This is a genomic window from Pseudomonas sp. JH-2 (assembly GCF_036231725.1).
In the GTDB taxonomy this organism is placed as follows: domain Bacteria; phylum Pseudomonadota; class Gammaproteobacteria; order Pseudomonadales; family Pseudomonadaceae; genus Pseudomonas; species Pseudomonas delhiensis.
The window spans coordinates 35388-89496 of record NZ_JAZAQP010000010.1; the positions used below are offsets into that span (position 1 = coordinate 35388).

Below are 54109 nucleotides of genomic sequence, written 5' to 3' on the forward strand. Positions count from 1 at the left end.
TCTTTTACTGTAGGAGCGCGCCCTGCGCGCGAATCGCGGGCAGGGCCCGCTCCTACAGGGGAATGGCGCGGGTGGGGTTGCGTAGGAGCGGATCTCATCCGCGAATCGCGCCGGGACGTCCGGCTATCGCGGACAAGGTCCGCTCCTACAAAGAGCCCGCAATCGCTCCTACGACCGCGATCCGGCCGCCAGGCCGGTTAACCGCGCATCATTTCCTTGAGGATCTTCTCCTGCTCGCGGAACGCCTGCTGGCGCGCGTCCAGCTTGGCCGCCAGGGTGAAGTTGCCGCCGGCGCGGCGCTTGGCGAAGTCCAGCTGCTCGATGGCCGAGGGGTAGTCGCCGGTCAGCGCCAGGTACTCGGCGCGGGCCTGGTGCACGCCGATGGCGTTGCCGTCGATGGTGCGGGCGTCGGCCAGGCGGCTCCAGACGTCCGGGTCCAGTGGGCGGTCCTGGCTCAGCTTGAGCAGGATCTTCTCGGCGTCGGCGGCCTTGTTCTGCTTGATCAGGATGTCGGCCTGGGCCTGGATCAGCGGGTAGTTGCCGGGGTACTGGCCGAGCAGGCGCTGCACCCGGGCGAGGGCGTCGCCGAGCTTGTTCGAGGTGATGTCCAGGTCGACCTGGGCCAGGTTGTAGGGCACGTCGTTGGGGGCCTTGGCCAGCAGTTGCTGGAGGGTGGCGCGGGCATCGTTGAGCTGGCCGACGCGGATCTGCGACAGCGCCAGGCCGTAGCGCGCGGCGTCGAGCTTGGGGTTGTCGTCGAGCATGGCGCGGAAGCGCTTGCCGGCGATGCCCGGGGTTTCCTCGAAGAGCAGCTGCACGCGGGCGCGCATCTGCTGGTAGCGCAGCGAGTCTTCCTTGCCGCCTTGCGGGTACTGCTCGGCGCGGTTGCGGGTGTCGGCGATACGCGAGTCGGTCACCGGGTGGGTGAGGAGGAATTCCGGCGGCCGGGCGTCGTAGCGGTACTGCCGCGCCAGGCGCTCGAACATGGTCGGCATGGAGCGCGGGTCGTAGCCGGCGCGGACCATGTTGGTCACCCCGACGCGGTCGGCTTCCTGTTCGTTCTGCCGGGAGAAGCGCAGCTGGTTCTGGATCGCCGCCGCCTGGGTCGAGGCGATGGCGGCGATGCCGGCGTCCCCGGCGCCCGCCGCGGCGGCCACGATGCCGGCGAGCATCGCCGCCATCACCGGCAGTTGCATCTGCTTCTGCGCTTCCAGGCCACGGGCGAAGTGGCGCTGGATCAGGTGGCCGAGTTCGTGGGCCAGCACCGCGGCGTACTCGCCTTCGGTCTGGGCGTAGAGGAACAGGCCACCGTTGACGCCGATGACGCCGCCGGGGGCGGCGAAGGCGTTGATCTGCGGGTCCTTGATCAGGATGAAGGCCAGGCGGTGGTCCTGCAGGTCGCTGGTTTCCGCCAGGCGGTAGACGCTGCTTTCGACGAAGTCCTTGAGCTGGGTGTCGTTGATCGAGTCGACCTGGTTGCGCAGCATGCTCAGCCAGGCGCGGCCGAGCTGGAACTCCTGCTCCGGCGAGACGATGGACGAGCTGGCGTCGCCCAGGGCGGGCAGGTCGTCGGCCAGGGTGGGCATGGCCAGCAGGCAGGCAAGCGACAGCAGGGCGGGGCGCAGTACTTTCATGTACAAGGGCTCGATCCGGGAAAGCCTCTACTTTAGCCGCAGGCCGTCGCCACTGCCTAGGTTGGCGGACGCTGGCCGCGTGGCCGGGCACGGGCCCGATGGTTCGTTGTAGCCCGCGCGCATGAAGGTTTGCTTAAAGCCGCGGGCCGGGCAGTTTTCCAACGGATTCGGTATTCTTGAGCGCCCACTGCGGAGTGTTCGCCATGCCTTCTGTCTCGTCCGCTGAAATCTCTTGTGACGCGGAACTGGACGCCAGCGGTCTCAATTGTCCCTTGCCCCTGCTCAAGGCCAAGCTGGAACTCAACCGCCTGGCCAGTGGCCAGGTGCTCAAGGTGACGGCCACCGACGCCGGCTCGCAGCGCGATTTCCGCGCCTTCGCCCAGTTGGCCGGGCACCAGTTGCTGCGCGAAGAGGTCGAAGACGGCCTGTACCGCTACTGGTTGCGCAAGAAATAGCCCGCCCCGGGGCGCCCGGGACGGCGCCCTCATCGATCGCAGGAACCCCGATGCTCAAAGTTCTGCAAGGCTGGATGCAGCGCTACTTTTCCGACGAGGAAGCAGTGGTGCTGGCGGTCATCCTGGCCCTTGGCTTCACCGTCATCCTGGCCTTCGGCAGCATGCTCGCGCCGGTGCTCGCGGCCATGGTCATCGCCTTCCTGATCAAGGGCCTGCAGGGCCACCTGGAACGCCTGCGGGTGCCGCGGCTGTTCGCCCTGTGGCTGGTCTACGCGCTGTTCCTGGGCATGCTCGCGCTGTTCCTGCTGGTGCTGGTGCCGCTGGTCTGGAAGCAGCTGTTCACCCTGTTCAACGAGCTGCCGCGGATGTTCGGCGAATGGCAGTCGGTGCTGCTGATGCTGCCCGAGCGCTACCCGGCGATGGTCACCGAGGAGCAGGTGCTGCGCCTGATCGAGACCGCGCGCAGCGAGCTGGGCCAGCTCGGCCAGTGGGCGCTGACCTTCTCCCTGTCGGGCCTGCCGGTGGTGGTCAACGTGATGATCTACCTGGTGCTGGTGCCGATCCTGGTGTTCTTCTTCCTCAAGGACCGCCGGCGCTTCTACAACTGGTTCCGCAGCTACCTGCCGCGCGAGCGCGGGCTGATGAAGCAGGTGTGGGCGGAGATGGACAAGCAGATCGCCAACTACATCCGCGGCAAGGTGATCGAGATCATCATCACCGGCGGCGTCACCTACGTGGCCTTCGTCGCCCTGGGCCTGAACTACGCGGCGCTGCTGGCCCTGCTGGTCGGCCTGTCGGTGGTGGTGCCCTACATAGGCGCGGTGGTGGTTACCGTGCCGGTGGCGCTGATCGCCCTGTTCCAGTGGGGCTGGAGCGACCAGTTCATCTACCTGATGGCCGCCCACGCGGTGATCCAGGCGCTGGACGGCAACGTGCTGGTGCCGCTGCTGTTCTCCGAGGCGGTGAACCTGCACCCGGTGGCGATCATCTGCGCGGTGCTGCTGTTCGGCGGCCTGTGGGGCTTCTGGGGGGTGTTCTTCGCCATCCCCCTGGCCACCCTGGTCAAGGCGGTGCTCGACGCCTGGCCGCGACAGGCGGAGCCGCAGCCCCAGGTCAGCCCGATGATGTGAACGAAAAAGGCCGCTCGAAACAGGCTGTGTGAAAACCTCAGGATCGGTCCCGCTGGTTAAAAAACAACCTGGATTTCGCGTTTCTACGCGGATTCTGGATTGGCTGAATAGCCAAGCCTCTTCAGATTTCACGTAGGAACGCTCTCTTCGAAGAGCCGCTCGGGTTTTCACACAGCCTGGAAAGCGGCCTTTTTCATGGGCGGCGGGATCAGGCCTTGGCCAGTTCCTGCGCGGCGCCGAGCACCTCGTCGACGTGGCCGGGCACCTTGACCCCGCGCCACTCGCGGCGCAGCACGCCCTTGGCGTCGATCAGGAAGGTGCTGCGGTCCACGCCCAGGTATTCCTTGCCGTAGAGCTTCTTCAGCTTGATCACGTCGAACAGCTGGCACAGCGCCTCGTCCTTGTCGCTGATCAGCTCGAAGGGGAAGCACTGCTTGGCCTTGAAGTTCTCGTGGGACTTCAGGCCGTCGCGGGACACGCCGAAGATCACCGTGTTGGCCTTGGCGAAGGCCTCGATCTTGTCGCGGAAGCCCTGGCCTTCGGTGGTGCAGCCCGGGGTGCTGTCCTTGGGGTAGAAGTACAGCACCACCTGCCGGCCCTTCAGGGCCGAGAGCTGCACCTGCTGGCCGCTGGTGGCCGGGGCCTGGAAATCGGCGACGGGTTTGTCGAGTTCGACAGCCATGGGGCTCTCCTTGGGAACAATGGGGCCTTAGGGGTGCTGCGGGCGCCAGGGCTCGATCAGCGCGTCCAGGTTCAGGGCGTCGGCGAAATCGAGGAACTGGTCGCGCAGCCAACTGATCTGGGTGCCGGCCGGCAGCGTCACGGTGATGGTGGCGTTGAGCATGCTGGTGTTGGTGTGCGGCGCCTGGTAGGTGTCGCAGGTGAGGTTCTCCAGCTCGATGTTGTGGTCGATGAAGAACTGGCACAGTTCGTTGAGGATGTCCGGGCGGTACACCGCGCTGACGTACGCCACGTAGGGCAGGGCCTGGGCGCGGGTGACGTGGGCGTTGCTGCGGGTGACGCTGAGGGTGAAGGCGTGGCGCTTGGCCAGCGCCGGCAGGCCGCCCTCGAGGCGGGCCAGGGCGTCCCAGCTGCCGGATACCTGGAGCACCAGCGCGCTGAACTCGCCATGGCGGGTCAGGCGGCTGCTGACGACCGAGCAGCGGTTGTCCACGCAGGTGCGGCAGAGCACGCTGGTCAGCTCCATGGGGTTGGGCCCCAGGGCACTGATCAGCAGGAATTGTTCACGGGGGTGTGAGGCGGACATGCAGCTTTCCTGGGATGGGCGGCCAAGAGGGCCGCGTCGACAAAGGGGAAAGGGTAGCGAAAAGCGGCCGCCAGGGGAATGTCCGGCGTGCGCCGCGCGCCGCGCTCAGCTTGTGAAAGGCAGGTGGCACCAGTACCATTACGGCTTTCTTTTTCCGGCAGGAGCGGTTGCATGATTGCGGGCAGTATGGTGGCGCTGGTCACCCCCTTCGATGCTCAGGGTCGACTGGACTGGGACAGCCTTGCCAAGCTGGTGGACTTCCACCTGCAGGAAGGCACCAACGCCATAGTCGCCGTCGGCACCACCGGTGAGTCGGCGACCCTCGACGTGGCCGAGCACCTCGAGGTCATCCGCCGCGTGGTCGACCAGGTCAAGGGCCGCATCCCGGTGATCGCCGGTACCGGCGCCAACTCCACCCGCGAGGCGGTCGAGCTGACCGAGGCGGCCAAGAGCGGCGGCGCCGACGCCTGCCTGCTGGTCACCCCGTACTACAACAAGCCGACCCAGGAAGGCCTGTACCAGCACTTCCGCCACATCGCCGAAGCCGTCGCCATCCCGCAGATCCTCTACAACGTGCCCGGCCGCACCGCCTGCGACATGCTGCCGGAGACCGTCGAGCGCCTGTCCAAGGTGCCGAACATCATCGGCATCAAGGAAGCCACCGGCGACCTGCAGCGCGGCAAGGAAGTGCTGGACCGCGTCGGCAAGGACTTCCTGGTCTACTCCGGCGACGACGCCACCGCCGTCGAGCTGATGCTGATGGGCGGCAAGGGCAACATCTCGGTGACCGCCAACGTCGCCCCGCGCGCCATGAGCGAGCTGTGCGCCGCCGCCATGCGCGGTGACGCCGCCGCCGCGCGCGCCATCAACGACCGCCTGATGCCGCTGCACAAGGCGCTGTTCATCGAATCCAACCCCATTCCGGTGAAATGGGCCCTGCACGAGATGGGCCTGATCCCCGAGGGCATCCGCCTGCCCCTGACCTGGCTCAGCCCCCGTTGCCACGAGCCGCTGCGTCAGGCCATGCGCCAGACCGGCGTGCTGGCCTGAGGAGCATCGCGCATGAAGCGACTGGCAGGACTGACCGCGCTCGCCCTGGTCATCGGCAACACTTCCGGCTGCGGCTGGCTGTGGGGCAAGGATGGCTATTTCCGTGACCGTGGCACCGACTACCTGGATTCCCGGCAGACCGGGCCGATGAAGGTGCCCGAAGGGCTGCAGAGCAAGCAGCTCGACCCGCTGCTGCCGATCCCGATGAACATCGCCGACAGCCACGAGAAGGCCGGCGAGTTCGAGGTGCCGCGCCCGGTACCCCTGGCCAACGCCGCCAGCTCCAGCGACTACAGCCTGCAGAAGAGCGGCGACTCGCGCTGGCTGATCGCCCAGCGCCCGCCGGCGGAAGTCTGGCCGGTGGCCCACCAGTTCTTCCAGGACAACGGCTTCTCCTTCGCCGACGAGCGCCCGCAGACCGGCGAGTTCTCCACCAACTGGCAGCCGCTGACGCAGCTCTCCGCGCCCCTGGCCCGCCGCCTGGGCAGCCGCGTCGCCGGCGTCGACCCGAGCAGCGAGGCACGCGTGCGCGTGCGCATCGAGCCGGGCGTGCAGACCAACACCAGCGAAGTCTACGTCCTCAGCGAAACCCGTCCGGCCGGCAGCAGCGCCAGCGCCGACTGGCCGAGCAAGCCGGCGGTGCCGGCGCTGGACGCCGCGCTGCTCGACGAAATGCTCGCCAACATGTCCACCAGCGCCGAGAAGGGCGGTTCGGTGTCGCTGCTGGCCGCGCATTCCACCTACGACACCCCCGGCAGCGTGAACCTGGAGAAGGACGGCAACGGCAACCCGATGCTGACCCTCGACTCCGACTTCGACCGCGCCTGGGTCAGCGTCGGCCGCGCCCTGGAACGCGCCGATATCCGCGTCGACGACCTCAACCGCAGCCTGGGCGTTTACTACGTGAACGTCGCCGAGGGCGCGAAGAAGCTCGAGGAAGCGAAGAAGCCCGGCTTCTTCAGCCGCCTGTTCGGCGCCAGCGAAGAGAAGGCCAAGGCCGAGGAAGACGCCAAGGCGCAGCGCTACCAGGTGCGCCTGACCACCGTGAGCAACACGGTGCAGGTCACCCTCGACAAGGACATCAACACTTCCGCGCCGGCCGACGTCGCGCAGAGCGTCCTGGAAAAACTTCAAGAGAGCATGCGCAATGCGTTTCGCGGTCCTGGGGAGCGGAAGCCGGGGCAATTCGGCCTTGGTGACCAGTTCTGACACCCGGGTACTGATCGATTGCGGCTTTCCGCTGCGTGAAACCCTGAAACGTCTGGCTCGCCTGGGTGTACAACCCGGCGAGCTGGACGCCATCCTGGTGACCCACGAGCATTCCGATCATGTCCACGGCGTCGAACTGCTGGCTCGGCATTACGGTACGCCCGTGTACCTCAGCGACGGCACCCTGCGCGGGCTGCGCAAGCCGCTGCAGCCGGCGGGCCTGCTCAAGGCCGGCCAGCGCCTGCAGCTCAAGGGCCTGGAAGTGACCGCGGTGGGCGTGGCCCACGATGCCCGCGAGCCGTTGCAATACGTGATTTCCGATGGCCGGCGGCGTTTCGGCCAGCTCACCGACCTGGGCAGCGTCACCGCCGAGGTACTGGAGTGCTATCGTGGCCTGGATGCCCTGGTGGTGGAGGCCAACCACGACAGCGACATGCTGGCGCGCGGCCCCTATCCCTACCCGCTGAAGGTCCGCGTGGGCGGCCAGTGGGGACACCTTAACAACCAGCAATCCGCGCAGTTCGTCGCGGAATTGGGCTGGGAAGGGCTGCAGCACCTGGTGCTGGCCCACCTCAGCGAAAAGAACAATACGCCGCAACTGGCCCGGCAATGTTTCGTCGACACCCTCGGGTGCGACCCGGACTGGCTGCAGGTAGCCGATCAGCATTCGGGGCTGGACTGGCGCGAGATCGCCTGACCCCCTTCCAACCTAGCAAGCGGAGCCCATCATGGAAAAACGCGAAGAACTCTATCGCGGCAAGGCCAAATCGGTTTACACCACCGACGACCCCGACCGCCTCGTCCTGCTGTTCCGCAACGACACCTCGGCGTTCGACGGCAAGCGCATCGAGCAGCTGGACCGCAAGGGCATGGTGAACAACAAGTTCAACGCCTTCATCATGCAGAAGCTGGAAGCAGCGGGCATCCCGACCCAGTTCGACAAGCTGCTGGCCGACAACGAAGTGCTGGTGAAGAAGCTGGCGATGATTCCGGTCGAGTGCGTGGTGCGCAACTACGCCGCCGGCAGCCTGGTGCGCCGCCTGGGCGTGGAAGAGGGCCTGCAGCTCAACCCGCCGACCTTCGAGCTGTTCCTGAAGAACGACGCCCTGGGCGACCCCTTCATCAACGAATCCCACGTCCAGGCCTTCGGCTGGGCGACCCTGGAACAGTTGGCGCAGATGAAAGCCTACTCCTTCAAGGTCAACGAAGTGCTGAGCAAGCTGTTCGACGACGCCGGCCTGCTGCTGGTGGACTTCAAGCTGGAATTCGGCGTGTTCCACGGCCAGATCGTCCTGGGCGACGAATTCAGCCCCGACGGCTGCCGCCTGTGGGACAAGGAAACCCGCAAGAAGATGGACAAGGACCGCTTCCGCCAGGGCCTGGGCGGCGTAATCGAGGCCTACGAGGAAGTGGCGCAGCGCCTGGGCGTACCGCTCTGACCCGTTCCAGGCGCGCAAGCATCTGATAGCACGCGAAAATTTCTCTAAAGAAGGCTTCGCGTTCGCCAATCAAGCTGGTATGATGCGCGCCGCACGGAGAGATGCCGGAGTGGTCGAACGGGACGGATTCGAAATCCGTTGAGTCAGCAATGGCTCCTAGGGTTCAAATCCCTATCTCTCCGCCATTACATATGGCCAAAGCCCCTGAAATGCTTAGCGTTTCAGGGGCTTTGTCTTTTCCGGGATCCGTTTAGGACAGTTTTAGGACGGGCTCGTGTCCCAAATCCCTCCTGATCCCTCCATACCGAGTTTCGGAATCCCATTGCCAGAGAAACCAGGCGGCCTATGACATGATCGCCAGGCCTGGCTGTGGTTGCTATTCGGTCTGAATTCAGACTACGCTGCCACTTCATCCCGGCCAGCTTCATTGGGAAGATCGTTTTCCCATGCTCGCCAGGCATCATTTGCGCTGCACAGTCCGAATATCTCGGCGCTCTCTGTGAGGAGGCCTGCCCATGCGGGTCGAGACAATCAGCTATTTGAAGCGACACGCTGCGGACCTGGAGCTTGACGAGCCCATGGTCGTTACACAGAACGGCGTGCCCACCCTGGTGGTGGAGTCCTACGCGGAGCACAAGCGTCGCGACCAGGCGATTGCCTTGGTCAAGCTGCTTGCCATGGGCTCGCGTGAGTACACCGAAGGCAAGCATTGCTCCGTTGATGAGCTGAAGGCCCGCCTGGCCAAAAGGCGCGCACAGCAGTAAGCGCCAATGACGGGACTCGATGTTCGCTTCACCGAGACCGCAGCCTTCAGTCTCCAAGACCAGGAAGACCACCTGGCGGAGCACCATGCCGCCGAAACCGCTGCGGCCAAGATCGATGCATTGATCGACACCATCCTGACGAAGCTGCAGGTCGCTCCCGTGGGTTATCCGGTCAGCCGCCAGGCGAGCGACTTCGGGATTACTCGTTACCGAGAGCTCAACCACGACGGATACCGCGTGTTCTACGAGGTGTTCGAACGCGACAAGGCTATTGCCGTCGAGCTGGTTCTACGGCAGAAGCAGGATGTCGAAGCCGCGCTTATCCGCTACTGCCTGATCGGGATCTGACCTTCGACCCCTGTCGAAAGCAAATCGTGTTTGAGGCTATCTGTATTCATGTGCCGCCCTGGCTGAAACATCGCCAGTCAATCGGGTAGCTGAATCTTCAAGCCGCGGGCCGACTGTATGGCCACGTAATAAGCGTCCTTCAGGGCCCTGGCTAGTTCTGGATCGTTTTCTTCGAATTCCTTCGATGCAATGGCACCGATGCTGAGTTGGGGAAGTTTGGATTTGTCCTGTTCCCGCCCTTCGAATACGGCTTTTACATAATCGAGTTGGTCAAGCAACGTTCCATGCATTGGGTTGCGCGGGCAGGCCTTGTTCCGCTCCGCTGTGAGATCGATCGCCCTCTGCACATAGGCGAGGGGGGTTGTGGGTTTCATGGGGTTCCCGGTGCTATCAGTGGATGGAAGGGGCAATTGATTCAGATGTCACGCGATTGCGAATCCGCATCGGACCTCAGTGCCTTGAGCTTTCGCTGCAACCGGATGTTCTGGCAGCCCAGGGCTATGATGAGTGCAGCCGAAAAGAGAGACCAGGCGTTCTGCCCGAGGTAATGGAAGAATGCCCAGGCGAGCCCGGCCGCCAGCAGGCTCGCAAGAATCAGCAGGATACGGTCCTTCACACGTAGGCCCTCCATGTCATGGCTCGTCATGCGCCTGGCGGCATGGTTCGATCATACAGGCCGGGGTTGTTCCTGATACCGGGTGCACTTCGAAACTGTACAACCCCTCGACTCATGGGCATTTTTCTCTTCAGCGTAATGGACCGGTATGCAGGCGCCTTCCTGTTGATTTGTAGGAAAGGCATGGCTTCGATCCGTATGCAGAACAGCTGAGCCCTGAGGCGCGTTCCGCACACTCAGGACTCCTGCTCTTGCTGGACTGCTTCCCGCGCAACCCTCAGTCCTGCACCTTCCACGCCCCCGAAGCCGCCGCCGCGCGGAACTTGGCGCGGTTGGCCGGGGTGTCGGCGGGTTCCGATTCGCCGAAGATCGCTTTCATCCAGTGGCCGTCGGTGGGGTTGGGGAAGAGGATGAATCTGTCGCCGAACTGGGCGCGGTCCTCGTCCAGCAGGGCGGCGCGCTGGCTGGCGTCGTCGACGTAGTAGCGGCGTTTGAAGTCGTTGAGGTTGTCGCCCAGCATCAGCAGCACGTCGTAGCGTTCGGCGATGGCTTTCTGCGCGGGTTCCTTGTTGGAGCTTTCACGCAGGATGGTGACGTGTTCCTTGTCGGCGAAGGGCACCTGCAGGGGGCGCAGGTTGTTCAGGGCGTATTCGTCGGTCCTGTCGCCCTGGTCGCGGCTGGAGACGTAGAAGATTTCCACGCCCCGGGACTTCGCATAATCGAGGAAGTCCAGCGCGCCGGGCGTCAGGGTGGGGCCGTTGGCGGCTACCCAGCGGTCCCAGAGGGCGTCGTCGAAGAAGTCCTTGCCCTGGCTGAGCAGGGCACCCCAGTAGCTGTTGCTGCTGAGGATGGTGTCGTCGAGGTCGCTGATGATCGCCGGCGGCCTGGCGCCGGGCTTGCGTTCGGCCAGCGCCTGGTCCAGGCGCAGCTTGGCCAGGTTGAAGCCCTGGTAGTACAGGGCGCGGTACTCGGCGGCCGTCTGCCGCCAGGCGACGGCGGCGGTCAGCAGGTTGGGCGAGGCGGTGCCGGTGTTCGCCGTGTCGGCCAGCGCCAACTGGAAGGGCGCGGCGAGCAAGAGCATGGCTGCGGCGATTGTCGTTCTTGGATTGGGCATGGTGACGTTCCTTGTGGCTCCGCGCCGTGGCGGCGGGACTGGGGTTCTCATACCCCAGGCGGGGGCGGGCCTCAATCGGGGCGACGCATATCCGTAAGGAGTTGGCGTGGTTGCGGAAGGAATTCGGGCGATGCCCGCATCCCCGATGCGCCATGGGATTGGCGTTGCCGCCTGGGGATGGCGCCGGGCAGAAATAATGTCAAATTGCCGCCAATGCACGTAGGCGCTTTCCCGCCGATCTGCTAGCGTGCATCTACCAGATGCCTGGATCAGGATGATGTATGGGTGCTGTGGTCGGTAAGGGGTTGTCTTTCGCCAGGCGCATCTATCTGCCGCGCATGATCGGCCTGGGCATCGGCTTCTTCTGCGTGGCGGCGGCGCTGGCGCCGTTGCAGCGGCCGAGCTGGGCCTGGGGGCTGCTGGTGGCCAACGGTTTCCTCTGGCCGCACCTGGCCTACCAACTGGCGCGCCTGTCGCGGGCGCCGTACCAGGCGGAGCGGCGCAACCTCCTGCTGGATTCGCTGTTCGGCGGCTTCTGGGCCGGGGCCATGCAGCTCAACCCGCTGCCGAGCGTGACCATCCTGTCGATGATGGCGATGGACAACATCGCCGCCGGCGGCCTGCGTTTCTTCCTGATGGGGTGCGTGGCGCAGCTGCTGGGCGTGCTGCTGGCCTGGCTGTGCTTCGGCATCGCCTTCAGCGCCGTGGCCACGCCGCTGCAGGTGTACGCCTGCCTGCCGATGCTGGTGGTCTACCCGCTGGCGGTGGGCGGCGTGAGCTACAGCCTGGCCAGGCGCCTGTCCGAGCACAAGCAGGCGTTGCGCGCGGTCAGCCGCACCGACAGCCTCACCGGGCTGCTCAACCATGGTTCCTGGATGGACCAGCTGGAGAGCGAATTCCAGAAATGCCGCCAGCAGCACACCCGGACCAGCGTGGCGCTGATCGACATCGACCACTTCAAGGGCATCAACGACCGCTTCGGTCACGTGCTGGGCGACATGGTCATCACCGAGCTCAGCCACCTGCTCACCCATTCGCTGCGCGACACCGACACCCCGGGGCGCTATGGCGGCGACGAGTTCTGCGTGATCCTGCCCGGCACCACCCAGGTGCTGGCGGTGGAGATCATGGAGCGCCTGCGCCAGGGCTTCGCCGAGAAGCACTACCAGCTGGCGGCGGACCTGTCCGTCGGCCTGAGCATCGGCGTGGCGTCCTACAGCCCTTACCAGGTGGATGCCAGCGCCTGGCTGGGCGAGGCGGACAAGGCGCTGTACCGGGCCAAGCACCAGGGCCGCAACCAGGTGGTGGGCGCCGAGCCTCAGCCGCAGTAGCCGTCCATCTTCAGCCGGTTCTTCTCGCTGGGGTCGGCCTGGTACTGCTGGCGCCAGAACTGGCAGGGCGCGCTGTTGAAGCGCCGCTCACGCTCGCTCTGCTCGACCTGCCGGCCTTGCTCGGCCTGGGCCTTGCGCTGGTTCTCCAGGTACTGCTGGAACATCGCCGCATTGGCATCCTGGCCGGGCGCCGGGGTGGTGGCCGGCGCCGGCGACAGGCGCGCCGGCAACGGCAGGGGCGCGCCGTGCCACAAGCGCAGGAGCAGCACGCAGCTCAGGGCCACGGCGACGAAGCCCAGCCAGATGCCGGCGGCGATGCCGAGGGCGAGTTTCCAGAAGCTGGGGCTGGGCGAGGACATGGCGGCTCCATTGCGCGGGAATGCAATGGATAACCCAATTCCCGCGCCGGAGAAAGCCTCGGCCGCGCCTGCACCTCAGCCCTGCGGCTGCTCGAAGGCTTCCAGGGCGCGCAGCGAGTAGACGTAGGCGGCGCCGGCGTTCATGGCGATCGCCGTGGCCAGCGCCTGGGCGACTTCGGCCTCGCTGGCGCCGGCCTTGCGCGCGGCCTCGGCATGCACGCCGATGCAGCCGTCGCAGCGGGTGGTGATGGCCACCGCCAGGGAGATCAGTTCGCGGGTCTTGGCGTCCAGGGCGTCGCCGTCCGCCGCGGCGGCATCCAGCGCCTGGTAGGCGGCGATCATCTTCGGATGCTTCTTGCCCAATGCGCCGAAGGCCTTCTTCACCGCGGGAACGTATTCGGACCAGTTGAACAGCATGGCGGCATCTCCTTTTCGGGTTGACGGCCATGCAGCTTAGTCCGGGTTGCGCCGGTCTGCGGGCGGGCCCGCTCAGAACGCCTCGACGATCTCGTAGGCCTGGCGCGCCGAGCCCTGGCCGACCTCGACCTCGTCGCCGGGGTGGCGGCCGAGCAGGGCGCCGCCCAGCGGCGAGCGCGGGGTGATGACCAGGACCTCGTGGCCGTCCAGGGCGATCTTCAGGCCGGCGGCGTCCGGGCCGAGGAACAGCCAGCGGCGGCGGTCGTCGCGGTCGGCCAGCTCGACCAGGGCGCTGGTCTGGATGCCCAGCTCGGCGTCGAAGTCGCGCAGCACCAGGCCCTGGAACGAGGCGAGCGCCTGGCGGATCTCCTCTACCCGGCGTGATTGCCCGGCGGCCAGGTAGGCCGCTTCCAGGCCGAGGGTGTCGTACTTGTTCTCGGCGACGTTTTCCTCGTGGGTGGCGGCCTCGTGGGCGGTGCGCGCGGCGCGGACGGCGACTTCGAGGTCGGCGTCGAGGCGCTGGAGGATCAACTGGTGGGCGCGTTGCTTGTCCATGGTGACGGCTGTCTGGGCATGAAGGGGCCTATCCTAGGGCCTTTGCCTGGTGTCGGCGAATGGTCTTTCAAGTTTTGCCTACGGCAGTCGATAGAGGGGCAGAACACCCGGAACAAGGAACCTCGGGCATGAACCTTTCCCTGACGCCCTCCAGCCAGACCTTCGCCGGCTCGTTGCGGATAGCGGCCAGCAGCGACGATGGCAGCACGGCGACCGGCGTCGCCCAGGATGACAGTGCCACGACCACCCGCAACGTCGCCTCCGCAAGCCCGGGTGGCAAGCAGGGCGCGGGCGCGGCCGCCGGCGGTGGTGAAAGTGGCGGCAGCTCCAGCGTTGCCGTCGAGCAGTTGCAGAAGCGCCTGCAACAGCTGCAGAAGCAGTTGCAGCAGGAGCAGCAGGAGTTGGCGGCGGCGCAGGCGCGGGAATATTCCTCGGAAAACGAGCGCACCACGATCGTGATGGCCCTGCAGAGCCGCATCGCCAGTACCAGCGCCGCCATGCAGGCCACGGCGGCGGCGCTGGCCGAAGCGATCCGCAATGGCGGCGGTGGCGCCGGTGCCTTGCTCAGCACCAGCGCCTGAGGCGCCTCAATAGCCGGCCAGGATGTTGACGATCACCCCAGTGGCGATGGCCACCAGCACGTAGTCGCCGTTGACGTACAGCCAGCGATGGTCGCGCGGCGGCGCGTAGAGGTGACGGGCGCGCCAGTCGGTGACCCAGTAGCGGTCGCTGCGGTAGACCGGCTGCACCACCACGCCACGGCGCCATTCGCGATGCGGTACCGGCATGCCGGCCTGCGGGCGGAAGTGCGGGTCGCGGTAGTAGCGCGGGTCGGCGTGACCCTGGCGGCCCTGCTGGTAATGACCGCCCTGGGGGCCTTTCTGCGGCTGATGTTGCGGCTGGTGCTGCTGCGGACGGTTATCCGGGCGGTTCGGGCCGTGGTCCTGGCCGGGGCCCTGCTGGGCGAAACTCGCCAGCGGGCTGCCAAGCATCAGGGCGGCACAGAGCAGGGCGACGGTCTTCTTCATGCTGTTCTCCTGGTGCGGCCGCCGGATGCGGCGCGCACTGCGTATCGGTCGAGCCCGGCACCGGGCGCAGCCGGTTCGGGTATTTCATGAGACCGCACGGCCAGGTCAAGAAACGCCAATGCCGGGTAAAGGTCCGGTAAAGAATGCGTCGGTTTTGTCATGACGTTGATACATGGCCGCCCGAACATCGCCCCGCAGCCTCCACCGGAACGGGCCGCGGCGAAGGGTGCTTTGTGTGGTTTACACATTTGATGGTATGTTTGCATCAAATGCACGAAAGAGGTACGGCATGAGCGCACTCATCCGGGAAACCCCGTCGGCCGACCTGGTACTGGCCAAGGCGGTACTGGCGGCCCGTGAGCAACTGGGCATGACGCAGCAGGAGCTGGCCGCCATCGTCGGCGTCGATCGCAGCGCGGTGAGCCGCTGGAAGAGCGGCGGCCTGCGGGTGGGCAGCAAGACCGGCGAACTGGCGCTGCTGCTGGTGCGCGTGTACCGCGCGCTCTTCGCTCTGTTCGGCGGCAACCTGGAAGACATGCGCCACTTCCTGCGCACCCCCAACCGCCACCTGAGCGGCGTGCCCCTGCAGAGGATGGAGCAGGTGCAGGGCTTGGTGCAGGTGGTCGAGTACCTCGACGCCATCCGGGGCAAGATCTGAATGGCGCCCGACGCCGGCGCCGAGCTGTGGCGCGAATGCCGGGGCGAGCAGGCCATCGCCCCGCTGCGGGGCAAGCTGGTGCGCCTGGTGGAAAGCCAGGAGCAGGTCGCCACCCTGCAACTGGTGGATACCCTGGAAGAACAGGCCCTGCTGGAAGAGCTGATCGAGACCAGCAAGCCGCACCTGCCGCCTTCCAGCGAAACCCTGCACTACCTGCTGAAGACACCGTTCCGCTACCCGCCGCTGCGCTGGGGCTCGCGCTTCGGCCGGCGCCACGAGCCCAGCCTGTTCTACGCCGCGCTGCGCCTGGAGACGGCCATGGCCGAGGGGGCCTATTACCGCTTCGTGCTCTGGGAGGGCATGGCCAGCCCGCCGCCCAGCGGGCGCATCCTGTCCGAGCACGCTTCCTTCGAGGCGCGTTTCCAGGTGCAGCGGGGCATCCGCCTGCAGGCGCCGCCCTTCGACCGCTACGCCGGGCGCCTGCAGGACCCGCGGGACTACCACCTGAGCCAGGCGCTGGGCAGCGCCATGCGCGCCGCCGCGGTGGAAGCCTTCGAATACCGCTCGGCGCGCTGCCCGGAAGGTGGGCTGAATGCCGCGCTCTTCGTGCCTTCGGCCTTCGTCGACAAGCGCCCGCGCAACCTCATGCCCTGGCTCTGCGAGACCACCGCCGACTACGTGGCCTTCAAGCACGCCCAGGTGCCGGGTGCGCCGCGGCTGTTCCCGCGCGCGGGGTTCCTGGTCGAGGGCGACCTGCCGCACCCGGCCTGACCGTCCGTCGTCCTGCCCGCCCGGGGCGGGACGAACGCGCTAGCTTATGGCGCTGGCCAAGCAACGGAGTGCGCCATGGACATTCGCCTGGAAGCCCATCCCCATGACCGCCGACAGTGGCGCGTCTACCTCAACCAGTATTTCTTCCAGTACCCCGACAGGCCCACCGCGCAGCGCATGTACGAGCACGTGCTGGAGTCCTTGGGCCGGGCCGCGCCTGCCGCCCAGGCGGCCAGCATCCCGCGCCAGGAACGTCGGCGCAGAGCCCGCGAATGCGTCTGATTCGCCCCTGAGCCTTGCCTGAAAACACCTTCAGAATGCCCCGAAATGAGGCGGTTTGCCCTTGTCCGGCGCGGACTTGTGCACAATGTTGGGGGCTGTTGTCAAGCACCGGAAACATTCCTCCGTAAGCGCTTGATTTTTCGTCGAGCATTTGTAAATTATTGATTTTAAATGACTTTATGGATTGGTGAAAAAACCACCAATCTAAGCTGCAGCCACAGCGGGCAAGGCGTATAAGACGTTTTCATCACCTTATCCACGAGGTTATCCACAGCTTCTGTGGATTGTCCCAAGCGCTTGCTTTCCTCTGGCGTTGTCAAGAGCCATTGCGGCAAAAGCTGCACTGAATTCTCACTCGCGGCTGCTACCATGGCGCGAATTTTCCTGCGACCGCCAGCCCTGGAGCGCCTCAATGCCCGTCGACCTGCCCAACCTGCTGATCGGACTGCTGGCCGCAGCGCTGCCGCTGGGCTGGTTGGCCTGGCACCTGCGCGAGCGCGCGGTGGAGCAGGAGAGCGAACTGGTGCTGCTGCGCGAGCGCCTGGCCACCGCGCAACTGGCCCAGGACGGCCTGGGTGCGCAACTGGAGGCCGAGCGCGAAGCCTTCCAGCGCCTGAGCGGCCGTCATGGCGAACTGGCCGGCGAGGCCGCGGCCTTGCGCCGCGAGGTGGACCTGGGCCGCGCCGAGCGCGAGCGCCAGCAGCAGGCCGAGCGCAACTGGCAGGCCGAGCGCGAGGGCCGCGAGGAAGAGCTGCGCCGGCTGTCCGCCGAGCGCGCCGCGCTGGCCGCCGAACTGCGCGAGCAGCAGGAGGGCCACCAGCAGCGCCTGGGCGACCTGCAGGCGGCCCGCGACGAGCTGCGCGCGCAGTTCGCCGAGCTGGCCGGGAAGATCTTCGAGGAACGCGAGCAGCGCTTCGCCGAGGCCAGCCAGCAGCGCCTGGGGCAGTTGCTCGACCCATTGAAGGAGCGCATCCAGTCCTTCGAGAAGCGTGTGGAAGAGAGTTATCAACAAGAGGCCCGCGAGCGCTTCTCCCTGGGCAAGGAACTGGAGCGCCTGCAGCAGCTCAACCTGCGCCTGGGCGAGGAGGCGACCAACCTGACCCGCGCCCTCAAGGGCCAGAAGACCCAGGGCAACTGGGGCGAACTGGTGCTGGAGCGCGTGCTGGAGCATGCCGGCCTGGAGAAGGGCCGCGAGTACGAGACCCAGGTGAGCCTGCGCGCCGCCGATGGCGAGCGCTTCCAGCCCGACGTGCTGATCCGCCTGCCCGGCGACAAGCAGGTGGTGGTGGACGCCAAGGTCAGCCTCACCGCCTACCAGCAGTTCGTCGCCAGCGAGGACGAGGTGATCCGCCAGCAGGCGCTGAAGCAGCACGTGCTGTCCCTGCGCAGCCACGTGAAGGGGCTCTCCGGCAAGGACTACCGGCGCCTGGAAGGCCTGCACAGCCTGGACTTCGTGCTGCTCTTCATGCCGGTGGAGGCAGCCTTCTCGGTGGCCCTGCAGGCCGAGCCGAACCTGTTCCAGGAGGCTTTCGAGCGCAACATCGTGATCGTCAGCCCGACCACCCTGCTGGCCACCCTGCGGGTGATCGACAGCCTCTGGCGCCAGGAGCGGCAGACGCAGAACGCCCGCGAGATCGCCGAGCGCGCCGGCGCGCTGTACGACAAGTTCGTGCTCTTCGTCCAGGACCTGGACGAGATGGGCTCGCGCCTGCAGCAGCTGGACAAGGCCTATGCGGCGGCGCGCAACAAGCTCTGCGAGGGCCGTGGCAACCTGATCAGCCGCGCCGAGCAGGTCAAGCTGCTCGGCGCCCGGGCCAGCAAGAGCCTGCCGGGCGACTGGCTGGAGCGGGCGCTGGGCGACGAGCCGCAGGTGGTGGAAGAGGGCAAGTAGTCCCAGCGTTTCTCCGTGCGAACCGTAGGGCGAATAACCGTTCGCGGTTATCCGCCGTACGATGCTGCGCTTTTCGTAGGAGCGAGCTTGCTCGCGAACCCTAGGCTGTGGCACGAGGATTGAGTCCGCTCCCTCTCCCCAGCCCTCGGCTGCGCGCCCCGCCCTGAAGGGAGAGGGGGCTTGTCCGTGCCGGCGGATGGGCATGGTTTCAACCTGCAACTTCGCTTCCGGCTAACGCCGAAACACCCGAAACGGTCCCCTCTCCCTTCAGGGAGAGGGTTAGGGAGAGGGTGCTCTTCCTCTTACCCGGAATTACCCGAAATTCCCCTCAACCCCGAGCCGCCCGACTCGCCGCCGGGGAGCTCGCCAGGTAGTCCAGGGCCTCCTGGGTGTTGGCCTCGTGGTCCGGGTGGTACCAGGGCTTGAAGTAGCGCAGGAAGCTGGCGCCCACCGCGGACATCCTGGGCAGCAACCCGCGCTTCTCGCTGTCGCGCCAGATGCGCCAGAAGCTGCGTGGCTTGCCCAGGCTCGGGTCCTGGCGGGCGAGGGTGCGGGTGCCGAAGGCGAACAGCCAGATGATCAGCGGCCAGACCACGAGCATCCACAGCTGGCGGCTGACGAAGCTGCCGCCCAGGTGCACGTGCAGGTCGTGGGCGACGTTGCGGTGCTCCACTTCCTCGGCGCCGTGCCAGCGGAACAGGTCCAGCAGCACCGGGTCGGAGCCGGCGCGGTCCAGCGCCTCGGCCTCCAGCACCCACTTGCCGAGCACGCAGGTGAAGTGCTCGACCGCGGCGACTATGGCGCAGCGCTGGCCGATCCACCAGCGGCGCAGCCAGGGCCTTTCGTTGAACAGCTGCAGCCCCAGCGGGGTGTCGCTGAGCAACTGCTCGAACAGGTAGTCCATGGCCTTCAGGTAGCGGCTGGAGTCGATGCCGTGCACCGTCAGGTAGCGCTCCACGGCGCCGGAGTGGGCGCGGGCATGCATCGCTTCCTGGCGGATGAAGCCCTGCACGTCGTCGCGCATGCGCGCGTCCTTCACGAAGGGCAGGGCCTTGTTGTACAGGCGGCAGAACCACAGCTCGCCGGCCGGCAGCATCATGTGGATGACGTTGATGACGTGGGAGGCCTCGGCCTCGCCGGGGATCCAGTGCAGCGGCGAGCCGCTGTAGTCGAACTGCACCTTGCGCTGCACCAGGCGGTGATGATGGTCGGTCATGGACGGGGCCTCAGGAAGTCAGGTCGAAGCGGGCGAACAGGCGCGACAGGCCGGGCAGCAGGCGCCACTGCCAGCGCGCCAGGTGCACCTCGGCGCCGGCGGCGACCACCGGCTGGTTGCGCTGCACGGCCTGGACGATCTTCTCGCCCACCCTGTCCGGGCCGAGCCGGCGGCGGCGGTAGAAGCGCTGTACCTTGGCCCGGCGGCGGGCCTGCTGTTCCTCGCTCAGGCCGGCGAAGCGGGTGGCCTGGACGATGCCGGTGTCGACGAAGCCGGGGCAGGCGGCGCTGACGCCGATGCCGTGCCCGGCCAGTTCGGCGCGCAGGCATTCGCTGAGCATCAGCACCGCCGCCTTGCTGGTGGCGTAGGCCGGGTAGTTGCGCGAGGGCGCGAAGGCCACGCCGAAGGCGACGTTGACCAGGTGCCCGGGCTTGCCGGCCTCGACCATCTGCCGGCCAAACAGGCGGCAGCCGTCGATGACGCTCCACAGGTTGACGCGCAGCAGGCGTTCCCAGTCCTGCGCGCTGGTGTCGAGCATGGCGCCGGCCAGGCCGATGCCGGCGTTGCTGACCACCACGTCGGGCACGCCCAGGCTGCTTTCCACCCAGGCGGCGAAGCGCTCCATGGCGGCGCTGTCGCCGACGTCCACGCAATAGCTGAAGGCCGTGGCGCCGAGGTGGCGGGCCTGGGCGGCGCTGGCTTCGGCGGCGGCCGGGTCGATGTCCGCGGCGAGCACGCTGGCGCCCTGTCCGGCGAAGCGCAGCAGGGTGGCGCGGCCGATGCCGCCGCCGGCGCCGGTGACCACCACCAGCTTGCCGGCGAAGGGCCCGGCGCCGGGCTTCTGCAGGGCGCGCTGCAGCGGCTGGCTGGCCTCGCCGCCGTCGATGTGGCGGGCGAATTCGTCGATCCAGCCGGCCAGCTGCCGCGGCTCGGCGAGCAGTTGCCAGTGCCCGGCGGTCACCTCGCGGCGCCACAGCCGCGGCGCCCACAGCGAGAGCTGCTGGAACAGCTGCTGGCCGACGTAGCGGTCGCGGGTCGGCACCACCAGTTGCACCGGCACCTCGGTGTGGCGCTTGCGCGGCCGGAAGATCGAGCCGATGAAGTTGGCTCGGTACAGTTTCACGCCGTGCTCGCCGTCGCTGGCCTGGTGCGGGTTGCGCCCGGGGTTGCGGATGCCCTCGACCTTGCGCAGGTACCGCGGCCACAGGCGCGCGGCGCCCAGGCGCCAGGACAGCGCCGGCAGCAGTGGCAGGTGGAAGTAGTAGATGTACCAGGAATGCAGCAGCTGGCTGAGCATCTGCAGCAGCGCGGCCGGGCGCCTGCGCCGCAGGCGGTCGCGCATCCAGTGGCCGACGTGGTCCAGGCAGGGCCCGGAGATGCTGGTGTAGGAGGCGATGCGTTCGCGCAGCGCCGGGTCGGTGACGCTCTCCCAGGTCTGGATCGAGCCCCAGTCGTGGGCCACCAGGTGCACCGGGCGCCCGGGGCTGACGGCGTCGAGCACGGCCTTGAGGTCCTGGCTGAGCAGTTCCAGGCGGTAGTCGCGGGTGCGCCGCGGCTTGTCCGACTCGCCGGCGCCGCGCACGTCGTAGGCCACCACCTGGTAGCGGCCGAGCAGGCGGGCGATCAGCGGCAGCCAGACCTCGTGGTTGTCCGGGTAGCCGTGGACGAACAGCTGCATCGGCTTGTTCGCCTCGCCCCAGCGGTACACCGCCAGGCGCACCGCGCCGGACTGCACGTCGAGGCGTTCGGCCGGCGGCAGGCCGGGGTTCTCGAGCATGGCGTTCATGCGGCCTCCCGTGCTTGCGGCGGGAGCGGATGGGCGGACGGGGTGCCTCGGGGCATGACGTTCTCCAGGCCATTGTTGTTGTGTGGAGCGACCGTGACATCGCTCGATGTCATGATCGATGCTGACCGATTCGCATCACCCGCGCCATGCCCGGCGGCGGTGTTACCGATACGGGCAGTGGCCTGTGGCCCAGGCGCCATGCGGGTTCGGCGCTGCGGGTGGGTGGGGCGGGAAACTGAAGTCCCGCCTTTGGTTGGGCGCACCGGCCCGCCGCGCCTGCGCTTTCGTATCGATGCTTTCCGGTTGTGGCCGGCGCCGGGCGCTGGCTATGATCGCCGCCATGAGCACGCCCCTGAGCCTCCTGCAGCGCCTGCTCCAGCGCCCCGAGCAAAGCCCGCGGGCGCTGGAGGACGAGCGCGAATTCAGCGTCGACGAGCTGGCCCGCGAGGCCGGCAGCACCGTGCGCAACGTGCGCGCCTACCAGGACCGCGGCCTGCTGCCGCCGCCCGAGCGGCGCGGCCGCAGCGGCGTCTACTTCGCCAGCCACCTGCGCCGCCTGCGCCTGATCGGCGGCCTGCTGGAGCGCGGCTACGGCCTGTCGAACATCAAGGAGCTGCTGGAAAGCTGGGAACGCGGCCACGACCTGGACCACGTGCTGGGCCTGGACCAGGCCATCCTCGGCGCCTGGAACCTGGAGACGCCGGGGCAGATCGGCTTCGACGAACTGCAGGCGATCTTCGGCGACGAACTGGACGACGAGGTCATCGACCGCGCCCTGCAGCAGGGCTTGCTGCAGTTCGACGGCGAGCGCATCGGCATTCCCAGCCCGCGGCTGTTCAACGCCGGCGTCGAGCTGCACCGCTCGGGCATTCCCCTGGCCGCTCTGCTGGAGCACCTGGCGGTGCTGCGCAGCGACACCGAGCACCTGGCCGCGGGCATCGTGCGCCTGGTGGTTACCCACCTGGTGGACAGGCGCGGCGCCGAGCTGCTGCCCGGCGCGGCCGACCTGGAGCAACTGGCCGAGGTGTTCATGCGCCTGCGCCCGCTGGCCGAGCAGGTGGTGCTGGTGGAGCTGGCGCGGGGCCTGAAGCTGTCGGCCAACGAGATGCTCGGCGAGCGGGTGGGGGAGATCCTCCGGCAGTTCGAGCAGCCGCGTACCTGATGCAGGGCGTACAACCGTTCGCGGTTGTACGCCGTTACGCAGGCGCTTCGTGGTCGAATCCGCGGCGCGCCCGGGGCCGAGGCCAGGCGGCGGATGACCGCGAACGGTCATTCGCCCTACGAAGAACCTTGTGCCGCGTGCTGCAGGCGGTCGCGCAGCCAGGCGCGGGCCGGGTCGCGTTCGGCGTCCTCGCGCCAGATCTGCACGAAGTCGAAGCGCGGCAGCGCCAGCGGCGGTTCGAACACCGCCAGGGAGGCGGGCAGCTCCAGGCGTTCCAGGCAGCGCGCGGCTATGGTCAGGACCAGGTCGGTGCCTTCCAGCAGCGCCGGGGCCACGGTGAAGTGCGGCAGGGCCAGCGCCACCTGGCGGCGCAGGCCGAGCTTGCCGAGGGCGCCGTCGATTTCCTCCAGCGAGTCCTGCAGCGCCACCCGCACGTGGGCCGCCGCCAGGTAGGCCAGCAGCGACAGGCCGTCGGCGCGGTCCAGCAGGTCGCGCCGGCATACGCAGACGAAGCGTTCCTCGAACAGGCGCCAGGCGCGCACCCCGGCCGGCAGCACCGGGAACACGCCGAGGGCGCCGTCCAGCTCGCCTTCGGCGACCTGCCGGGCCATCTCCAGGCGCGATTCCTGGCTGACGCCGAGGCTGACCTGCGGCGCGCATTGGCGCAGGTCGCGCAACAGGCGCGGCAGCAGCACCCAGGCGCCGTAGTCGGACATGCCCAGGCGGAAATGGCGGTGGCTGGAGGCCGCCTCGAACGCCGGCCCGCCCAGCAGGCCGCGCACGCCGTCGAGCACCTGGACCAGGCGCGGCGCCAGCTCCAGGGCGCGGGCGGTGAGCCGCATCTCGTTCTTCACCCGCACCAGCAGCGGGTCGCCGAGCTGCTCGCGCAGGCGCGCCAGGGCATGGCTCACCGCCGGCTGCGACATGGCCAGGCGCTCGGCGGCGCGGGACACGTGGCGTTCGGCGAGGAGGGCGTCGAGGATCACCAGCAGGTTGAGGTCCAGGCGGCGCAGGTCATGAATGTCATGCATATGGGCTGTATCGAATGTGCATTTCCATTCGTGCAGTGGATAGCAAAGGATGGGCCCGTCCACAAGCAACGGAGTCCATCCATGTCGAAGATCCTGCTCATCAGCCTGGCCATCTCGGTCGGCGGCCTGGTCGCCCTGCAGGCCGGCAGCAACGCCTTCCTCGGTCGCCAGCTGGGCCACCCGCTGAGCGCCAGCCTGGCCTCGCTCGGCGTCAGCCTGGGCGTGGTGGTGCTGGCCCTGGTGATCATGCGCGTGCCCCTGCCGGCCGGCGCCGGGGTGGCGGCTACGCCCTGGTGGAGCTGGCTCGGCGGGCTGTTCGGCGCGGCCTACCTGACGGTGGCGGTGATGCTGGCGCCGCGCCTGGGCGGGGCGACCTTCCTGGCCTGCGTGGTGGCCGGGCAGATGCTGGTATCGGCGCTGTGCGACCAGTTCGGCTGGGTCGGCTTCCCGGTGCGCCGGCTGAGCGCCGAGGGCGTGCTGGCGCTGCTGCTGATCGTGGCCGGGGTGCTCCTGCTGCAATGGCGCGGGCGGCTCGCCTGAGTCACATGAGGAACAGCGTCAGCGCCCCCGCGGCCAGGCCCGCGACCATCACCGGCACGCTGCGCAGGGCCAGCTGGCCGCCGCCGACCAGGGCGATCAGGACGGCCTTGACCAGGCTGTTGCTGGCCACCGCGAGGACGATGCCGCGCCCGGCCACCTCGGCGTCCAGCCCGCCCATGGCGTTGCTGGCCAGGGACAGGGTGATGGCGTCGACGTCGGCCAGGCCCGAGAGCAGCGCCACCAGGTACACGCCGACGTCGCCCAGGTAGCGGTGCCCGGCCTCGACCAGGAACAGGATCAGCGCCAGCAGGGCGGCGAAGCGCAGGGCCGGGCCCAGCTCGAAGGGGTTCTTCAGCGGCGGTTCGCTGGCGGCGGGCGTCTCGTCCCGGCTGGCGCGGCGCCAATACAGCAGCGCGCCGCCGGCGTAGACCAGGGTGGCGACGATCAGCGGCGGCAGCAGGTTCGGCAGCAGCTCGGCGTTGACCAGGCCCACCTCCAGCGCCACCCGCGGGAACATCAGCGCCGAGGTGGCCAGCAGGCCGGCGGCCAGCAAGGGTTGCAGGCGGCGCTGCTCGTGCATGCCGGCGAGGGTGAGGGTCATCGCCGTGGACGACACCAGGCCGCCGAGCAGCGCGGTGATCAGCAGGCCGTGGCGGGTCCCGGTGAGGCGCACGGCGACGTAGGCGGCGAAGCCCAGGCCGGCGATCAGCACCACCATCCACCAGCTGGCGTAGGGGTTGAACACCTGCCAGGGGCCGTAGCCCTGGTTGGGCAGCACCGGCAGCATCACCACCGAGATGAACAGCAGCTTGAAGGCCGCCGACAATTCGCGGGCGTCCAGGTGCTTCAGCGCCGCGTGCAGGGACTCCTTCAGGCTCAGCAGCAGCGCCACCACCACGCCGCCGCCGGCGGCCAGCAGGCGGCTGTCGGCCACCGCCAGGCTGCCCAGCAGGAAGGTGGCGAGCAGGGCCACCTCGCTGGTCATGCCCTGGTCGCCGCTGCGGCCCACGTCGGCCAGGTAGCCGGCCACCGCCAGCAGGCCCACCAGCAGCGCCATCACCACCCAGGCCCAGACGCCGAAGTGCCCGGCCAGCAAGGCGCTCAGGCCGCCCAGCAGGCCGGCCAGGGTGAAGGTGCGGATGCCGGCGACCTGGCGGATGTCCTCGAAGTCGCGCTCGCGCCAGCCGCGCTCGGTGCCGACCAGCAGGCCGATGGCCAGGGCGGTGGTGAGGTCGAGGACGAGTTCCATGTGGTCCAGCATCATCGTGGGTGGGCTCCATGCGGGGATGCTGGGAGTCTAGAAGGCGCCGGGGTGGAGAGGGTGTTCCAGATCAAGCCGGGTGGCGCATCCGTGATCCGGCGCGGGGGCGGGCCATCGCGGACGGAGTCCGCTCCTACAGGAGATGTCATGTCTCACCAGGGACTGTAGGAGCGGACTTTGTCCGCGATTCGCGCGCAGGGCGCGCTCCTACAAGGGAATGGCACGGGGGGATGGCGTAGGCGGAGCTCATCCGCGAAACGCGCCGGTGGTTCCGGCTATCGCGGATAAGGTCCTCCTACGGGGGAGGAATACCGTGCCCCCGGAGCCTGTAGGAGCGGGCCCTGCCCGCGATTTCGCGCGCAGGGCGCGCTCCTACAGGAGCGGGCAGCCACGATTGCACCGTCTCAGCGCAGGCTCAGGTGCCGGCTCAGCAGCGCCCGCAGCGCCGCCGGCTTCACCGGCTTGGCGAGGAATTCCAGGCCGGCGGCGTGGATCTGCGCCACCAGCTCGGGGCGGGCGTCGGCGCTGATCACCACGCCGGGCACCGGCTCGCCCAGGCGGGCGCGCAGCCAGGCCATCAGCTCGGCGCCGGTCTCGCCGTTGTCCAAGTGGTAGTCGATCAGCGCCAGCTCCGGGCGCGCGTCGCTGTCCAGCAGCTGCTCGCACTCGGCCTTGCTGCGCGCGGTGAGCACGCGGCAGCCCCAGCGGCTGAGCAGGCTGTTCATGCCGACCAGGATGCTGTCCTCGTTGTCCACGCACAGCACCTGGGCGCCGTTCAGCTCGGTGGGCACCTCGGCCTTGTGGCCGTTGAGCTCGGCCGGCGCCGGCTGCCGCGCCAGCGGCACGCTGACGCTGAACACGCTGCCCTTGCCCGGCCAGGAGCGCACCTGCAGGCGGTGGCCGAGCACCTTGCACAGCCGGTCGGCGATCGCCAGGCCTAGGCCCAGGCCTTTCTCGGCGCGGGTCTGGTGGCTGTCCAGGCGCTTGAATTCCTCGAAGATCACGCTGAGCTTGTCCTCCGGGATGCCCGGCCCGCGGTCCCAGACCTCCAGGCGCAGGTGCCCGTCCTCGCGGCGCACGCCCAGCAGCACGCGGCCCTTGGCGTAGCGGAAGGCGTTGGTCAGGAAGTTCTGCAGCACCCGGCGCAGCAGCTTGATGTCGCTGTCCACCCGCAGCTTGCTGCCGCGCAGGTGGAAGTCGATGCCCTGTTCCTGGGCCAGGGCGCGGAACTCGGCGCCCAGCGGGTCGAGCAGGGCGCTGAGCGGGAAGGCCGCGCGCTCGGCGCTGACGCGGCCGCTTTCCAGGCGCGAGATGTCCAGCAGGTCGGTGATCAGGTCCTCGGCCGAACGCAGCGAGGAATCCAGGTGGCGCACCAGGTCGCTGGCCTCGCCGGACATCCCGCCTTGGTGCGCCAGCGCCGCGGAGAACAGCCGCGCGGCATTCAGCGGCTGCATCAGGTCGTGGCTGACCGCGGCGAGGAAGCGCGTCTTCGACTGGTTGGCGGCCTCGGCGGTGCCCTTGGCCTCGGTCAGCGCCTGGTTCAGCTGCGAGAGCTCCTGGGTGCGTTCCTCGACGCGCTGCTCCAGGCTCTCGTTGGCTTCCTTGAGGCCGTGCTCGGCGTCGCGGAACGCGGTGATGTCGGTGAAGCTCATGACGAAGCCGCCGCCGGGCATGGGGTTGCCGATCAGCTCGATGACGCGGCCGTTGGGGAACAGCCGCTCGGAAGTGTGCGGGGTGCCCTGGCGCATCCAGTACAGGCGCTTGGCCACGTGCAGGTCGGGGTCGCCGGGCCCGCACAGGCCGCGCTCGGCGTTGTAGCGGATGATGTCGGCGATCGGCCGGCCGACGTGGATCAGCCCGTCGGGGTACTCGAACAGCTCGATGTAGCGGTGGTTCCAGGCCACCAGGCGCAGCGACTGGTCGACCACGCTGATGCCCTGGGTGATGTTCTCGATGGCGCCCTGCAGCAGGGCGCGGTTGAACTGCAGCACCTCGGAGGCTTCGTCGGCGATCTTCACCACGTCCTCCACCTGCATCTCGCGGCCCTCGATGGCGGCCTTGACCACCGCGCGCGCCGAGGAGGCGCCGAGCACGCCGGCGAGCAGGCGCTCGGTGTGGGCGATCCACTCGTCGTTGGCGTTCTGGCTGGGTACGAAGCCCTTGCCCTGGCGGTAGGCGAAGCGGATGAAGCTCTGCCGCGCGCGCTCCTCGCCGACGAAGCGCGCGGCGAGCATCAGCAGGTCTTCCAGCTGCACCGCCAGCATCGAGCGCGAGCTGAGCCGCTGGGAGATTTCCTGGCCGATGAAGCGGCTGGCCTGCCAGTGCTCGGAGACGCGGGTGCGGGAGAACACCGAGACCAGGCCGAACAGGGCGAAGTTGCCGATCAGCGAGAGCAGCACGCCGAGGGTCAGCGGCTCGATGTTGACGCCGAAGGGGTGGCCGGCCAGCCAGGTCAGCCCGGGGAAGTGCTCCAGCGGCCAGCCCAGGCTGCGGGCGATCACCGGCAGCACCAGGGTGTAGGCCCAGAGCGCGGAGCCGGCGGCGAGGCCCGCGAACACGCCGCGGCGGTTGGCCTGCTTCCAGTACAGCGCGCCTATCATCGCCGGGCCCAGCTGGGCGATGGCGGCGAAGGCGATCTGGCCGATGGTCGCCAGGCTGGCGGTGGAGCCCAGCAGGCGGTAGCTGACGTAGGCCAGCAGGAGGATCAGGGCGATGCTGACCCGGCGCACGGTGAGCAGCCAGTGGCGGAACACCTCGAAGGGCTGCTCGTCGTTGCCGCCGCGGCGGCGCAGCAGCCAGGGCAGCAGCATGTCGTTGGAGACCATGGTGGACAGCGCCACGCTGGCCACGATGACCATGCCGGTGGCCGCCGAGGCGCCGCCGATGAAGGCCAGCAGCGCCAGCGCCGGGTGCGCCTCGGCCAGCGGCAGGCTGATCACGAAGGAGTCGGGGATGACCCCTGCCGGCAGCTGCATCTGCCCGGCCAGGGCGATGGGCACCACGAACAGCGCGGCCAGCACCAGGTAGGCGGGGAACACCCAGCGCGCCAGGTTGAGGTCGCGCGGCTCGATGTTCTCCACCACCAGCACGTGGAACTGCCGCGGCAGGCACATGATGGCGGTCATGGCCACGCCGGTCTGCAGCAGCATGGCCGGCCAGTGCACGGTTTCCTGCCAGTACTCGGCCAGCTGCGGGGCGTCGCGGGCCTTGTCCAGCAGGTCGCCGAAGCCGTCGTAGAGGCCGAAGGTGACGAAGATGCCCACGGCGAGGAAGGCGGCCAGCTTGACCAGCGACTCGAAGGCGATGGCCAGCACCATGCCGCGGTGGTGCTCGGTGACGTCCAGGCTGCGGGTGCCGAAGACGATGGTGAACAGCGCCAGCACCAGCGAGACGATCAGCGCCGTGTCCTGGGCGCGGCTGCCGCCGGAGTCGGCGCCGGCGCCGATCAAGAGGTTCACGCCCAGGACGATGCCCTTGAGCTGCAGGGCGATGTAGGGCAGCACGCAGACCACGCAGATCAGCGCCACCACCACCGCCAGGGCCTGGGACTTGCCGTAGCGCGCGGCGATGAAGTCGGCGATGGAGGTGATGTTCTCCTGCTTGCTGATCATGATCATCTTCTGCAGCACCCAGGGCGCGAAGAGCATCAGCAGCACGGGGCCGATGTAGATCGGCAGGAACGACCAGAGCTGGCCGGCGGCCTGGCCGACGGCGCCGAAGAAGGTCCAGCTGGTGCAGTACACCGCCAGGGACAGGCTGTAGACCCAGGCGCGCAGGCGCGGCGACAGGGGCGCGCGGCGGCGGTCGCCATAGAAGGCGATGGCGAACAGGATGGCCATGTAGAGAAGGGCGACCGTGGCGATCAGCCCGCTGGACAACGACATGCGAACTCCGAGAAATCGACGCGCTCCCCCGCAGGAGCTGCTGGGATGCAGTTTCGCACCAAAGTCCGATGCTGTCAGAACCCCTGCGACCAAGGTCTCAGAGGCCGCTTGCCGCAGTGGGAAAGCGCTGGTAGCTTTGCCGGCCGTTTCGCCCCGGGCCCGTCCGTCGCGCCCTGGCGCCGCTGTGGCACTATTGCCGGGCGCCGGGTTCCGATAGGGGCTGGCGGAACGCCGAGGTACGAGGAGGGGCCATGTTCAGACCGTCACCCATCACCCTGCAGCGCGGTGCGCTGCGCCTGGAACCCATGGTCGAGGCCGACGTGCCCGAGCTGGTGGCCCTGGCCGAGGCCAACCGCGAGGCGCTCAGGTTCATGAGCGCGCCGCAGCGCCCGGACTGGTACCGCAACAGCCTCGCCGAGCAGCGCGAGGGCCGCGCCCTGCCGCTGGTGGTGCGCCTGGGCAACCAGTTGGTGGGCACCACCCGCTTCATGGACTTCCTCCCGGCGCTGCCGGCCTGCGAGATCGGCGGCACCTGGCTGGACGCGGCGCAGCACGGCACCGGGCTGAACGCCAGCATCAAGTACCTGATGCTGCGCCAGGCCTTCGACAACTGGAAGATGGTCCGCGTGCAGCTCAAGACCGCCGCCAGCAACCTGCGTTCGCAGCGCGCCATCGAGAAGCTCGGCGCGCTGCGCGAGGGCGTGCTGCGCAACCACCGGCGCCTGGCCGGCGGGCGCCTGGACGACACCGTCCTCTACAGCATCACCGACCTGGAGTGGCCGCAGGTGAAGGCGGCCCTGGAAGCCGGCTTCATCGGCTGAGCGCCCCGGCATGCCCCTCGACAGCGCCCACGGCGAGCGCACGCGCTTCTGGCGGGCCCAGGAACTGGGCGGCCTGGAGCTGCTGCACGCACGCTTCATCGAACAGCGCTTCGCCCCCCACGTCCACGAAGGCTTCGCCCTGGTGCTGATCGAGCAGGGCGCCCAGCGCTTCCGCCACCGCGGCGCCGAGCACCTGGCGCCGACCGGCAGCCTGGTGCTGATCAACCCCGACGAGGTCCACACCGGCTCCAAGGCCCACGAGGCGGGCTGGCTGTACCGGGGCTTCTACCCGGAGGTCGAGCAGGTCGGCAGCGTGCTCGACGAGCTGGAGCTGGGCGGCCGGGGCCTGCCCACCTTCGATGCCAGCGTGCTGCACGACGCGGAGCTGAGCCGCGCCTTCCTGCATGTGCACCGCCTGCTGGAGTCCAATGCCAGCAGCCTGGAGCGCCAGACCTGCTGGCGCGAGGCGCTGCTGTTGCTGTTCCAGCGCCATGCGCGGGTGCCCGAGGCGCGCCCGGCCGGGCAGGAACCGCTGGCGGTGGCCCGCGCCCGCGAACTGCTGGCCGCCCAACTGGTCGAGCCGCCATCGCTGGAAGCGCTGGCGGCGGCGGTGAACCTGTCGCCCTTCCACTTCGCCCGGGTGTTCCGCAAGGCCACCGGCCTGCCGCCCCATGCCTGGATCAAGCAACGCCGCCTGGAACAGGCCCGCGCCCTGCTCAAGGGCGGCTGCGCGCCGGCCTCGGTGGCGGCGCAGCTGGGCTATGCCGACCAGAGCCACCTCAGCCGCCAGTTCAAGCAGGCCTACGGCGTGGCGCCGGGGGAATACCGCCTGGCGTGCGGACGCTCAGACATGCCAGCCGGTAACCCGTAGGAGCGGGCCCTGCCCGCGATTCGCGCGCAGGGCGCGCTCCTACATGGAATGGTGCGGGTGGGGTGGCGTAGGAGCGGATCTTATCCGCGAATCGCGCCGGGGGTTCCGGCTATCGGGGACAAGGTCCTCCTACCATTCCGGTGGGCACGGCTTCTCGTAGGAGCGAGCTTGCTCGCGAATGAGCCCCGCAGCGGAGTCTGTTCGCGAGCAAGCTCGCTCCTACGAAGGGCACATCGGCGCGGTCTGTAAGGCAGTTGCTCCTTCGGGGGAGAAATGCGCTGCTTTCCGGCAACGCACTCCGTCCGCGATTTCGCCCCGGCCTGTCCGGTCATGCGAGAGGCAATTCGGAATTTTTGCCCGCGGATGTGGCCAGAGGGCCCGCAGTTGCAGTCAAATCTGCGACGGACGCCGCGGCGTCCTCCCGGCCCGCTTTCGGGGTCGCCTGACCAGGTACACACGGACGATGAGCCAACACTCGCAATTCGCCCTGCTGGGCACCCGGCGCTTCCTGCCGTTCTTCATCACCCAGCTGTTCGGCGCCTTCAACGACAACATCTTCAAGCAGTCGCTGATCCTGGCGATCCTCTACCACCTGAGCATCGGCGGTGACCGCAACCTGCTGGTCAACCTCTGCGCGCTGCTGTTCATCCTGCCGTTCTTCCTGTTCTCCGCCCTGGGCGGGCAGTTCGGCGAGAAGTTCAACAAGGACGCGCTGATGCGCGCGCTGAAGCTGGCCGAGGTGGTCATCATGCTGGTGGGCGCCGCGGGCTTCCTGCTCGGCAGCCTGCCGCTGCTGTTCCTCGCGCTGTTCGCCATGGGCACCCACTCGGCGCTGTTCGGCCCGGTGAAGTACTCCATCCTGCCGCAGCACCTGCGCGACGACGAGCTGGTCGGCGGCAACGCCCTGGTGGAGATGGGCACCTTCCTGGCCATCCTCGCCGGCACCATCGGCGCCGGTGTGCTCATGTCGCGCCAGGCCTACGCCCCGGCGGTGGGCATCGCCGTGGTACTGGTGGCCGCCTGCGGCTACCTGGCCAGCCGCGGCATTCCCCGCGCCGCCGCCGCGCTGCCGCAGCTGCAACTGGACTGGAACATCTTCCGGCAGTCCTGGAGCATCCTGCGCCTGGGCCTCGGCCAGCGCCCGGCGGTGTCGCGCTCGCTGGTGGGCAACTCCTGGTTCTGGTTCCTCGGCGCGGTCTACCTGACGCAGATCCCCACCTACGCCAAGGAGCTGCTGCACGGCGACGAGAGCGTGGTGACGCTGATCCTCACGGTGTTCTCGGTGGGCATCGCGCTGGGCTCGATGCTCTGCGAGAAGCTCTCGGGCAAGAAGGTGGAGATCGGCCTGGTGCCCTTCGGCTCCATCGGCCTGAGCCTGTTCGGCATCCTGCTGTGGTGGCACAGCGGCGGCTTCCCCGTCGGCGCCGCGCCCTTCACCTGGCTGGAGGTGCTGGAGCACCCGCAGAGCTGGGCGGTGCTCGGCGATATCCTCGGCATCGGCGTCTTTGGCGGCTTCTACATAGTGCCGCTGTATGCGCTGATCCAGGCGCGCACCGAGGAGGACAAGCGGGCCCGGGTGATTGCCGCGAACAACATCCTCAACGCGCTGTTCATGGTGGTGGCCGCCATCGTGTCCATCCTGCTGCTGTCGGTGGCCAGGCTAAGCATCCCGCAGCTGTTCCTGGTGCTCTCGCTGATGAACGTCGCGGTGAACGTGTACATCTTCAAGATCGTGCCCGAGTTCACCATGCGCTTCCTGGTCTGGCTGCTCAGCCACTCCATGTACCGCGTCGACCACCAGAACCTCGAGGCCATCCCCGACGAGGGCCCGGTGGTGCTGGTATGCAACCACGTGTCCTTCGTCGACGCGCTGCTCATCGCCGGCTCCATCCGCCGCCCGGTGCGCTTCGTGATGTACTACAAGATCTTCCGCCTGCCGGTGCTCAACTTCATCTTCCGCACCGCCGGCGCCGTGCCCATCGCCGCGCGCCACGAGGACGAGCGCATCTACGAGGAGGCCTTCCGCCGCGTGGCGCAGTACCTGAAGGACGGCGAGGTGGTGTGCATCTTCCCCGAGGGCAAGCTGACCGCCGACGGCGAGATGAACGAGTTCCGCGGCGGGGTGGAGCGGATCATCGAGCAGACCCCGGTGCCGGTGATCCCCATGGCGCTGCAGGGCCTGTGGGGCAGCTTCTTCAGCCGCGACCCGGGCAAGGGCTTCTTCAGGCGCATCTGGTCGCGCGTGCGCCTGGTGGCGGGGCAGCCGCTGCCGCCGCAGCAGGCCCGGCGCGAGCACCTGCAGGCGCTGGTGACGGACCTGCGCGGCAACGCCCGCTGAAACGAAAAAGCCCCGGCAGAGCCGGGGCTTTTTCACAGGGGCGCGAGGTTCAGATGACCTGAACTTCGTCCGCCTGCAGGCCTTTCTGGCCTTCTACAACGATGAAGGAGACCTTCTGGCCTTCCTGCAGCGACTTGAAGCCATTGCCCTGGATGGAACGGAAGTGAACGAACAGGTCGCCACCGTTTTCCTGGGTGATGAAGCCAAAGCCCTTGGCATCGTTGAACCATTTGACGGTGCCGGTCTGACGATTCGACATGGAATTACACCTTGAACGTTGTGGATTGCTGCTGCACGGCGTTACCGCCGCCTGTTCTGAGTTGCAAGGTGTGGGCCGGGCCGGACGAAGAGCGTCGCCGCCTTCAGGTCATCAGCCGTGACGATCCTGGCAAGCACAGTCGCCGCAGCATACCGGGACTTTTCCGGGAAAGCGACAGGACGGACGTGCCGATTTCAATGACTGAGCTTCAACCCGACCAGGCCGCAGAGGATCAGCGCGATGCTGAGCAGGCGTAGCGGGGCGACGGATTCGCCGAACAGCAGGATGCCGAGGGTCACGGTGCCCAGCGCGCCGATGCCGGTCCAGATGGCGTAGGCGGTGCCCAGCGGCAGCTGTTTCATGGCAAGGCCCAGCAGGCCGATGCTGGCGGCCATGGCCAGCGCGGTCAGCACGCTGGGCCACGGGCGGGTGAAGCCTTCGGTGTATTTCAGACCGACGGCCCAGGCCACTTCGAACAGGCCGGCGGCGAACAGGATGAACCAGGACATGGGGACCTCCGGGACGACTGATGGGCAGGGCCGTCCCCGTCGGTGCACCTGGCGGTGGTGAGGTCGTCCTCACGATGCGCAGTATTTTGCACATTCTGGCCCGGGCGGCAACCTGTGGTCGCGCCCGGGCCGGCGGCCCTCAGGAAGCCTGGTCGGGCTTGTCCGTCAGGCGGCGGAACCAGCTCGACAGGGTGGCCCCGGAGATGTTGTGCCAGACGCTGAACAGCGCGCTGGGCACCGCCGCCAGCGGCGAGAAGTGGGCGCTGGCCAGGGCCGCGCCGAGCCCGGAGTTCTGCATGCCAACCTCCAGCGCCAGCGACTTGCGCTGCGCCAGGGGCAGGCCGAAGGCGCGCCCGGCGAGGTAGCCGAGGAGGAAGCCGAAGCCGTTGTGGAGGATCACCACGGCCATGATCAGCAGGCCGGACTCGGCGATCTTCGCCTGGCTGGCCGCCACCACCGCCGCGACTATCACCACGATGCAGACCACCGAGACCAGCGGCAGCGCTTCCACCACCTTGCCCACCCGCGCGCCGAACAGGCGCTGGGCGACCACGCCCAGGGCGATGGGCAGCAGCACCACCTGGAGGATCGACCAGAACAACTCGGCGAAGGACACCGGCAGCCAGGCCGAGGCCAGCAGCCAGATCAGCGCCGGGGTCAGCAGCGGGGCGAGCAGGGTGGTCACCGCGGCGATGGCCACCGACAACGCCAGGTCGCCGCGGGCCAGCCAGGTCATGACGTTGGAGGCGGTGCCGCTGGGGCAGCAGCCGACCAGGATCACGCCCACGGCGATTTCCGCCGGCAGTTGCAGCAACCGGCACAGCAGCCAGGCCACGCCGGGCATGATGACGAAGTGGGCGACCACGCCCAGGCACACGCGCCAGGGGTGGCGGGCCACCTCGGCGAAGTCTTCCAGCTTCAGCGTCAGGCCCATGCCGAACATGACGATGCCGAGCATCGGCACTATCGCCGGTGCCAGCGGGCGGAACCACTGCGGGGCGAGGAAGGCCAGCACGGCGAACAGCAGTACCCAGAGGGCGAAGGTGTTGCCGACGAAGCGGCTCAGCAAGGCGATGGCGCGCATGGGTGGCGCTCCTTGTGGTTACTGTCGGGGCCGGCGCCCGGGGGCGCCGGCCGGGACGGGGGTTAGATGCCCTGGGGGATTTCCTCGCCACCCAGCGCCTCGAACAGCGCCGGCAGGAACTGGCCGAAGGTCAGCATCATCAGGATGAAGCTGGCGTCGAGCTGGCCGAGGGCGTCGTCGCCGCCGTCCTTCTCGGCCTGCTCCTGCAGCAGTTCCTCGAAGCGCAGGCGCTTGATCGCCAGCTTGTCGTCGAGCACGAAGCTGAGCTTGTCCGACCAGGCCAGGGCCAGCTGGGTGACCAGCTTGCCGGAGGACAGGTGCAGCTGGATCTCGTCGCTGGTCAGGTCCTGGCGCTTGCAGCGCACCACGCCGCCGTCCTCGTGGGTGTCGCGCAGCTCGCACTCGTCGAGCACGAAGAAGTCGCCGGCGGCTTCCTGGGTCTTGACCCAGTCGGTGAGGGTGGCGCTGGGCGCGACCTTGACGCTGAGCGGGCGCACCGGCAGCGAGCCGAGGGCCTCGCGCAGGGTGGAGAGCAGGTCCTCGGCCTTCTTCGCGCTGGCGCTGTCGACCAGGATCAGGCCCAGCTCGGGGGCGATCGCGGCGAAGGTCGAGGATCGGCGGATGAAGGCGCGCGGCAGCAGGCTCTGGACGATCTCGTCCTTGAGCTGGTCGCGCTCCTTCTTGTAGACCTTGCGCATCTGCGCGGTCTCGATCTCGTCCACCTTGTCCTTCAGCGCGTCACGCACCACGCTGCCGGGGAGGATGCGTTCCTCCTTGCGCGCGCTGACCAGGTAGAAGCCCTGGCTGGCGTGCGCCAGGGGCGCGTCGGGGCCCTTGCCGAAGGGGGCGGTGAAGCCGTAGGTGGTCAGTTCCTGGCTGGCGCAGGGGCGCGCCGGCTTGCTGGCCAGGGCTTTCTCGAGGGCATCGGCATCGATCTGCAGATCCTGGGTGAGGCGATAGACGAGCAGGTTACGGAACCACATGAGGATCAAACTCCCGGGACACGAAAGGTCCGCATTATTCCGCTAGCGGCTCTCCAGGCCAACCCCGTTACCGACTTCGTCGACATTTCCTAAGCCTTTGGAACATCTGAAAATTTTTTTCACTCAGGGGCTTGCCAGGGTGAAAATGCGCCCGTAGAATGCGCCCCACTTCGAGAGTGAAGGGTGATTAGCTCAGCTGGGAGAGCATCTGCCTTACAAGCAGAGGGTCGGCGGTTCGATCCCGTCATCACCCACCAATCTCGTGGTCCGACGCAGCGGTAGTTCAGTCGGTTAGAATACCGGCCTGTCACGCCGGGGGTCGCGGGTTCGAGTCCCGTCCGCTGCGCCATATTCCAAGCCCTCAGGCAGAAATGCCTGGGGGCTTTGTCTTTCCCGGCCCCGGGAAAGTCGCCCCGCGCGACGCCGTTCGCAGCGCCTATCCTCTTAATTTTTCTATAAGTTTGCCGTGGGAACTTATCCCCCGGCGGCGGTTCCTATTGCCCATAGCCATTGGCCGCGGCGCCCTGATAAGCTCGCGGTTTCATCGAAATGCCAGCATGGCAATCAGACAAGGAATCAGCATGAAACAACATCGGTTGGCGGCAGCGATCGCACTGGTCGGCCTGGTTCTCGCGGGCTGCGATCAGCAGGCTGCCAATGTGGAGCTCAAGACGTCGGCGCAGAAGGCTTCCTACGGCATCGGCCTGAACATGGGCAAGAGCCTGGCCCAGGAAGGCATGAACGATCTGGACTCCAAGGCCGTGGCCCAGGGCATCGAGGATGCCATTGGCAAGAAGCCGCAGCGCGTCACCGATGAAGAGCTGACCCAGGCGTTCACCGACCTGCAGAAGCGTTCCGAGGAACGCATGGCCAAGCTGAGCGAGGAAACCCTCAAGGCCGGCAAGAAGTTCCTCGAGGACAACGGCAAGCGCGAAGGCGTGGTCACCACCAAGTCCGGCCTGCAGTACGAAGTGGTGAAGAAGGCCGACGGCCCGCAGCCCAAGGCCACCGACGTGGTCACCGTGCACTACGAGGGCAAGCTGACCGACGGCACCGTGTTCGACAGCTCCATCCAGCGCGGCAGCCCCATCGACCTGCCGGTCAACGGCGTGATCCCGGGTTGGGTCGAGGCCCTGCAGCTGATGCACGTGGGCGAGAAGATCAAGCTCTTCATCCCCAGCGAACTGGCCTACGGCTCGCAGAGCCCGAGCCCGACCATCCCGGCCAACTCGGTGCTGGTGTTCGACCTGGAACTGCTGGGCATCAAGGATGCCAACCAGGCCGGCGGCGAGCAGCCGCAAGCCCCGGCGCAGAACTGAGTACATTAGTACCAAGAGGACGCCCCGCCCCTGCGGGGCGTTCCTGTTTCTGCAGGATGATAGCGCTGCTCCGCGGCTGACCAGTCGGTCGGAAAGGGCGTAGCCTGGTGCGGGATGTTACCCTTATGCACATATATGTCGCAGCCGTGGTTACGGCCGGTGCTTGACAGCGAAGGGTGATATCGAATAGCCGCAACTGTATGATTTTTATAAGGTTTCCTAAGCTGAACAAAAAATCGCCGATCTGTCTGTAGGCCGCTGGCGACGGGCTTTCCGGCGTGGAGACCGGATACTTTCAACAGAGTTATCCACAGGAAAGGTGGATAACCCCCAAGCCCCCCGGCGACACCGCCGGGACGAGGTGCCCGATGAAGAAACCCGCCGGTTTCGACCGTTATCTGGCCCTGGCCGAACGCTTTCTCGCCCGGGGTCGGGTACCGGCCCTGCTGTTCGCCGTGGCGCGCAAGAGCGCGCGGCTGAAACTGGTCAAGGCCGACCTGCGCCTGCTGCAGGAACTGGCCCTGGCCACCGTGCGCGGGCAGTATCGCCAGCTCAACCCCAGGGCGCTGCTGGCGGTGGTGGCGGCGCTGCTGTATTTCCTCTCGCCGCTGGACATGATCCCCGACTGGCTGCCCGGCGTGGGCCTGCTGGACGACCTGGCGGTGCTGGCCTGGGTGGTGCGCCACTGGCAGGCCGAGCTGGATGCCTTCAAGGTCTGGCGCGATGCGCAGAGCCGCGAGATACGCCAGTCCCTGGCGCTGTTGCCGGGGCCGGAGCGGCCGGCCCGCGGCTGAGTCGCCGGCCAGCGAAGCGTGCGCGGCTTCGCGATGCCGCGCGTGGTGATGCGCCCGATGAGGCCGAGCGGCGTTTCATGGGCGATACTGTGAAAGGTCGGAATGCCGGGCAGGCGCCAGGGGTTGCCGTCTTTGCCCGTTGAAATGCCGGCATGCAAGGAGTGTTGTCGATGAATGTGCAAGTGATCACGCGAGACGGCGAAGCGGAGTACGCCGTGCTTCCCTGGGCCGACTACCAGGCGCTGCTGGCCGCTGCCGGCGCCCGCGCCGCCCAGCCCCCCGCAGTTGCCGCCCCGGTTGCCGCACCGAGCGCCTCCTGGCGCGAGCTGCGCGAGGCGCGCGGCCTGTCCCTGGAGAGCGTGGCCCGCGAGGTGGGCATCAGCCCGTCCTACCTGGGGATGATCGAAAGCGGCGAGCGCGAGGTCAGCGAAGCCATCGAGCATGGCCTGCGTCGCGCGCTGGGCGCAGCGAAGTCGGAGTCGGCATCTTGAGCGTGCATATCAGCCGCAAGCATTGGCAGGGCTTGCTGGACGAGCTGGAAGACGCGCGCCGCCAACGCCACCTGTTGACCTACCGGGCGCTGATCGAGCGCCTGCAACTGCCCACGCCGGCCATGACCACCCTGACCGCGGCCCTGGAGCACCTGGCGCAGCTCGATGCCCGCGCCGGCCGGCCGCTGCGCAGCTCGCTGGTGATCAGCCAGGGCGCCAGCCGCCTGCCGCGCACCGGGTTCTTCGAATGCGTGGAGCGCCTGGGGCGTTTCTCCGGCGCCTCGGACGGCCCCGCGGCGGCGGGCTGGCACGCCGCCGAGGTGGTGCGGGTGTTCGAGTTCGACTACCCGGAAGAGCCGTGAGCCGCGAGTTCGTCTGGCGCCTGCGCGCCCGCCTGGCCTACGCCGTGGCGCGACGCCTGATGGGCTGGCCCTGGCTGGTCCGCCAGCCGCGCGCCTGGCAGTGGATGCAGGGGCAGTTCTCGCGCATGGCCAACCTGGGCGACGTGCCCGCCCAGAGCTTCTATGGCCACCTGCTGCTGTTCCGCGGCCAGGGCTTCGGCGCCCGCGAGGAGGGCCTGCGCCTGCTCGCCCTGGCGGCCGCCGGCGGCGATGCCAAGGCCGCCTACCAACTGGGTGTGCAGGCCCTGCAGGGCAGCGCGCAGCGGCAGCCGGACGGCGCCGCCGCGGCGCGCCACTGGGCCCGCGCCGCGGAGGCCGGGCACCCGCTGGCCGCGCGGCGCCTGGCCGAGCTCTACCGCGACGGGGCCGAGGGCCTCGCCGCGGATTCCGAGCAGGCCGCGCGCTACCAGGCCCTGGCGGCGCAGCTGGGGCTCTGAACGGCGCCTATTCCAGGGTGATGACGTGCCGGCTGTAGCCGGGGACTTCCTTGGCGTGGCGCTTGGCCTCCGAGGCGATGCCCGCCAGCTGCGCCGCGTCCAGGCGCTCGCTGGCGCCGGGCTTCAGGTGCACCACGCCGATCGATAGCGACAGCAACGGGAATTCCTGGCGCTGGCCGCGGCGGTTGTAGGCGACGAAGCAGCCGGCCTGCAGGTGCTCTTGATTGTAGAAGCGCCGGCACTGCCCCTGGAAGTCCTCCAGCAGGTGGTTGAGGCGGTTGCGCCAGTCCTCGGAGGTGAACACCAGCATGAAGTCGTCGCCGCCGATATGGCCGACGAAGTCGCAGCTGGGGTCCACCCGGTCGCTCAGGCACTGCGCCAGGCACAGCAGCACTTCGTCGCCGCGGGCGTAGCCGTAGAGGTCGTTGAAGGGCTTGAAGCTGTCGATGTCGACGTAGCACACCGCCGCCTCGCGGTCCTGCTGCAGCAGGCGCGCCAGGCACTGCTGGATGGGCACGTTGCCCGGCAGCAGGGTCAGCGGGTTGGCGTAGCGCGCCTGGCGGATCTTCAGTTCGGTGATCAGCTTGAGCACGTCGATCACCCGGCCCAGACCGAGGTAGCGGCCGCCCTGGGTGATGATGAAGTCTTCCTCGATGCGCTGCCGCGCGCGGCTGGTGAGCAGGCGGCTGACCTGCTGCAGCGACTGGCTGCGCTCCACCGCGAGGAAGTCCTCGCTCATCAGGCGGCTGATCGGCTTGCGCGCGTACAGCTCGGTGCCGAAGGGCTTGAGCAGGGCATCGGAGAGCGCATGGCGGTGGACGATGCCCACCGGTTGCTGGTGCTCGTCGAGCACCGCCAGGGCGTTCAGGTTGGCCTGGGCGCGGAAGGCTTCCAGCACCTCGGCGATCGGCGTGTCGCGGCCCACCGCCGGCTGTTCCAGCAACAGCGGGCGCAGGTCGGCCTGTTCCTCGCCGTGCAGGGCTTCCGCGCGGTCGAGGTCCGGCAGCAGGCCGCGCACCTCGCGCGCCGGCTGTTCCTGCGGGCGGCCGATGAGGTAGCCCTGGACCAGGTCGACGCCCATTTCCGAGAGCACCGCCAGCTCCTCCGGCAGTTCGATGCCCTCGGCTATCACCTGGGCGCGGGAGGCGTGGGCCATCTTCAGGATGGAGCCGACGAACTCGCGCTTGACGCCGTCCTGGTGGATGCCGTCGATGAAGTGGCGGTCGATCTTCACGTAGTCCGGGCGCAGTTCCGACCACAGGCGCAGGCTGGAATAGCCGGCGCCGAGGTCGTCCAGGGCGATGCAGAAGCCCATGGCGCGATAGTGGTGCAGGGCGGTGTCGAGCAGGCCGAAATCCTCGATGGGCGCCTGTTCGGTGAGCTCGATGACCACGTCGCCCGGCGCTATGCCGAGGGTCTGCAGCAACTGCAGGGTGCGGCCGGGCTGGTGGCTGGGGTCCAGCAGCGACTCGGGGGCGACGTTGAGGAACAGCTTGCCGGCCAGCCCCAGCTCGTGGAAGCGCTGGCAGGCGCGGCGCCGGCAGAGCACGTCGAGCTCGCTCAGGCGGCCGGCGTGGCGCGCGGTGCTGAACAGGGTGAGGGGCGAGTGCAGCGGGCTGTTGGAGGGGCCGCGGGTGAGGGCCTCGTAGCCCACCAGGCGCCGCTCGGAGAGCGACACTATGGGTTGGAACAGACAATGCAGGTCGCCGTGAGCGAGGATCTGGGCCAGCGCGCTCAACTGCTCGGTGACGGTCATGACGGTTCTCTGTGGGTGAAAAGATGAAGGGCCGGTCTCCCGGCCCTTGCGCATTTCACTACTGAGTCATGACTGTTTCGTGACGACTCCGCTCTTTCAGTGCTTGGCCACCGCCGAGCTGAGCGTCAGGTAGTCCAGCAGGATGTGCCCGGACTCGGTGAGGTAGGCGTCGTCCTGGGGCTTGGTCTTGTCGTCGTCCGGCAGGGCGTTGTCGTCTTCCTGCTTGAGCTCCTTCAGCGGCTCCTGGCCCTTGGACTTGCGCAGCGCGTTCTCCATGGCCAGCTGGCGGCCCTCGATGCTGCTCTGCTGGGCGCGGCGCTTGGCCTCGTTCAGGCTGACGGTCTTCTCCTTCATCAGCTCCTGGGCCAGGGCCAGGCGCTGGCGGGCGTAGACGAAGTCGGCGTTGTGCTCGGTGCGCGCGTCGTGCTGGATCTTCAACTGGTCGAGGAACGGCTTGAACGGGTCGCTCTGCGCCGACAGCACCGGGCGGATGGTGTCCCAGGGCATGGAGTCGGGCAGGGCGCTCTCGCCGATTTCCTTGTCGTCGACGATGGACGGGTAGCTGATGTCCGGGATCACGCCCTGGTGCTGGGTGCTCTGCCCGGAGACGCGGTAGAACTTGGCCAGGGTCAGCTTCAGCTCGCCGTGGTTGAGCGGCTGGATGGTCTGCACGGTGCCCTTGCCGAAGGTCTGGCCGCCGACGATGAGCGCGCGGTGGTAGTCCTGCATGGCGCCGGCGAAGATCTCCGAGGCCGAGGCCGACAGGCGGTTGACCAGCACGGTCATCGGCCCGGTGTAGAAGGCCTGGCCCTCGTCATCGTTGAGCACGTCGACGCGGCCGTCGCTGTTGCGCACCAGCACGGTGGGGCCCTGGTCGATGAACAGGCCGGTCAGCTCGGTGGCTTCCTGCAGGGAGCCGCCGCCGTTGTTGCGCAGGTCGATGACGATGCCGTCGACCTTGTCCTTCTGCAGCTCGCCGATGAGCTTCTTCACGTCGCGCGTGGTGCTCTTGTAGTTCGGGTCGCCCGCCCGGTAGGCCTTGAAGTCCAGGTAGAAGGCCGGCACGTCGATCACGCCGAGCTTGTAGCTGCGGCCGTCGTGGTCGAGGGTGATCTCCGACTTCTTCGCCGCCTGGTCTTCGAGCTTCACCGCCTCGCGGGTGATGGTGACGATCTTGCTGGTCTGGTCGTTCGGCGCGTTGCTCGAGGGGATGACCTCCAGGCGCACCTGCGAGCCTTTCGGGCCGCGGATCAGCTTGACCACTTCGTCGAGTCGCCAGCCGACCACGTCGACCATCTCGCCCTTGCCCTGGGCGACGCCGATGATCTTGTCCGAGGTGGCGATCTGCTTGCTCTTCTCCGCCGGGCCCGCCGGCACCAGGCGCACGACCTTGACGTAGTCGTTGTCGCTCTGCAGCACCGCGCCTATGCCTTCCAGGGAGAGGCTCATGTTGATGTCGAAGTTTTCCGCGCTGTCCGGCGACAGGTACTGGGTGTGCGGATCGTAGGTCTGCGCGAAGGCGTTGATGTAGGCCTGGAAGATGTCCTCGCTGCGCGTCTGCTCCAGGCGCATCAGCTGGTTCTTGTAGCGCTTGGTCAGCTGTTCCTGGATGGCCTTGTCGTCCTTGCCGGCGATCTTCAGGCGCAGCACCTCGTCCTTGACCTTCTTGCGCCAGAGGTCGTCGAGCTCGGCGCCGTTCTTCGCCCACGGGGCCTTCTCGCGGTCGATGGTCAGGCTCTCGTCGACCTTGAAGTCGATCTTGTCGACGCCCTTGCCGAGCATCGCCAGGGCGAAGTCCAGGCGCTCCTTGAGGCGGTCCAGGTGACGCTTGTAGATGGTGAAGCCGGGGTCCAGCTCGCCGCTCTTGAGGAAGTCGTCGAACTGGGTGCGCCAGGGCGTGAACTGGGCGATGTCGCCGGCGGTGAAGTACATCCGCGACGGGTCCAGGGCCTTGATGTAGGCGTCGTAGATCTTCGCCGAGCGGTCGTCGTTGAGCGGCGGCTTGCTGTAGTGATGGCGCTTGAGCAGCTCGACGATGTTCAGGCTGGCGATCACCTGGTCACGGTCCGGCTGCAGGCCGTCCCAGGAGTTCTGGCCGGCGGAGGGCGCGGCGAACGCGGACAGGGCGCTGGCGCCAAGGACCAGCAGCAGGGCGGTGCGGGGCAGAAATCGCTTCATGCTTAATCGACTGGGTGCGGAGTTATGACGCATATTAGGCCGTATCTGGCGTCGCCGGGTTCCAAGCTGCTCGAGATTGGGCTCTGGCGCGACGAGCGAAGAGAAAGGCCCGACCGACGTGGTGCGGGCCGTGCAAGCACTATGGAGGTAGCGTGAACGCATTGCAAGGTATCGAAGGGCGGGTGGAGTGGGCCGAGCGAGCGGCCCCGACCTGTGGGGCGGGGCAGGTGCGCATCCGCGTGGCCGCCGCCGGGCTCAACCGCGCCGACCTGCTGCAGCGCGCCGGGCTCTACCCGCCGCCGCCGGGGGCCAGCGACATCCTCGGCCTGGAATGCGCCGGGGTGATCAGCGAAGTGGGCGCCGGCGCCACCTGGCAGGTGGGCGACCGTGTCTGCGCGCTGCTGGCCGGCGGCGGCATGGCCGAGGAGGTGGTGGTCGACGCCCGCCACGTGCTGCCGGTGCCCAACGGCTTGTCGCTGGCCGAGGCGGCGGGGCTGCCGGAGGTCTATGCCACGGCCTGGCTCAACCTGTTCCAGCTGGCGGGCCTGCAGCCGGGCGAGAAGGTCCTGCTGCACGCCGGCGCCAGCGGCGTGGGCTCGGCCGCCATCCAGCTGTGCAAGGCCTTCGGCAGCCCCTGCTGGGTCAGCGTCGGCTCCGCCGAGCGCCTGGCCTACTGCGAGGCCCTCGGCGCCGAGGGCGGGGTGCTGCGCGGCGAGGCGCTGGAGTCGCTGCGCGACTTCGCGCCCTTCGACGTGATCCTCGACCCGGTGGGCGCCAACTACGCGGCGCTCAACCTGCAGGTGCTGCGCCAGGACGGCCGCTGGGTGGTCATCGGCCTGATGGGCGGGCGCAAGGCCGAGCTGGACCTGGCGCTGCTGCTGGGCAAGCGCATCCAGTTGACCGGCTCGACGCTGCGCAGCCGCGACGCCGACTTCAAGGCGCAACTGATCGCCGAGTTGGGAACCCGCGTCTGGCCGCTGTTCGCCAGCGGCCAGCTGAAGCCCCAGCTGGAGCGCCAGTTCGTAGCCAAGGACGCCGAGCAGGCCTTCGAGGCCCTGGCCAGCAACCAGGTGCAGGGCAAGGTGGTGCTGCTGGTCGACCAGAGCCTGGCCTGAGGCACGGTCCCGCATGCGACGTAGGGCGAATGACCGTTCGCGGTCATCCGCCGTTGGCCCGGGCGCCAGTGCCTGGGAATGGCGGCGGATAACGCCGTAGGCGTTATGCGCCTTACGGCCCTGCCGGGTAATTCCATGGCACCGTAGGGCGAATAACCGTTCGCGGTTATCCGCCGTTGGCCTGGGCGCCGGTGCCCGGGAATGGCGGCGGATAACGCCGTAGGCGTTATGCGCCCTACGGATTCGACCGCGCACGGTGTTTTCCCGCTCCTACGAAGAGCCGTGTTTCTTGGCGGACTCAACGCCAGGCGAGGATTTCCCAGCCGTGTTTTTCCGCCTCGCCGCGCAACACCGGGTCGGGGTTGACCGTGTGCGGGTTGCCGACGCGGCGCAGCAGCGGCAGGTCGTTGCGCGAGTCGGAATAGAAGTGCGTGCTGGCCAGCGCGCTTTCGTCGCCGCCGAGCCAGTCGAGCAGGCGGATGATCTTGCCGTCGCGGTAGGTCAGCACGCCCTGGGTGCGGCCGCTGTAGTGGCCGTCCACCACCTCCAGGTCGATGGCCAGCACGTCCTGGATGCCGATGCGCTCGGCGATCGGCTGCACCAGGTGCACGCCGGAGGCGGAGATCACCAGCGGCCGGTCGCCGGCGGCGCGGTGCCGGGCCAGGGTGCGGCAGGCGTCGTTGTAGATCAGCGGTTCGATGACGTCCTCGACGTAGGCCTCCACCTCACGCTCCACTTCCTTGACGCTGCGCCCGGCCATGGGCTCCAGGCTGAAGGCCATGTAGGCCTCCATGGACAGCTCGCCCAGGGCGTAGCGCGCCATCAGCTCGGTATCTCGGCGGATGAAGGACTCGCCGTCGACCCAGCCCAGCTCGGCCATGCGCCGGCTCCACAGGCTGGCGCAGTCGCCGTCGATGAGGGTTTCGTCAAGGTCGAAGATCACCAGGGCCATCAGGCCACCTCCCGGATGCTTTCATGATCGATCGCCAGCGCCAGGTGGGCGCCGGCCGGATACAGGCGTTCCGCGCTGCGGTTGAGCACGTCCACCGTGAGTTCGACGCCGTTGGCCCGCACCCGGTAACGGATGACGTTGCCCAGCAGGCTGTGGGACAGCACCTGGGCGGCGATGCCGTCGCCGGCATCCACGCTCAGGCGCAGGGATTCCGGGCGGATCGCCACCTGCCCGGCGAAGGGCCGGCCGAGCAGGCGGCCGGCCTGCTCGGCGTCGAGCAGGTTGTAGTTGCCGATGAAGCCGGCGGCGAAGGCGTCGGCCGGCGCGGTGTAGAGGGTTTCCGCGTCGCCGCTCTGGACGATGCGCCCGGCGTTCATCAGCACGATGCGGTCGGACAGCGTCAGCGCCTCCTCCTGGTCGTGGGTGACGAACACCGTGGTCAGCTGCAACTCCTGCTGGATGCGGCGGATCTGCTCGCGCAGGTGCTTGCGGATGCGCGCGTCCAACGCCGACAGCGGCTCGTCGAGCAGCAGCAGGCGCGGGCGGGTGACCAGCGAGCGGGCCAGGGCCACGCGCTGGCACTGGCCGCCGGAGAGCTGGTGCGGGTAGCGCGCGGCGTACTGGCCCAGCTCGACCATCTCCAGCACCTCGGCCACCCGGGTGGCGGCTTCGGCAGAGGGCACCTTCTGCATGCGCAGGCCGAAGGCGACGTTCTGCTGCACGGTCATGTTGGGGAACAGCGCGTAGCTCTGGAACACCATGGCGATGCCGCGCTTCTGCGGCGGCAGCGGCACCAGGTCCTGGCCGTCGATCAGGATGCGCCCGCTGTCCACCGCGGTGAGCCCGGCGATGCAGCGCAGCAGGGTGGACTTGCCGCAGCCGCTGGGGCCGAGCAGGGTGACGAACTCGCCGCGCCGGGCGGCGAAGTCGATGTCCTGGAAGACCCGGGTGTCCCCGAAGCTCTTGTTCAGGCGTTCGACGCTGAGGAAGCTCATGTGCGGTCCTTGTTCAGGCGGTTGGCGGCCCAGGTCAGCAGCAGGATGAAGAGGAAGTAGGAGACCACCACCGCGCTGGTGTAGTGGCCGCTGCTGTTGCGCATGTTGTTGAGGAAGACCTGCAGCGTCTCGTAGCGGGTGCCGACCAGCAGGTTGGCGAACACGAACTCGCCGATGAGGAAGCTGAAGGACAGGAACAGCGCCACCATCAGGCCCTTGCGCAGGTTCGGCAGCACCACCAGCAGGGCCGCCTGCCAGGTGCTGGCGCCGAGCAGCTGGGCGGCGTCCATCAGGTCGTGCAGGTTGATCGCCTGCAGGTTGTTGCCGATGGCCCGGTACATGAACGGCAGGGCGATGGTGAAGTAGCAGCCGACGAGGATCCAGGGCGTGCCGGTCAGCGGCAGGGGGCCCGAGGCATAGAGCTGCAGCAGGCCCACCGAGGAGACCACCGGCGGCACCGCGAAGGGCAGCAGGATGAGCACGTTCATCAGCGCGTCCAGGCGCGGGTAGTGGTAGTGCACCACGAACATCAGCGGCAGGATCAGCAGCACGCTCAGCAGCAGCGCGCCGAAGCACACCAGCAGCGACTGGCCGAAGGCGGCGAGGAAGCGCGGGTCGGTCCACAGCGCCAGGTACCACTTCAGCGTCAGGCCGTCGGGCAGCACGCTCGCCGACCACTGGGTGGCCAGGGAGTAGAGCAGGGTGGCGGCCAGGGGCAGCAGCAGGATCAGGAACAGCGCGTAGACCACCAGCCGGTGGTACAGCGGGCTAGCGTTTCTCGACATGGTAGCTCCGGCGCAGCAGCCACTGGTGGGCCAGGGTGATGACGGTCATCAGCCCGACCAGGATCATCGCCAGGGCGCTGGCCATGTTCGGGTCGAGGAAGACGTCGCCGGAGACCAGGCCGGCGATGCGGATCGGCACCACGTTGAAGTTGCCGGTGGTCAGCGAGTAGACGGTGGCGTAGGCGCCCAGGGCGTTGGCCAGCAGGATCACGAAGGTGCCCAGCAGCGCCGGCGTCAGCACCGGGATGCCGATGTGCCGCCAGAACTGCCAGTGGTTGGCGCCCAGCAGCGCCGCCGACTCGCGCCAGTCCTCGCGCAGGGCGTCGAAGGCCGGGTAGAGCAGCATCACCCCCAGGGGAATCTGGAAGTAGGTGTAGAGGATGATCAGGCCGGTCTTGGAATAGAGGTTGAAGTCCTCGATCAGCCCGGCCTGCTTGAGCAGCAGGGTGATGGCGCCGTTGAAGCCGAGGATGATGATGAAGGCGAAGGCCAGCGGCACCCCGGCGAAGTTGCTGGTCATGTTGGCGAAGGCCATGACGAAGTCGCGCAGGCGGCTGTCCACCTGGCGCAGCGAATAGCTGCCGAGCACGGCGATGGCCAGGCCGATCAGGCTCGACCACAGGGAAATCTCCAGGCTGTAGCGGATCGCCTGCAGGTAGAAGGGCGAGGCGAATATCTCGGCGAAGTTGCCCAGGCCCCAGGCCTCTTCGCGGCGCAGGCTGTTGACTGCCACCCACAACAGCGGCGCGATCTGGAAGGCGAAGAAGAACAGCGCGAAGGGCAGCAGGCAGAGCAGGGCGAGGCGCTTTCCGCGGTTCGCGCTCATGGCCGCAGCAGCCCTTCGCAGACCGGCTTGTCGTGGGCCGCGCCGAGTATCCGGCAGAGGCTGCCGCACAGCTCGACCTGGCGCGGGCGCACCTGGTCGTCGAGGCTGAAGGCCTCGCCGAAGACGAACAGCGGCACCTCGCGCTCCTCGGGGAGGATGCCGCCGTGGCTGCGGTCGTCGTTCATGCCGTGGTCGGCGGTGACCATCACCTGGTAGCCGGCGGCCAGCCACTGGTGCAGGTATTCCGAGAGCAGCACGTCGGCCTGGCGCGCGGCGTTGCGGTACTGCGCGCTGTTCAGGCCGTGGCGGTGGCCGGCGTCGTCGATGTTCATCGGGTGCGCCAGCAGCACGTCGGGGGCGTGGCGGCGGCGCAGGTGCTCGGCGTCGGCCAGCAGGTGCGAGTCGGGGTAGTGGTCGGTCCAGTAGAAGTGGCCGTACTGGATCGGCAGCGCCGCGTCCTCGGTGTGGCGGTCGCGGGCCGCGTCGAAGGGCGAGCGGTTGTATAGCTCGCTGACCCAGTGGTAGGCCGCCGCCGCGGTGGTCAGGCCGGCGTCGCGGGCATAGTGGAACAGGCTGCGTTCCTTCGACAGGCGCGAAACCTGGTTGTGCAGGATGCCGCTGTCGATCGGCGCAACGCCGGTGAGCAGGCATTCGTAGAGCGGCCGCGACAGCGACGGCAGCTCGCACTGCAGGCGGTAGAGGCGGCCGCGGCCGGCGTTGCAGAGCGCCTGCAGGTGGCCCATGCAGTCATGGGCGACGCCGTAGTTGAGGCCGTCGAGTATGACCAGGATGACGGGACGGGACATCGTAGCTGCCTGTGCTGGGGGAAACCGGAACGGGCGCCCCCGGCCACGGCCGGGGGCGGCGCCGCGTCACTGCATGTTGATGATCACGCTCTCCTGCCACAGGCGCGGCAGGCGCTTGGAGGTCGCTTCCCAGGCCTGGCCGTCCCTGATCGGCTGGGCCCTGGCGTACTGCTCGTTGGGCAGCAGCTTGGCCTTGACCTCGGCCGGCAGGTCCAGGTGCTCGGCGCGGATCGGCCGGGCGTTGCCCTTGGCCAGGTTGATCTGCCCGGCGTCGCTGAAGATGTACTCGCGGGCCAGCTTGGCGGCGTTGGGGTGCTTGGCGTACTTGTTGATGATGGTGGTGTAGCCGGAGATCACCGAGCCGTCGGAGGGGATCAGCACCTCGAAGCGGCTGGGGTCGATCTGGTCGCGGTAGCTCAGGCCGTTGAAGTCCCAGACGATGCCGACTTCCACCTCGCCCTTCTCCAGGGTGTTGATCACCGGGTTGGTCAGCGACAGGCGGCCCTGCTTGGCCAGCTGGGCGAAGAACTCCAGGCCCGGCTTGACGTTCTTCTCGTCGCCGCCGTTGGCGATGGCCGCGGCGAGCACGCCGTTGACCGCCTGGGCCGCGCTGCTGACGTCGCCGATGGTGACCTTGTACTTGCCCTTGAGCAGGTCGGCCCAGCTGTGCGGCACGTCCTTGACCAGCTGCTTGTTGACGATGAAGGCGATGGTCCCGGTGTAGGCCAGGGCCCAGTGGCCATCCTTGTCCCTGGCCCATTCCGGGACCTGGTCCCAGGTGCTGGGCTTGTAGGGCAGGCTGACGTCCTGCTGCACGGCGATGGGGCCGAAGGCGGCGCCGACGTCGCCGATGTCGGCGCTGGCGTTCTCGCCCTCGGCCTTGAACTTGGCCAGCTCCTGGGCCGAGCTCATGTCGGTGTCCATGTGCTTGAGCCCGTACTTGCTCTCCAGGTCCTTCCAGGTGTCCTTCCAGTTCGCCCAGCTGTCGGGCATGCCCACGCTGTTCACCTGGCCTTCCTTGCGCGCGGCCTGTTCCAGCGCCTGCAGGTCGGCCTCGGCGGCCATGGTGGTCGCGCTGCCCAGGGCAATCGCGGTTCCCAGCAGTGAAGCAAGCAAGCGTTTCATTCGGTGCTCCTTCGGTCATCGGGTTCTGGCATTGGGGGCCGCGCCCCGGTCGGGCGTGGCGCGTCGCTGGTCTAGATCAGCAAGACCCAGGCCAATCTACGAAGCGGGCATGACAATTTCGTGTCCGGGCGCCGGCATGCGGGTCGGCAGGCAGCGCCCGGATACAGCCTAGACCATGCACAAGACCTTGATGCGGCTGGGCTATGCTGTGGCGCGGAGCTGGCATGGGGCCTGCTTGCCATGGCACTGTCACCGGACGGTCACCGTGGATTCCTACAGTGGGAACGGCTACCGGTTGCGGTGAAGTGCCCCAGCTTGGGGCTGGTCTAGTCCAAAAGAGGGAAACAGCATGCGCGACGAGGCGCTACCGACGGTGACGGCGATCTGCCGGGCGCTAGTGGAACAGATCGACAGCGGCCTGCTGCCGGCCGGCGGCAAGCTGCCGGCGGAGCGGCGCCTGAGCGAGCTGTTCGACACCACGCGCATCACCCTGCGCGAGGCGCTGACGCAGCTGGAGGCCCAGGGCCTGATCTACCGCGAGGAGCGCCGCGGCTGGTTCGTCTCGCCGCCGCGGCTGCTGTACAACCCGCTGGTGCGCAGCCACTTCCACGCCATGGTCGCCGGCCAGGACCGGGTGCCGGCCACCGAGGTGCTGTCGGCGCGCCAACTGCCGGCCAGCCCGGCGATCTGCGCGCACCTGGAGCTGCCGGCGCTGTCCAGCGTCTACCAGATCCGCCGCGCCCGGCGGGTGGACGGGCGCCTGGTGCTGTACGTGGAGCACTACCTGAACCCGGCCTATTTCCCCGGCATCCTCGACTGCGACCTGCGCCAGTCGCTGACCGACCTCTACGCCAGCCGCTATGACATCCGCTACGGCCGCGTGCGTTTCGACATGGTGCCCACCGCCCTGCACGGCGAAGCGGCCAGCGCCCTGCGGGTGGCCGAGGGTAGCCCGGCACTGCGCATCACCCGCATCAACCGCGACCAGCACGGCCGGGTGATCGACTGCGACCTGGAGTTCTGGCGGCACGATGCGATTCACGTGAGCGTGGAGGTGCCGGATTGAGGGGCGGGCTCTTCGTAGGAGCGAGCTTGCTCGCGAACCCTTGACCTAGGTACCCGGGAGCCAGTCCGCCCCTCTCCCCAGCCCTCTCCCTGAAGGGAGAGGGAGCTTGCCCGTGCCGGCGGCCAGGACAGTGCTAACCGGCCGCACCGCAATGGCCGACGAGTGCTGAAGTAACGCTTGATGCCGAACGGTCCCCTCTCCCTTCAGGGAGAGGGTTAGGGAGAGGGAGCCAGGGCCGGCCCAACACACGAAGGCCCAGGTTCGCGAGCAAGCTCGCTCCTACGAAAACCCAAGCCTCAAGGCAGCTCGGCACTGCCATAGAAAGCCCCCAGCACCTTGGCCAGGTAGCGCAGGTCATGGCTGCCGGCCAGCTCGCGGATGCTGTGCATGGCGAAGGTCGGCAGGCCGATGTCGACGGTGCGCACGCCCAGCTGGCTGGCGGTGATCGGGCCGATGGTGGAGCCGCAGCCCATGTCGCTGCGGGTCACGAAGCTCTGCACCGGCACCTCGTTCTCCAGGCACAGGTGGCGGAAGTAGCCGGCGGTCTCGCTGCTGGTGGCATAGCGCTGGTTGCTGTTGACCTTGATCACCGGGCCGCCGTTGAGCAGCGGGCCGTGGTTGCCGTCGTGCTTGTCGGCGTAGTTGGGGTGCACGCCGTGGGCGTTGTCGGCGGAGACCAGCAGCGAGCGCTGGATCACCCGCACGAAGGCGTCGCCGTCGGGCAGCAGGCGGCGCAGCACCTGTTCCAGGAAGGGGCCGTCGGCACCGCAGGCCGAGCAGGAGCCGACCTCCTCGTGGTCGGTGCAGACCAGCACCGCGCTCTGCTCGTCGCCGCTGGCCAGCAGGGCCTCCAGGCCGGCGTAGCAGGACAGCAGGTTGTCCAGGCGGGCACCGGCGATGAACTCGCCGCCCAGGCCCACCACCGCGGCGCGCTGGGTGTCGTAGAAGCTCAGTTCGTAGTCGAGGATGGCGTCGGCGATGATGCCGTGCTCGTTCTGCAGCTGCTCGCCGAGCAGGTCGCGGAAGTCGCGGCTCTCGCCGGCGGCCAGCTGGGCGAGGATCGGCGGCAGCTCGGTCTGGGCGTTGATCGCCCAGCCCATGTTGGCCTCGCGGTTGAGGTGGATGGCCAGGTTGGGGATCACCGCGATGGGCGCGCGGAAGTCGATCAGGCGGCTTTCCACCTTGCCGGCCAGGCGGAAGGTGACGCGGCCGGCCAGGGACAGGTCGCGGTCGAACCAGGGCGCGAACAGGGCGCCACCGTAGACCTCGACGCCCAGCTGCCAGTAGCCCTTGCGGGCCAGTTCCGGGTTCGGCTTGACGCGCAGGCAGGGGCTGTCGGTGTGGGCGCCGACCAGGCGCAGGCCATGCTCCAGCGGCGCGTTGCGGCCGAGCTTGAAGGCGATCAGCGAGGAGTCGTTGCGCGTCACGTAGTAGCGCCCACCGGCCTCGGTGCGCCAGGCGTCACGCTCGTCGAGGCGCTGGTAGCCGCCCTCCTCGAGGCGCCGGGCAAGGCTGGCGGTGGCGTGGAACGGCGTCGGCGAGGCCGCGAGGAAATCGATCAGGCCCTGGTTGAGATCTGCACGCATGGGAAACTCCGGACAACGATGGCGGAAGTTTATCGCAAATGGCAGGGACGGCGGGCCCCCGCGGAATCGCGCAGGATGTGTTCCCGCACGGGAATGGCGCAGGTGGGGCAGCGTAGGCGCGGAATACCGTGCCCCACGGCAACCTGTAGGAGCGGGCCCTGCCCGCGATTTCGCGCGCAGGGCGCGCTCCTACATGGGGAATGCTGTGGGTGGGCAGCGTAGGAGCGGATCTCATCCGCGAATCGCGCCGGAACGTCCGGCTATCGCGGACAAGATCCGCGCCTACCGGGGGACGCCATACCTTACTGTGAGCTGTAGGAGCAACTGTCTTGCAGGCCATGCCGGGGTGCTCTTCGTAGGAGCGAGCTTGCTCGCGAACAAACGCGGTGCCATGCGGTTCGCGAGCAAGCTCGCTCCTACGAGAAGCCATGCTCGCCTGCAACGTACAAGCGGGCCCTGCCTGCGATTCGCGCGCAGGGCGCGTTCCTGCATAGGTGAGGCGGCATAGCCCCGTAGGGCGCATAACCGTTCGCGGTTATCCGCCGTTGGCCAGAACACTGCCGCCCAGGGCGATGGCGTATAACGCCGTAGGCGTTATACGCCCTACACCACTGGATAAGACGGTTCCTGCTCAGAAAGGCGCCAGCGACTCGAAGCGCAGGCGCTCGCCGGTCTGTGGGTGGGTCAGGCACAGCAGGCTGGCGTGCAGGCACAGGCGGTCGCGCAGGGTGAGGGCTTCGCCTTCGGCGTAGAGGCGGTCGCCGAGCAGGGGATGGCCGATGGACAGCATGTGCACGCGCAGTTGGTGCGAGCGGCCGGTGATCGGCGTCAGCTCCACCCGGGCGTACTGGCCGCAGCGTTCCACCACGCGCCAGAAGGTCAGTGCGTGGCGGCCGTGCTCGTGGTCGACGATGTGCCGCGGCTTGTTCTCCGGGTCGTAACGCAGCGGCAGTTCGATGCGCCCGCTGTCCAGCTCCGGCTCGCCCCAGCACAGCGCGGTGTAGGCCTTTTCGGTCTCGCGGTCGTGGAACTGCCGGGACAGCTCGCGGTGGCTGTCGGCGTCGCGGGCCAGGACCATCAGGCCGGAGGTTTCCCAGTCCAGACGGTGGACAATGCGCGCTTCCGGGTAGCCGTTGTCCTGCAGGCGGGTGACCAGGCAGTCCTTGTTGTCCTCGGCGCGGCCGGGCACCGAGAGCAGCAGGGTGGGCTTGTTCACCACCAGCAGGGCGGCGTCCTGGTGGACGATCTGGATGTTCGACAGCGGCATGGGGCCTCGCCAGCGGCTAGAAATGACTGCGGCGGCCGAGGCCGCCGCAGTTCACCCAGCGGACGATCAACGTTCCGGCAGGGTGATGTTGAGTTCCAGGATCGAGCAGCTGCCCTGGTTGGCCAGTTCCACCTGGACCTGTTCCTG

General features: G+C 68.1%; 56 protein-coding genes and 3 tRNA genes (1 of these 59 running past the window's edge). 29 read left to right on the forward strand and 30 right to left on the reverse strand.

Annotated features, from left to right (window positions below):
* Positions 1-197: 197 nt before the first annotated feature.
* Complete coding sequence (locus VV867_RS09530) at positions 198-1634, reverse strand: M48 family metalloprotease (RefSeq protein ID WP_109936544.1); 1437 nt, start codon at positions 1632-1634, stop codon at positions 198-200.
* A 203-nt stretch (positions 1635-1837) separates the two neighbouring features.
* On the opposite strand from VV867_RS09530, the gene VV867_RS09535 reads away from it, so the two are divergent.
* Positions 1838-2089, forward strand: coding sequence for a sulfurtransferase TusA family protein (locus tag VV867_RS09535; protein WP_089393123.1), 252 nt, complete (start codon positions 1838-1840; stop codon positions 2087-2089).
* Between the two features lie 50 nt (positions 2090-2139).
* Entirely contained in the window at positions 2140-3219 is a 1080-nt protein-coding gene (locus tag VV867_RS09540; RefSeq protein WP_328566230.1) for an AI-2E family transporter, read from the forward strand.
* Between the two features lie 208 nt (positions 3220-3427).
* On the opposite strand, the gene VV867_RS09545 is transcribed toward VV867_RS09540, so the two are convergent.
* Together VV867_RS09545 and VV867_RS09550 are read right to left on the reverse strand one after the other, a co-directional pair.
* On the reverse strand, positions 3428-3901 hold the full coding sequence (locus VV867_RS09545) for a peroxiredoxin (RefSeq protein ID WP_089393121.1): 474 nt from the start codon (positions 3899-3901) through the stop codon (positions 3428-3430).
* A gap of 27 nt (positions 3902-3928) precedes the next feature.
* A complete protein-coding gene (locus VV867_RS09550) occupies positions 3929-4486 on the reverse strand; it encodes a glycine cleavage system protein R (protein ID WP_058072912.1) in 558 nt (185 codons plus the stop codon).
* Positions 4487-4657: 171 nt separating this feature from the next.
* Between VV867_RS09550 and dapA the strand changes: the two genes are divergently transcribed.
* The 7 genes from dapA (at position 4658) to VV867_RS09585 (ending at position 9296) form a co-directional block, all read left to right on the forward strand.
* Positions 4658-5536 carry a 4-hydroxy-tetrahydrodipicolinate synthase gene (dapA, locus tag VV867_RS09555; RefSeq protein WP_089393120.1) on the forward strand — a complete coding sequence of 293 codons (879 nt, stop codon included), beginning with the start codon at positions 4658-4660 and terminating at the stop codon, positions 5534-5536.
* Between the two features lie 12 nt (positions 5537-5548).
* Positions 5549-6745: an outer membrane protein assembly factor BamC gene (gene bamC, locus VV867_RS09560; RefSeq protein WP_089393119.1), complete on the forward strand. Its 1197-nt coding sequence runs from the start codon at positions 5549-5551 to the stop codon at positions 6743-6745.
* Positions 6684-7442 carry an MBL fold metallo-hydrolase gene (locus tag VV867_RS09565; RefSeq protein ID WP_089393118.1) on the forward strand — a complete coding sequence of 253 codons (759 nt, stop codon included), beginning with the start codon at positions 6684-6686 and terminating at the stop codon, positions 7440-7442. The genes bamC and VV867_RS09565 overlap by 62 nt, the downstream gene beginning before the upstream one ends.
* Before the next feature lie 31 nt (positions 7443-7473).
* Positions 7474-8184, forward strand: a complete 711-nt coding sequence (gene purC, locus VV867_RS09570; protein ID WP_009620599.1) for a phosphoribosylaminoimidazolesuccinocarboxamide synthase — start codon at positions 7474-7476, stop codon at positions 8182-8184.
* A gap of 95 nt (positions 8185-8279) precedes the next feature.
* Positions 8280-8369 (forward strand) — tRNA-Ser (locus tag VV867_RS09575).
* Positions 8370-8699: 330 nt separating this feature from the next.
* The gene (locus VV867_RS09580; RefSeq protein ID WP_275629125.1) at positions 8700-8948 is read left to right on the forward strand and encodes a type II toxin-antitoxin system Phd/YefM family antitoxin; all 249 of its coding nucleotides are present in this window, start codon (positions 8700-8702) and stop codon (positions 8946-8948) included.
* Positions 8949-8954: 6 nt separating this feature from the next.
* Positions 8955-9296, forward strand: a complete 342-nt coding sequence (locus VV867_RS09585; RefSeq protein WP_328566231.1) for a type II toxin-antitoxin system RelE/ParE family toxin — start codon at positions 8955-8957, stop codon at positions 9294-9296.
* A 77-nt stretch (positions 9297-9373) separates the two neighbouring features.
* Here the strand turns inward: VV867_RS09585 and VV867_RS09590 are convergent, their stop codons facing one another.
* The 3 genes from VV867_RS09590 to VV867_RS09600 all read right to left on the reverse strand — a co-directional run bounded on the left by VV867_RS09590 (position 9374) and on the right by VV867_RS09600 (position 11026).
* Positions 9374-9670: an immunity protein Tsi6 family protein gene (locus VV867_RS09590; RefSeq protein ID WP_275629126.1), complete on the reverse strand. Its 297-nt coding sequence runs from the start codon at positions 9668-9670 to the stop codon at positions 9374-9376.
* A gap of 41 nt (positions 9671-9711) precedes the next feature.
* Complete coding sequence (locus VV867_RS09595; protein ID WP_139210215.1) at positions 9712-9912, reverse strand: hypothetical protein; 201 nt, start codon at positions 9910-9912, stop codon at positions 9712-9714.
* A 277-nt stretch (positions 9913-10189) separates the two neighbouring features.
* Positions 10190-11026: a 5'-nucleotidase, lipoprotein e(P4) family gene (locus VV867_RS09600; RefSeq protein WP_328566232.1), complete on the reverse strand. Its 837-nt coding sequence runs from the start codon at positions 11024-11026 to the stop codon at positions 10190-10192.
* 281 nt (positions 11027-11307) lie between these two features.
* Here VV867_RS09600 and VV867_RS09605 point away from each other — a divergent pair, with 281 nt between their 5' ends.
* Positions 11308-12357, forward strand: a complete 1050-nt coding sequence (locus VV867_RS09605; RefSeq protein WP_328566233.1) for a diguanylate cyclase — start codon at positions 11308-11310, stop codon at positions 12355-12357.
* Here VV867_RS09605 and VV867_RS09610 read toward each other — a convergent pair.
* The 3 genes from VV867_RS09610 to VV867_RS09620 all read right to left on the reverse strand — a co-directional run bounded on the left by VV867_RS09610 (position 12345) and on the right by VV867_RS09620 (position 13688).
* Positions 12345-12716, reverse strand: a complete 372-nt coding sequence (locus VV867_RS09610) for a hypothetical protein (protein ID WP_328566234.1) — start codon at positions 12714-12716, stop codon at positions 12345-12347. The genes VV867_RS09605 and VV867_RS09610 overlap by 13 nt on opposite strands.
* Before the next feature lie 75 nt (positions 12717-12791).
* Positions 12792-13133, reverse strand: a complete 342-nt coding sequence (locus VV867_RS09615; protein ID WP_089393110.1) for a carboxymuconolactone decarboxylase family protein — start codon at positions 13131-13133, stop codon at positions 12792-12794.
* Positions 13134-13205: 72 nt separating this feature from the next.
* On the reverse strand, positions 13206-13688 hold the full coding sequence (locus VV867_RS09620) for a GreA/GreB family elongation factor (protein WP_109936595.1): 483 nt from the start codon (positions 13686-13688) through the stop codon (positions 13206-13208).
* A 128-nt stretch (positions 13689-13816) separates the two neighbouring features.
* Here VV867_RS09620 and VV867_RS09625 point away from each other — a divergent pair, with 128 nt between their 5' ends.
* Positions 13817-14269 (forward strand): hypothetical protein, encoded by a 453-nt coding sequence (locus VV867_RS09625; protein WP_328566235.1) that lies wholly within the window; start codon positions 13817-13819, stop codon positions 14267-14269.
* Positions 14270-14275: 6 nt separating this feature from the next.
* On the opposite strand, the gene VV867_RS09630 is transcribed toward VV867_RS09625, so the two are convergent.
* Positions 14276-14716: an RcnB family protein gene (locus VV867_RS09630; RefSeq protein ID WP_109936597.1), complete on the reverse strand. Its 441-nt coding sequence runs from the start codon at positions 14714-14716 to the stop codon at positions 14276-14278.
* A 289-nt stretch (positions 14717-15005) separates the two neighbouring features.
* Here VV867_RS09630 and VV867_RS09635 point away from each other — a divergent pair, with 289 nt between their 5' ends.
* The 4 genes from VV867_RS09635 to rmuC all read left to right on the forward strand — a co-directional run bounded on the left by VV867_RS09635 (position 15006) and on the right by rmuC (position 18318).
* A complete protein-coding gene (locus VV867_RS09635; RefSeq protein ID WP_043271094.1) occupies positions 15006-15374 on the forward strand; it encodes an antitoxin Xre/MbcA/ParS toxin-binding domain-containing protein in 369 nt (122 codons plus the stop codon).
* Complete coding sequence (locus VV867_RS09640) at positions 15375-16145, forward strand: RES family NAD+ phosphorylase (protein ID WP_328566236.1); 771 nt, start codon at positions 15375-15377, stop codon at positions 16143-16145. It begins immediately after the preceding gene.
* A 75-nt stretch (positions 16146-16220) separates the two neighbouring features.
* Positions 16221-16427, forward strand: a complete 207-nt coding sequence (locus VV867_RS09645; RefSeq protein ID WP_089393106.1) for a hypothetical protein — start codon at positions 16221-16223, stop codon at positions 16425-16427.
* A gap of 526 nt (positions 16428-16953) precedes the next feature.
* Positions 16954-18318: a DNA recombination protein RmuC gene (gene rmuC, locus VV867_RS09650; RefSeq protein WP_328566276.1), complete on the forward strand. Its 1365-nt coding sequence runs from the start codon at positions 16954-16956 to the stop codon at positions 18316-18318.
* A gap of 328 nt (positions 18319-18646) precedes the next feature.
* Here rmuC and VV867_RS09655 read toward each other — a convergent pair whose 3' ends face one another.
* Both VV867_RS09655 and VV867_RS09660 read right to left on the reverse strand, forming a co-directional pair.
* Positions 18647-19534, reverse strand: a complete 888-nt coding sequence (locus tag VV867_RS09655) for a metal-dependent hydrolase (protein ID WP_109936601.1) — start codon at positions 19532-19534, stop codon at positions 18647-18649.
* A gap of 10 nt (positions 19535-19544) precedes the next feature.
* On the reverse strand, positions 19545-21320 hold the full coding sequence (locus VV867_RS09660; protein ID WP_328566237.1) for an SDR family oxidoreductase: 1776 nt from the start codon (positions 21318-21320) through the stop codon (positions 19545-19547).
* 340 nt (positions 21321-21660) lie between these two features.
* Here VV867_RS09660 and VV867_RS09665 point away from each other — a divergent pair, with 340 nt between their 5' ends.
* A complete protein-coding gene (locus tag VV867_RS09665) occupies positions 21661-22482 on the forward strand; it encodes a MerR family transcriptional regulator (RefSeq protein WP_328566238.1) in 822 nt (273 codons plus the stop codon).
* A gap of 116 nt (positions 22483-22598) precedes the next feature.
* Here the strand turns inward: VV867_RS09665 and VV867_RS09670 are convergent, their stop codons facing one another.
* On the reverse strand, positions 22599-23513 hold the full coding sequence (locus VV867_RS09670; RefSeq protein ID WP_328566239.1) for a LysR substrate-binding domain-containing protein: 915 nt from the start codon (positions 23511-23513) through the stop codon (positions 22599-22601).
* Positions 23514-23594: 81 nt separating this feature from the next.
* On the opposite strand from VV867_RS09670, the gene VV867_RS09675 reads away from it, so the two are divergent.
* The gene (locus VV867_RS09675) at positions 23595-24053 is read left to right on the forward strand and encodes a DMT family transporter (protein WP_109936604.1); all 459 of its coding nucleotides are present in this window, start codon (positions 23595-23597) and stop codon (positions 24051-24053) included.
* 1 nt (position 24054) lies between these two features.
* Here VV867_RS09675 and VV867_RS09680 read toward each other — a convergent pair whose 3' ends face one another.
* Both VV867_RS09680 and VV867_RS09685 read right to left on the reverse strand, forming a co-directional pair.
* The gene (locus tag VV867_RS09680; RefSeq protein ID WP_109937339.1) at positions 24055-25314 is read right to left on the reverse strand and encodes an MgtC/SapB family protein; all 1260 of its coding nucleotides are present in this window, start codon (positions 25312-25314) and stop codon (positions 24055-24057) included.
* Positions 25315-25718: 404 nt separating this feature from the next.
* On the reverse strand, positions 25719-29198 hold the full coding sequence (locus VV867_RS09685; RefSeq protein ID WP_328566240.1) for a hybrid sensor histidine kinase/response regulator: 3480 nt from the start codon (positions 29196-29198) through the stop codon (positions 25719-25721).
* A 251-nt stretch (positions 29199-29449) separates the two neighbouring features.
* On the opposite strand from VV867_RS09685, the gene VV867_RS09690 reads away from it, so the two are divergent.
* The 3 genes from VV867_RS09690 to VV867_RS09700 all read left to right on the forward strand — a co-directional run bounded on the left by VV867_RS09690 (position 29450) and on the right by VV867_RS09700 (position 33228).
* The gene (locus VV867_RS09690; RefSeq protein WP_089393099.1) at positions 29450-30019 is read left to right on the forward strand and encodes a GNAT family N-acetyltransferase; all 570 of its coding nucleotides are present in this window, start codon (positions 29450-29452) and stop codon (positions 30017-30019) included.
* Between the two features lie 10 nt (positions 30020-30029).
* A complete protein-coding gene (locus VV867_RS09695; RefSeq protein WP_328566241.1) occupies positions 30030-30890 on the forward strand; it encodes an AraC family transcriptional regulator in 861 nt (286 codons plus the stop codon).
* Positions 30891-31353: 463 nt separating this feature from the next.
* Entirely contained in the window at positions 31354-33228 is a 1875-nt protein-coding gene (locus VV867_RS09700) for an MFS transporter (protein WP_328566242.1), read from the forward strand.
* Positions 33229-33277: 49 nt separating this feature from the next.
* On the opposite strand, the gene VV867_RS09705 is transcribed toward VV867_RS09700, so the two are convergent.
* The 4 genes from VV867_RS09705 to rdgC all read right to left on the reverse strand — a co-directional run bounded on the left by VV867_RS09705 (position 33278) and on the right by rdgC (position 36063).
* The gene (locus VV867_RS09705) at positions 33278-33487 is read right to left on the reverse strand and encodes a cold-shock protein (RefSeq protein WP_009620558.1); all 210 of its coding nucleotides are present in this window, start codon (positions 33485-33487) and stop codon (positions 33278-33280) included.
* A 194-nt stretch (positions 33488-33681) separates the two neighbouring features.
* Positions 33682-33996, reverse strand: a complete 315-nt coding sequence (sugE, locus tag VV867_RS09710; protein WP_109936608.1) for a quaternary ammonium compound efflux SMR transporter SugE — start codon at positions 33994-33996, stop codon at positions 33682-33684.
* Between the two features lie 139 nt (positions 33997-34135).
* On the reverse strand, positions 34136-35080 hold the full coding sequence (locus VV867_RS09715) for a bile acid:sodium symporter family protein (protein WP_109936609.1): 945 nt from the start codon (positions 35078-35080) through the stop codon (positions 34136-34138).
* Positions 35081-35142: 62 nt separating this feature from the next.
* The gene (rdgC, locus tag VV867_RS09720) at positions 35143-36063 is read right to left on the reverse strand and encodes a recombination-associated protein RdgC (protein ID WP_328566243.1); all 921 of its coding nucleotides are present in this window, start codon (positions 36061-36063) and stop codon (positions 35143-35145) included.
* 181 nt (positions 36064-36244) lie between these two features.
* On the opposite strand from rdgC, the gene VV867_RS09725 reads away from it, so the two are divergent.
* From VV867_RS09725 to VV867_RS09755, 7 genes are all read left to right on the forward strand, one after another.
* A tRNA-Val gene (locus tag VV867_RS09725) sits at positions 36245-36320 on the forward strand.
* Positions 36321-36335: 15 nt separating this feature from the next.
* Positions 36336-36412, forward strand: a tRNA-Asp gene (locus VV867_RS09730).
* A gap of 232 nt (positions 36413-36644) precedes the next feature.
* Entirely contained in the window at positions 36645-37382 is a 738-nt protein-coding gene (locus VV867_RS09735; RefSeq protein ID WP_009620550.1) for an FKBP-type peptidyl-prolyl cis-trans isomerase, read from the forward strand.
* A gap of 368 nt (positions 37383-37750) precedes the next feature.
* On the forward strand, positions 37751-38176 hold the full coding sequence (locus VV867_RS09740) for a YkvA family protein (protein WP_109936612.1): 426 nt from the start codon (positions 37751-37753) through the stop codon (positions 38174-38176).
* 170 nt (positions 38177-38346) lie between these two features.
* Positions 38347-38667: a helix-turn-helix domain-containing protein gene (locus VV867_RS09745; protein ID WP_109936613.1), complete on the forward strand. Its 321-nt coding sequence runs from the start codon at positions 38347-38349 to the stop codon at positions 38665-38667.
* Positions 38664-39029: a hypothetical protein gene (locus tag VV867_RS09750; protein ID WP_009620544.1), complete on the forward strand. Its 366-nt coding sequence runs from the start codon at positions 38664-38666 to the stop codon at positions 39027-39029. The genes VV867_RS09745 and VV867_RS09750 overlap by 4 nt, the downstream gene beginning before the upstream one ends.
* Positions 39026-39505, forward strand: coding sequence for a hypothetical protein (locus tag VV867_RS09755; RefSeq protein WP_109936614.1), 480 nt, complete (start codon positions 39026-39028; stop codon positions 39503-39505). The genes VV867_RS09750 and VV867_RS09755 overlap by 4 nt, the downstream gene beginning before the upstream one ends.
* Before the next feature lie 7 nt (positions 39506-39512).
* Here the strand turns inward: VV867_RS09755 and VV867_RS09760 are convergent, their stop codons facing one another.
* A complete protein-coding gene (locus tag VV867_RS09760) occupies positions 39513-41261 on the reverse strand; it encodes a GGDEF domain-containing protein (protein WP_328566244.1) in 1749 nt (582 codons plus the stop codon).
* Between the two features lie 96 nt (positions 41262-41357).
* Entirely contained in the window at positions 41358-43439 is a 2082-nt protein-coding gene (locus VV867_RS09765) for a carboxy terminal-processing peptidase (protein WP_328566245.1), read from the reverse strand.
* A gap of 152 nt (positions 43440-43591) precedes the next feature.
* On the opposite strand from VV867_RS09765, the gene VV867_RS09770 reads away from it, so the two are divergent.
* The gene (locus tag VV867_RS09770) at positions 43592-44554 is read left to right on the forward strand and encodes an NAD(P)H-quinone oxidoreductase (protein WP_089393088.1); all 963 of its coding nucleotides are present in this window, start codon (positions 43592-43594) and stop codon (positions 44552-44554) included.
* A 298-nt stretch (positions 44555-44852) separates the two neighbouring features.
* Here the strand turns inward: VV867_RS09770 and VV867_RS09775 are convergent, their stop codons facing one another.
* From VV867_RS09775 to VV867_RS09800, 6 genes are all read right to left on the reverse strand, one after another.
* The gene (locus tag VV867_RS09775; protein ID WP_328566246.1) at positions 44853-45506 is read right to left on the reverse strand and encodes an HAD family hydrolase; all 654 of its coding nucleotides are present in this window, start codon (positions 45504-45506) and stop codon (positions 44853-44855) included.
* Positions 45506-46501: an ABC transporter ATP-binding protein gene (locus VV867_RS09780; RefSeq protein ID WP_109936618.1), complete on the reverse strand. Its 996-nt coding sequence runs from the start codon at positions 46499-46501 to the stop codon at positions 45506-45508. Before VV867_RS09780 ends, VV867_RS09775 begins: the two co-directional genes overlap by 1 nt.
* Positions 46498-47286 carry an ABC transporter permease gene (locus VV867_RS09785; protein ID WP_089393085.1) on the reverse strand — a complete coding sequence of 263 codons (789 nt, stop codon included), beginning with the start codon at positions 47284-47286 and terminating at the stop codon, positions 46498-46500. Before VV867_RS09785 ends, VV867_RS09780 begins: the two co-directional genes overlap by 4 nt.
* Entirely contained in the window at positions 47270-48112 is an 843-nt protein-coding gene (locus tag VV867_RS09790; RefSeq protein WP_275629143.1) for an ABC transporter permease, read from the reverse strand. Before VV867_RS09790 ends, VV867_RS09785 begins: the two co-directional genes overlap by 17 nt.
* Entirely contained in the window at positions 48109-48918 is an 810-nt protein-coding gene (locus VV867_RS09795) for an alkaline phosphatase family protein (RefSeq protein WP_328566247.1), read from the reverse strand. Before VV867_RS09795 ends, VV867_RS09790 begins: the two co-directional genes overlap by 4 nt.
* Positions 48919-48984: 66 nt before the next feature.
* Positions 48985-50043, reverse strand: coding sequence for an ABC transporter substrate-binding protein (locus VV867_RS09800; RefSeq protein WP_328566248.1), 1059 nt, complete (start codon positions 50041-50043; stop codon positions 48985-48987).
* 349 nt (positions 50044-50392) lie between these two features.
* Here VV867_RS09800 and VV867_RS09805 point away from each other — a divergent pair, with 349 nt between their 5' ends.
* On the forward strand, positions 50393-51109 hold the full coding sequence (locus VV867_RS09805; RefSeq protein WP_109936623.1) for a UTRA domain-containing protein: 717 nt from the start codon (positions 50393-50395) through the stop codon (positions 51107-51109).
* Between the two features lie 296 nt (positions 51110-51405).
* Here the strand turns inward: VV867_RS09805 and VV867_RS09810 are convergent, their stop codons facing one another.
* The 3 genes from VV867_RS09810 to minE form a co-directional block, all read right to left on the reverse strand.
* A complete protein-coding gene (locus VV867_RS09810) occupies positions 51406-52695 on the reverse strand; it encodes a M18 family aminopeptidase (RefSeq protein ID WP_328566249.1) in 1290 nt (429 codons plus the stop codon).
* Positions 52696-53326: 631 nt separating this feature from the next.
* Positions 53327-53962 carry an RluA family pseudouridine synthase gene (locus VV867_RS09815; RefSeq protein WP_328566250.1) on the reverse strand — a complete coding sequence of 212 codons (636 nt, stop codon included), beginning with the start codon at positions 53960-53962 and terminating at the stop codon, positions 53327-53329.
* A 66-nt stretch (positions 53963-54028) separates the two neighbouring features.
* Positions 54029-54109 carry the final stretch of a cell division topological specificity factor MinE gene (gene minE, locus VV867_RS09820; RefSeq protein WP_009620516.1) on the reverse strand. It continues 174 nt past the right edge of the window, so only the last 81 of its 255 coding nucleotides appear in the window; its start codon lies off the right edge, out of view — the gene reads right to left on this strand; its stop codon occupies positions 54029-54031.

Bases quoted from the DNA above. Each gene is read 5' to 3' on its own strand.
- VV867_RS09530 (WP_109936544.1), bottom strand. From the start codon at position 1,634: ATGAAAGTACTGCGCCCCGCCCTGCTGTCGCTTGCCTGCCTGCTGGCC.
- VV867_RS09535 (WP_089393123.1), top strand. From the start codon at position 1,838: ATGCCTTCTGTCTCGTCCGCTGAAATCTCTTGTGACGCGGAACTGGAC.
- VV867_RS09540 (WP_328566230.1), top strand. From the start codon at position 2,140: ATGCTCAAAGTTCTGCAAGGCTGGATGCAGCGCTACTTTTCCGACGAG.
- VV867_RS09545 (WP_089393121.1), bottom strand. From the start codon at position 3,901: ATGGCTGTCGAACTCGACAAACCCGTCGCCGATTTCCAGGCCCCGGCC.
- VV867_RS09550 (WP_058072912.1), bottom strand. From the start codon at position 4,486: ATGTCCGCCTCACACCCCCGTGAACAATTCCTGCTGATCAGTGCCCTG.
- dapA (WP_089393120.1), top strand. From the start codon at position 4,658: ATGATTGCGGGCAGTATGGTGGCGCTGGTCACCCCCTTCGATGCTCAG.
- bamC (WP_089393119.1), top strand. From the start codon at position 5,549: ATGAAGCGACTGGCAGGACTGACCGCGCTCGCCCTGGTCATCGGCAAC.
- VV867_RS09565 (WP_089393118.1), top strand. From the start codon at position 6,684: ATGCGTTTCGCGGTCCTGGGGAGCGGAAGCCGGGGCAATTCGGCCTTG.
- purC (WP_009620599.1), top strand. From the start codon at position 7,474: ATGGAAAAACGCGAAGAACTCTATCGCGGCAAGGCCAAATCGGTTTAC.
- VV867_RS09580 (WP_275629125.1), top strand. From the start codon at position 8,700: ATGCGGGTCGAGACAATCAGCTATTTGAAGCGACACGCTGCGGACCTG.
- VV867_RS09585 (WP_328566231.1), top strand. From the start codon at position 8,955: ATGACGGGACTCGATGTTCGCTTCACCGAGACCGCAGCCTTCAGTCTC.
- VV867_RS09590 (WP_275629126.1), bottom strand. From the start codon at position 9,670: ATGAAACCCACAACCCCCCTCGCCTATGTGCAGAGGGCGATCGATCTC.
- VV867_RS09600 (WP_328566232.1), bottom strand. From the start codon at position 11,026: ATGCCCAATCCAAGAACGACAATCGCCGCAGCCATGCTCTTGCTCGCC.
- VV867_RS09605 (WP_328566233.1), top strand. From the start codon at position 11,308: ATGGGTGCTGTGGTCGGTAAGGGGTTGTCTTTCGCCAGGCGCATCTAT.
- VV867_RS09610 (WP_328566234.1), bottom strand. From the start codon at position 12,716: ATGTCCTCGCCCAGCCCCAGCTTCTGGAAACTCGCCCTCGGCATCGCC.
- VV867_RS09615 (WP_089393110.1), bottom strand. From the start codon at position 13,133: ATGCTGTTCAACTGGTCCGAATACGTTCCCGCGGTGAAGAAGGCCTTC.
- VV867_RS09620 (WP_109936595.1), bottom strand. From the start codon at position 13,688: ATGGACAAGCAACGCGCCCACCAGTTGATCCTCCAGCGCCTCGACGCC.
- VV867_RS09625 (WP_328566235.1), top strand. From the start codon at position 13,817: ATGAACCTTTCCCTGACGCCCTCCAGCCAGACCTTCGCCGGCTCGTTG.
- VV867_RS09630 (WP_109936597.1), bottom strand. From the start codon at position 14,716: ATGAAGAAGACCGTCGCCCTGCTCTGTGCCGCCCTGATGCTTGGCAGC.
- VV867_RS09635 (WP_043271094.1), top strand. From the start codon at position 15,006: ATGAGCGCACTCATCCGGGAAACCCCGTCGGCCGACCTGGTACTGGCC.
- VV867_RS09640 (WP_328566236.1), top strand. From the start codon at position 15,375: ATGGCGCCCGACGCCGGCGCCGAGCTGTGGCGCGAATGCCGGGGCGAG.
- VV867_RS09645 (WP_089393106.1), top strand. From the start codon at position 16,221: ATGGACATTCGCCTGGAAGCCCATCCCCATGACCGCCGACAGTGGCGC.
- VV867_RS09655 (WP_109936601.1), bottom strand. From the start codon at position 19,534: ATGACCGACCATCATCACCGCCTGGTGCAGCGCAAGGTGCAGTTCGAC.
- VV867_RS09660 (WP_328566237.1), bottom strand. From the start codon at position 21,320: ATGAACGCCATGCTCGAGAACCCCGGCCTGCCGCCGGCCGAACGCCTC.
- VV867_RS09665 (WP_328566238.1), top strand. From the start codon at position 21,661: ATGAGCACGCCCCTGAGCCTCCTGCAGCGCCTGCTCCAGCGCCCCGAG.
- VV867_RS09670 (WP_328566239.1), bottom strand. From the start codon at position 23,513: ATGCATGACATTCATGACCTGCGCCGCCTGGACCTCAACCTGCTGGTG.
- VV867_RS09675 (WP_109936604.1), top strand. From the start codon at position 23,595: ATGTCGAAGATCCTGCTCATCAGCCTGGCCATCTCGGTCGGCGGCCTG.
- VV867_RS09680 (WP_109937339.1), bottom strand. From the start codon at position 25,314: ATGCTGGACCACATGGAACTCGTCCTCGACCTCACCACCGCCCTGGCC.
- VV867_RS09685 (WP_328566240.1), bottom strand. From the start codon at position 29,198: ATGTCGTTGTCCAGCGGGCTGATCGCCACGGTCGCCCTTCTCTACATG.
- VV867_RS09690 (WP_089393099.1), top strand. From the start codon at position 29,450: ATGTTCAGACCGTCACCCATCACCCTGCAGCGCGGTGCGCTGCGCCTG.
- VV867_RS09695 (WP_328566241.1), top strand. From the start codon at position 30,030: ATGCCCCTCGACAGCGCCCACGGCGAGCGCACGCGCTTCTGGCGGGCC.
- VV867_RS09700 (WP_328566242.1), top strand. From the start codon at position 31,354: ATGAGCCAACACTCGCAATTCGCCCTGCTGGGCACCCGGCGCTTCCTG.
- VV867_RS09705 (WP_009620558.1), bottom strand. From the start codon at position 33,487: ATGTCGAATCGTCAGACCGGCACCGTCAAATGGTTCAACGATGCCAAG.
- sugE (WP_109936608.1), bottom strand. From the start codon at position 33,996: ATGTCCTGGTTCATCCTGTTCGCCGCCGGCCTGTTCGAAGTGGCCTGG.
- VV867_RS09715 (WP_109936609.1), bottom strand. From the start codon at position 35,080: ATGCGCGCCATCGCCTTGCTGAGCCGCTTCGTCGGCAACACCTTCGCC.
- rdgC (WP_328566243.1), bottom strand. From the start codon at position 36,063: ATGTGGTTCCGTAACCTGCTCGTCTATCGCCTCACCCAGGATCTGCAG.
- VV867_RS09735 (WP_009620550.1), top strand. From the start codon at position 36,645: ATGAAACAACATCGGTTGGCGGCAGCGATCGCACTGGTCGGCCTGGTT.
- VV867_RS09740 (WP_109936612.1), top strand. From the start codon at position 37,751: ATGAAGAAACCCGCCGGTTTCGACCGTTATCTGGCCCTGGCCGAACGC.
- VV867_RS09745 (WP_109936613.1), top strand. From the start codon at position 38,347: ATGAATGTGCAAGTGATCACGCGAGACGGCGAAGCGGAGTACGCCGTG.
- VV867_RS09760 (WP_328566244.1), bottom strand. From the start codon at position 41,261: ATGACCGTCACCGAGCAGTTGAGCGCGCTGGCCCAGATCCTCGCTCAC.
- VV867_RS09765 (WP_328566245.1), bottom strand. From the start codon at position 43,439: ATGAAGCGATTTCTGCCCCGCACCGCCCTGCTGCTGGTCCTTGGCGCC.
- VV867_RS09775 (WP_328566246.1), bottom strand. From the start codon at position 45,506: ATGGCCCTGGTGATCTTCGACCTTGACGAAACCCTCATCGACGGCGAC.
- VV867_RS09780 (WP_109936618.1), bottom strand. From the start codon at position 46,501: ATGAGCTTCCTCAGCGTCGAACGCCTGAACAAGAGCTTCGGGGACACC.
- VV867_RS09785 (WP_089393085.1), bottom strand. From the start codon at position 47,286: ATGTCGAGAAACGCTAGCCCGCTGTACCACCGGCTGGTGGTCTACGCG.
- VV867_RS09790 (WP_275629143.1), bottom strand. From the start codon at position 48,112: ATGAGCGCGAACCGCGGAAAGCGCCTCGCCCTGCTCTGCCTGCTGCCC.
- VV867_RS09795 (WP_328566247.1), bottom strand. From the start codon at position 48,918: ATGTCCCGTCCCGTCATCCTGGTCATACTCGACGGCCTCAACTACGGC.
- VV867_RS09800 (WP_328566248.1), bottom strand. From the start codon at position 50,043: ATGAAACGCTTGCTTGCTTCACTGCTGGGAACCGCGATTGCCCTGGGC.
- VV867_RS09805 (WP_109936623.1), top strand. From the start codon at position 50,393: ATGCGCGACGAGGCGCTACCGACGGTGACGGCGATCTGCCGGGCGCTA.
- VV867_RS09810 (WP_328566249.1), bottom strand. From the start codon at position 52,695: ATGCGTGCAGATCTCAACCAGGGCCTGATCGATTTCCTCGCGGCCTCG.
- VV867_RS09815 (WP_328566250.1), bottom strand. From the start codon at position 53,962: ATGCCGCTGTCGAACATCCAGATCGTCCACCAGGACGCCGCCCTGCTG.